The organism is Cedecea sp. AS113, assembly GCF_037152415.1.
Classification (GTDB): domain Bacteria; phylum Pseudomonadota; class Gammaproteobacteria; order Enterobacterales; family Enterobacteriaceae; genus Cedecea.
Genome location: NZ_JBBCMI010000017.1, coordinates 1 through 57097, shown reverse-complemented (window position 1 = coordinate 57097; position 57097 = coordinate 1). Strand labels below are relative to the sequence as shown.

Genomic DNA, 57097 nt, shown 5'->3' with positions numbered 1-57097 from the left:
AGCGCCACCAGCTGAAATCGGCCTGCTCTCCGCGAAGCTCGGCGGTATTTACCATAATTAACCCGGCGGCAATCACCACCAGCGCCGGGGCAAGGCGTCGCCACGGCAGCTTGCCGTCTCTTTTGCTGTATAGCAGGTTAGCAAAAATGGGGATCACCACCGGCAGCGTGCCGATGATCATCGTCGCGATAGGCGCCCCGGTACGCTGAATGGCGCTTGCCAGGCAGACGTAATAAATCAGGTTCCCGACGCTCGAGAGCTTCAGGGCGGTAAACCAGTCCTGGCGGCTCAGCTCGCGCAGGCGCTTGCGCCCAAGCCAGGCAATGGGAATCGCAATCAGCCCAAGGGCCAGATAGCGCCCGGTCGACTGCAGGGCAGCCGGATAGTCCGGGACGATAATTGGCCCTACAAAAATTAATCCCCACATCAGCCCCGCCAGCAGGGCGTACAGCACACCACTTAACATCTTTATTTCCTGCAACAACACAATTTAGCGGCAGTGTAGGGGGATCGTGCTGTGGCGTATTGTACCAGGTTGCTGTCTTGTTAGCGGGTGACCTGCTTTTGGTAACGCCCGGGAGTAATGCCATAGCGCTGGGCAAAGGCGCGGGTCAGGTGCGCCTGGTCCGTCAGGCCGCTGGCGGCGGCAACCTGGGCCGCGGGCATGCCGTTAGTGAGGAATTGTTTGGCGTGCCACAGGCGAATCGCCATCAGCATCTGATGCGGGGTGACGTGATAACAGGCTTTGAACTGCCTTTGGAAATGGTAAGGACTAAGGGACACCAGCCCCGCTAAATCTTCAAGGGTGATGGTGTGCATATAGTTGTCGTAAAGGTATTCGCGGACGAGGGCGAAGCGGTTCGCCGCCTCGTGAAGCCCTAGAAGATGGCGGGCATAGGGGCGAAATGCCTCAACAAGATTCAGCAACAGCCCCTGCTGAGTGAGCGTATCCTCGGCCTGCCAAAGGCCCGCAATAAATTGCGAAACCTGGCGGGCGCGGGCGGGATCGTGATTCACGGCGGCGTTAAACCACCAGCTTCTCTCCCCGGTCAGCGACTCCAGCAGGTTAGGATCCAGGTAAATCATGCGGTACTGCCAGCCGTCTTCGCTGGCGGCTTCGCCAGTATGCAGCTCATCCGGGTTCATGAGCACCAGCGAGTCCGTGGGGGCAACCAGTTGCTCGCCCCGGTAGCGGAAACGCTCTGCACCCCAGGTGATGGCCCCGATGCCGAAGGCTTCGTGGGTGTGTGGCTCAAAGGCGTACTTCGCAATATGGGCATGATAAAGCTCAACGCCCGGCAACTGCGGCAAATGCCGAAACTGGGCGCTGTCTCTCTCATCGCTAAACTGCTCGGGAACTCCCTGCACGCTTTCACTCCACGCGGATTCTCCCGTTATTATAGAGATGTCCGCGTACAGGGCTAGTTATTAACCACTTTTTAACAATTAAAGGGCGCTTTTCACGCTGTCGCGAAGCGATGTGGTTGGGCGACCGATCAGTTTGCTGAGCTGGTGGCTGTCGTCAAAAAGACCACCTTTTTCCGCTCCAGCATCGGAGTTTGCCAGCAGCGCGGCAAAGCCTTCCGGCAGGCCAGCACCCTGCAGAGCAGCTTTAAAATCGGCCTCGTTCAGGTTCTGATAAACCACGGGCTTGCCGCTTTGCTGGCTGACTTCCGCCGCCAGTTCGGTCAGCGTCCAGCCGCGATCTCCCGCCAGCTCATAAACTTTGCCTGCCTGGTTATCCAGCGTCATCACTTTAGCAGCCGCTGCCGCGTAATCAGCCCGCGTTGCAGAGGCGATTTTGCCTTCCCCGGCGCTGCCGATAAACACGCCGTGCTGAATCGCAGGCGGTACGCTGGCCAGGTAGTTTTCGGTATACCAGCCGTTACGCAGCAGCACGAATGGAACGCCGGAGGCTTTGAGCTGCTGCTCCGTGACAATGTGTTCTTCGGTGAGGGCCAGTGGCGATTTGTCGGCATGTAGCAGGCTGGTATAGGCGATGAGTTTCACGCCTGCCTGTTTAGCTGCGGCAATAATATTGTTGTGCTGAGCGGCGCGCTGGCCAACCTCGCTGGAGGAGATCAGCAGCACTTTTTCCACACCTGAGAACGCTTTTGCCAGGGCTGACACATCCCCGTAATCTGCCTCGCGAACCTGTACGCCACGGCTGGCAAAATCGTCAACTTTGGCCGGGTTACGCACAACGGCCACGATCTCTTCGGCTTTCACGGTTTTCAACAAATCTTCAATAACAAGGCGGCCCAACTGGCCGGATGCGCCGGTAATCGCAATCATGATCAATCTCCTGAGTGATGTTTCGAACAAGTTGTGCCACACTAGCACTCTAACTAACTTTTAGTAAGTACGTACAAAAAGGTAAGTGTTAAATGAGTGAAACCATCGAAGCGCCCATGACGCTGAGCGAGCAGCTGCGCAACGGCAATCTGTTTAGCGACAAATGCCCCTCGCGGGATGTGCTGAAACACGTGACCAGCCGCTGGGGTGTCTTAATTTTAGTGGCATTACAGGACGGCACTCATCGTTTTAGCGATTTAAGGCGCAAGATGGGCGGCGTGAGCGAGAAAATGCTGGCGCAGACGCTGCAGTGGCTGGAGGCGGACGGTTTTGTGGATCGCAAATCTTACCCGGTTGTACCGCCGCACGTAGAGTACACGCTGACGCCGATGGGCCACGAAATTGCCGAGAAAGTGGCCGCGCTGGCCGACTGGATCGAGGGGAATTTGCCGCAGGTAATGGCGTCCCGGGAGAAACGGGACGCCTGAGGCACTTACTTGCTTAAATCAAGCTGATAGACAGCAAAACCAATGTCGTCGTTAGCGACTTTTTTCATTGGGTATTGGCCTTTTTCTTTGATAAAGGCGGCGGCTTTGTCGGTCGGCGAGGTTTCAAAGCGGATGTCCAGCGGCTGCTTGCTGGCTATAGGCGCCAGACGCCAGTTGTTGTCCGCCGCAGGATGAATTTCGCCCTGAGCACCGATCCAGTTAGCCAGCACCGAGCGGTTCTCATCCGGGGAAGCAAACGCGATGTGGCTGTCGCCGGTTCCGGCAAACTTGCCGCCGTAAGCGCGGTAGTTATTGGTCGCCACCAGGAAGACGGCATTCGGGTCGATAGGTTTACCCTTGAAGGTGAGGTCTTTGATGCGCTCGGCCTTCGGGTTCACCATCTGGCATTCACCGTCGTAGCGAGCCGGCTGGCTGACGTCTATCTGGTAGTTCACGCCGTCGATGACGTCGAAGTTGTAGGTACGGAAGCCGTCCCAGTTGATCAGTTCCTGAGGCTTAGTGCTGTTCACGTCGATCTGGTTGAACTGCCCGGCGGAACACTCCAGCCACTCTTTAACTTCTTTCCCGGTCGCTTTTACCACCACCAGCGTGTTCGGGTAAAGGTAGAGATCGGCGGCGTTGCGGAAGGTCAGCTGGCCTTTTTCAGCTTCAACAAAGCTCGCCGGATCGTTTTTACGCCCGCCCACTTTGAATGGCGCGGCGGCGGAAAGCACCGGCAGATTCGCAAGATCCGGGTCGCCCTGAATGTATTTCTCGACGTAGGCCTTCTGCGCGTTATTCACCACCTGAACGGTGGGATCGTCCTGCACCAGCGCCAGATAGCTGTACATGTTGTCAGCCGATTTACCCACCGGCTTGCTGACAAACTCGCGGGTTGCAGTGTGATCGTGCTCAAGCACTTTCTTCAGGTTCTGATCTTCTGCCGCCAGCGATTTTTTGGCTACGCTGTCATAAATTGGCCGCGCTTCCGCCTTGCTGCTGGTGACCTTCCAACTGCCAGAATCGTTGTTCAGCACCAGATCCACCACGCCGAGGTGGTCGCCCCACATGCCAGGCATCACGGCAGGCACGCCGTTCAGGGTGCCTTTTTCGATATCGGCCCCTTTAATATTGGCAAAGTCTTTTCCAGGGAATACGGCATGGGCATGGCCGAACATAATGGCGTCCACGCCTGGTACCTGGCTGAGGTAATAAACGGAGTTTTCTGCCATCGCCTGATAAGGCTCGCTGGACAGCCCCGAGTGGGCAATCACGACGACTACATCAGCGCCCTGTTGGCGCATTTCCGGCACGTATTTTTTGGCGGTTTCGGTAATGTCGTTCACCGTCACTTTGCCGCTCAGGTTGGCTTTATCCCAGGTCATGATTTGCGGCGGCACGAAGCCGATGTAGCCGATGCGCAGCGTCTGGGTTTTACCGTCTTTGTCTTTGACTTCTGTTTCTTTAATCAGGTACGGCGAGAACATTGGCTTCTGGGTTTTCACGTCGATGATATTGGCGTTCACATACGGGAATTTCGCGCCAGCGAGGGCTTTGTGCAGGAAGTCGAGGCCGTAGTTGAATTCGTGGTTGCCCAGGTTGCCGACCGTATAGTCGAGCGTATTCAGCGCTTTATAAACCGGATGAATTTCCCCGGCTTTAAGCCCTTTTGCGGCCGCGTAATCACCGAGCGGGCTGCCCTGAATAATATCGCCGTTATCCACCAGCACGCTGTTAGTGACTTCACCGCGCGCGGCATTGATCAAACTTGCTGTGCGTACCAGACCGAACTTCTCTGTCGGCGTATCTTTGTAGTAATCGAAGTCCATCATGTTGCTGTGCAGATCGGTCGTTTCCATGATCCGCAGGTCAACGGTGGCCGCATTGACGCTGGCGGCTATCAGCGTCGCCAGAAGCGTTGCGCTAAACTTAATCATGTTTAAATGTCCTTTTTAGATGTACGCCACAAAGGGCAATGTATATACAGACTGTTGCTTACAATTTTGTGAAGTCTGCCAGAATTTAAGCCCGGTAAACCAGAAATGCTTCACAGATAGCGCATCGCGGTGCAATGAGATATAAGTAAAACAATAAGTTATTCGCTCGATGTAGCGCAGAGACACAACGCGAGGTGGAGAATGTTAGAACAAATTTGCCAGCTGGCCCGCGAGGCCGGGGCCGCTATCATGCAGGTTTATGAGGGAGAGAAACCGCTTCAGGCGACGCATAAGCTTGATGACTCTCCGGTAACGGCGGCGGATCTTGCTGCCCACGACATTATTCTGAAAGGGCTGAAAGCGTTGACGCCGGACATCCCTGTGCTGTCAGAAGAAGATCCCCAGTCGTGGGATACCCGCCAAAGCTGGCAGCGCTACTGGCTGGTCGATCCGCTGGACGGTACAAAAGAGTTTCTTAAGCGTAACGGCGAGTTCACCGTGAATATCGCGCTTATTGAAGGTGGAAAAGCGGTGATGGGCGTTGTCTACGCGCCGGTGCTGAAGATTATGTACAGCGCCGCAGAGGGGAAGGCCTGGAAAGAAGAGTGCGGCGTACGCAATCAGATTCATGTGCGGGATGCCCGCCCACCGCGCGTGGTGGTTAGCCGGTCTCATGCCGCCAACGATAGCGAGCTAAAAGAGTATCTCCAGCAGATGGGTGAGCACCAAACCACGGCCATTGGCTCGTCGCTGAAGTTCTGCCTGGTGGCAGACGGTCAGGCCCAGCTCTATCCTCGCTTTGGGCCAACCAATATCTGGGACACCGCAGCAGGGCACGCCGTGGCGGTCGCTGCCGGGGCGCACGTTCATGACTGGCAGGGTAAGCCGCTGGACTATACCCCGCGCGAGTCGTTCCTGAACCCCGGTTTCCGTGTTTCTATTTACTGAGTAACCCTTGCAGCAGGCTAATCACCTGCTGCACTTCCTGCTGGGTTAACGGGCCATCTTTGGCGAACTGAATTCTGCCTTCTTTATCCAGTACCACGATAGCTGAGCCGCCCTGTTGCAGCTGCCACGCTTTCGCCGCTACGCCGTTGCTGTCGACGATAAACTGCGACCACGGAAACTCCTTCTTATTACTTTCGATGCTGCTGCGCACAAACATGCTGGTGCCAACAATTGCGTCGTCGGTGTTCACAATGGTGGTGGTCTGGTACTTATCATGCGGGAATTTTGCCGCTTTGATGGCTTCGACCATGGCCGCATTTTCTTCTTTGGCGCTCGAACGGCCGGCAATATGCTGCAGGACTCTCACTTTCCCAGGCAGCTGCGCGCTATTCCAGTTTTTATAACTAAACTTATTGTTATCCAGCACCAGTTCGCCCTTATCGGTAATGCCAATAGGGGAAACTCGCTGATTATTTTCAAAGTTGTGGGCTGAGGCCATGAGCGGCAGCAGCAGAAGAGACAGCGCCAGCGTTTTGCGCAGGGTCATCGGTGACTCCTTATTGTTGTTAGCAGGTGATCCGACCACTTGGGCCGATGTTTTAAGCATATGTGCTGAATAAGCATCTGTCCCGCAAGCAAAGTGCCAGTTTGCGGGCTGACGCACATAACCCTGAAATTTGAAGGCTTACGCTGCCGTTTTTTACATTTAAAAATATTGTTCTGCAACTTTGTAATCTTTTAGTAAAAAAACTTCTACACACTAGGTGACCTTCGATATCTGGACTATAGTTTTCGAGCACCAAACTTTTTCGCCTCATTTTGTCGGGCCAAATGTAGCTCGCAGAGGCGTTAACATGCAGGAGTAAAGAACAATGAAAATTTTCCAACGTTACAACCCCCTTCAGGTGGCGAAGTACGTGAAGATCCTGTTCCGTGGACGGTTGTATATCAAGGACGTTGGCGCTTTCGAATTTGATAAGGGCAAAATCCTTGTCCCGAAAGTTAAGGATAAGCAGCACTACTCGGTCATGTCCGAGGTCAACCGCCAGGTGATGCGCTTACAGGCGGATATGGGCTAGGCCCAAAAGTTGTAAAAAAAACGGCCCCGAAGGGGCCGTTAGTGTTTATAGACAAAGAGGGAAAAGCGTGGTTTTTCCCTCTGTGTGGCTATCAGCCGAAAACCAATGCAATGGTTTTCCTGGTTTATGTAGAAACTGCGGCTGACAATACTTCTTTCTGGTTCTGCTGCTCGTTGCCTGAAGCGGCCCCGAAGGGGCCGTTAGTGTTTGTAGAGCTTGCTTACTGCTCCTGAGGCTCTTCGCCATCAGGCAGCTTTGGCGACAGCGCGACAGGCTTATTGTCGATACGCGTTACCAGCAGCTGGTCGATGCGGTAGTTATCAATATCCACCACCTCAAACTTGTAGCCGGAGAACTTCACCGAGTCGGTGCGTTTCGGGATCTTACGCAGCATGAACATCATGAACCCGCCGATGGTTTCGTAGTTACCGGACTGCGGGAACTCATCGATATCCAGCACGCGCATCACGTCGTCAATTGGCGTGCCGCCTTCCACCAGCCATGAGTTTTCATCGCGGGCAACGATTTGCTCTTCCATCCCCTGGCCGACCAGGTCGCCCATCAGCGTCGTCATCACATCGTTCAGGGTAATGATACCCACCACCAGCGCGTATTCGTTCATGATAACCGCGAAGTCTTCCCCGGCGGTTTTAAAGCTTTCCAGCGCTTCGGAGAGCGTCAGGGTGTCCGGCACAATCAGGGCGTTACGCAGATGCACGCCGCTGTTCAGCGCCATGCTTTGGTTGCCCAGCACGCGGTTCAGCAGCTCTTTGGAATCAACATAGCCAACGACGTGGTCGATATCGCCGTTACACACCAGGAACTTGGAATGCGGATGTTCAGCGATGGTGGACTTCAGGCTTTGCTCGTCGGCGTGCAGGTCGAACCAAATCACGTTTTCGCGCGAGGTCATGGAAGACGGCACGGTACGCGATTCCAGCTCAAAGACGTTTTCAATCAGTTCGTGTTCCTGCTTTCGCAGGACGCCTGCCAGCGCACCGGCTTCAAACACCGCGTAAACGTCGTCAGAAGTAATGTCGTCTTTACGCACCATTGGCAGCTTGAAGATGCGGAAAATAACGTTAGCCAGGCCGTTGAAGAACCACACTAAAGGTCTGAAAACAAACAGACAGAAGCGCATCGGGTTGATAATACGTAAAGCAACCGTTTCGGGAGAAATCATACCGATGCGTTTCGGGGTGAGGTCTGCGAACAGAATGAACAGGCTGGTGACGAGGGTGAATGAGATAATAAAGCTGAGCTGGTCGGCGAGTTCTGGAGCCAGAAAACGCTCCAACAGAATTTTAAACGCCGGTGAGAAAGCCGCATCGCCGACGATACCGCCGAGAATTGCCACGGCGTTAAGGCCAATTTGTACGACGGTAAAGAACATGCCCGGCGTTTCTTGCATCTTTAGCACGCGCTGGGCATTGACGTTGCCTTCATCGGCCAGCAGCTTAAGTTTGATTTTACGAGAGGCGGCAAGCGAGATCTCAGAGATTGAGAAAAAGGCACTAATAGCAATAAGGATAAGTATTATCAAAATACTGTTTAACATAATTTATCTGGCTGTTGTGGCCAGGTCCTCGGAAGGGAAAAGTGGATAAATCTCAGGGGTCAAACACAAGAAATGCTGGCCGCTTTTGTGAACGAGCCAGCAAATTCAAGGGGTAGTATAGCGTAAGGATGGGATGTGCTACCAGAGGCTGTAATTTAACCGGCGGAAAGCCGCGTTTATATTGATCTGTTTTTTGATTAATGGGATTAACGTTTGGCCCATTGTATAAGCTGCTGTTCTTCTTTTTATCCCCGGAACTTTTCTTCTATTTTTGCCACTCACCTGACCGGTTAGCCCACTATCAGGAGAGCGTTCACATGGTCAATTCCGTTACTTCCGTGCACAGACAGGCGGCGGAGCTTCCTCCCTTACCGGAACGCAGCAGCCAGCGACCGGCGTCGATCGCTTCGGGTTCATCTGTGGCCACTTCTGCTGCCGTAAGCGCGTATGAAAGCCTGCATTTCGTGGGTAACAGCGTTTATGGCTCGGCCAATGAAGCCGCGATCCATCACCAGCTTGGCACGCTGTTTGGCAAACATATTAACGGCGATAACCATGCTGAAATGCATGCTCTGATTGAGTCGAGAACCCGTGAATTACACAAAATGGGGGAAACGCCTGCCTCTGTTGAAGCCGTGCTGACTAAAGGGCACCAGCTGGACAGGCTAGGGCAAGTTGCGCGAGGTGCCGTGCGAGCTATTCCGTTTGCCGCCGCGTCTGTTGCCTACGATAAAGTTTCGCTGCTGAGCGCTTTTGCCCACACTGCGGCGGAAATTGGCCTCCATGCTGGCCTGCAGTCCAGCATCGCCGACACCATTGGCACCACGCTGCTTAACCGCGCCACGGCAACAAATCCGTGGCTGTCTGCCAAAGACAGCGACCTGCATCCGGTCATGCGTGAAGCGGTAAAAGAGGCAAAAGCGAGCTTGCTGACGACGGTGGCAGAAACCGGGTTAGCCATTCAGACCTATTCGGCACGTAACCTGGCGCGCCTGGCGACAGCGGCCACCTTGACGCATTTTGCCGGGGCGAAAGTGGCCGGTGAAGCCGATACGTGGCTGTCCGCAGCGGGCGGCGTGGTGGCGGGTGGTGCGATGAGCGCCATTCTGCATGCGGTGGACGAAAACAAAGGCCGAACCGGGCCCGAGTATTTGCTGGGGCGCAACGACTGGCAGCAGCGGTTCACTGACTTGAAAAATACGCATGTGGTGAGCGATACGCTTAAAAACGCCGCTCAGCGCGTGGCGAAGCTGCCCCTGGACATTGCCACGGATAGCCTGAAAGTGACGGCAAGCGTTCTTTCTGCACCGAGCCTTGGGAAAACGGCGATGCTGGCCGGGGGCTTTGCCGGTGTGATTAGCCTGCGTAGCGCGATTGGCGCAGCTGTTGCCCACGCCTTCCCCAGAGTGAATGCCGCTTCGCTGAGCGCCATCAGCCATTCGACCAACGTCGTGGCCTCTGCCCCGGTGTTCTTCGCCGTACCTGCGGCTGAGATCCTTGCTGACGCCGTGGCGGACAAAATGACACAAACGCTGCAGGAAAAGGTCCCTGCTGCCGTGAACTCGGCGGCAGGCTGGATCGGGCATCAGCTGCGGGCGGCCTTAAATCGCCAGCCAGCAACTTCCCTTAATGCCGCAGAGCAGCAGGTGTAAAGGAACCGATGGGGGAGTTACGTCCACACACAGGCAGTCTATTTTCGGAGCCTGATTATGCATATTAATTCTACGGCAGCGCGACCTTCAGGTCTGCCACCATTCTCCACCACATCCTCAACGGCAGCGGTGAAGGCCGCTTCCTCTGGCCTGCACGCGAGTGATTTACACGGCGATCTCAAGAATTGGACCGCTGCGGCTCCTACAGCGGAAGAAGGCAAAGCCAGAGCGGCGGCGTGTAGCGAAATAATGAATAACTTTCAGTGCCGTGGGGAAACATTAGATCTGAGCGAGCGAGGTCTGACGGCGCTACCTGACTCCCTGGGCGCGCTGACGCACCTTAAACATTTGAATTTGTCCGGCAACCCGCTGCAGACCTTTCCGGCCAAAGCGCTTTTACAGTTGGGCTCCCTGCAAACGCTGCAACTGGCGATGAATCAGCACAACCAGGGCGTACCGTTTCGTCGCTCGCATGAACGTTTTGCGGATGAAGGTTACAAACTGCAGTTTTTTGCCCAGGGCAATAACCGCGCGCAGGTAATTCATCAGCCTCCCCGGCAGAAAACGGCCTTATTCACCACCGACCTGGCACCTTGTCTGGCGGCGATGATTGTTCAGGATGGGAAAAGCCTGGCTCTGCATATGGATAATCCGCAGCGCAGTGGCTCAGGTGGGATCCCTCTGGAGGATATGCTGTCCCGGCATTTGCATCCGTCGGCGCGCAAAACCGAGGTGTTCCTGGTCGGGGCTAACGATCAGGGATCGGCGGGTAACGTGCGGGCGATGCTGGCGGCGCTGAATAAGCATGGCGTGGCAAATAACATCAGCATGGCCAGCCTCGGGAATGGGCATACTTCCGCTACGCTGGATGTGAATAATCAAAAGGCCTGGGTTGGCTTTGGCTAACGACGTTAAAGAAAAAGCCAGTCGGTTGACTGGCTTTATCGCGAAGCTTACTGAGGCGGCAGACAAACGCCGATGCCGCCAATGCCGCAGTAGCCGTGCGGATTCTTGTACAGATATTGCTGGTGGTCGTCTTCCGCGTAGTAGAACGGACCTGCGTTGGCGATTTCAGTGGTGACCTGGCGTTTATCGCCGGCGGCATTCATCGCGGCCTGGAAACGTTCAAGGCTGGCGTGGGCGGCTTTGTCCTGTTCCGGCGTGAGCGGGTATATGGCCGAACGGTACTGGGTGCCGACGTCCCCGCCCTGGCGCATCCCCTGAGCCGGATCGTGATTTTCCCAGAACACCTGTAAAAGCTGCTCGTAGCTCACGACTTTCGGATCATAAACCACTCGCACCGCTTCAGCATGGCCGGTCTGGCCGCTGCAAACTTCGCGATAGGTTGGGTTGGGCGTGTAGCCGCCGCTGTAGCCGGCCGCCGTACTGTAGACGCCAGGAATCTCCCAATACAGGCGCTCTACGCCCCAAAAACATCCCATCGCAAACAGCGCGATTTCCATCCCGTCTGGTACATTTGTCATCGAGTGTTCGTTAACCGCGTGAAGCGTGGCGACCGGCATCGGCGTGTTGCGGCCCGGCAGGGCATCGGCCTGCGTCACATTGTGAGTTTTGTCGAAGAATGACATGGTGTTGGATCTCCCGAAAATCGGCAAAAAAGCGAGCGGTTGTCATCAGACCTGCAATTGCAGACAATACATCCGAGTTACAGACTACATTACATATAAGAAAGATTTAGGCTAGTGAGTTATTTTCAACCCTCGATGTTAGGGTTTTGTTAATCCGCGGAGCGGGAATGACGTTTCCTTCCAGGGGTGGGAACAAGGATATTCAGGAGAAAACGTGCCAGTAATCCGTACTTTATGTATTACAAGCCTGTGTGTGGCGAGCGCATGGGCAAACGCCGCGAGCGTGCGTTTGCAGGTTGAGGGACTCAGCGGCGAACTGCAAAAAAACGTCCGCGCTCAGCTTTCAACCATCCAAAGCGATGAAGTGACGCCGGATCGTCGCTTCCAGGCACGCGTCGACGACGCCATTCGCGCAGGGCTAAAGGCGTTGGGCTACTACGAGCCCACCATCAATTTCACGCTTAAACCACCGCCGCAGAACGGGGGGCGTCAGGTTTTGCTGGCACAGGTTGACGCCGGGCAGCCCGTGTTAATCGGCGGCACTGATGTGATTTTGCGCGGCGGTGCGCGGACGGATAAAGACTATCTGGCATTGCTGCCCAAGCGGCCAAAAATAGGTACCGTGCTCGATCACGCTGACTACGATAACTTCAAAAAAAGCCTCTCCAGTATCGCGCTGCGTAAGGGCTACTTCGACAGCGATTTCCGTAAGAGCCAGCTAGGTGTATCTCTCGAAAGGCATCAGGCATTCTGGGATATCGACTACGACAGCGGCGAGCGCTATCGCTTTGGGGCGGTGACCTTTCAGGGCTCCCAGATTCGCGAAGAGTATTTGCAAAATCTTGTGCCCTTCAAGCAAGGGGACTATTACCAGTCGAGCGATCTGGCCGAGCTTAACCGCCGCCTGTCCGCCACCGGCTGGTTTAACTCCGTAGTGGTGGCGCCCGAATTTGACAAATCACGCCAGACTAAAGTGCTGCCATTGCAGGGCGTGGTGACGCCGCGCACTGAAAACACAATTGAAACCGGGGTGGGTTACTCCACGGACGTAGGGCCGCGCGTGAAGGCCAGCTGGAAAAAACCGTGGATGAACTCCTACGGCCACAGCCTGACAACCAGTACCAGCCTTTCCGGGCCGGAGCAAACGCTCGATTTCAGCTACAAAGTTCCGCTGTTAAAAAGCCCGCTGGAGCAGTACTACCTGGTCCAGGGCGGTTTTAAGCGAACCGATCTCAACGACACAAAATCGGACTCCACCACCGTAGCGCTGTCCCGTTACTGGGATATGTCCAGCGGCTGGCAACGCGCCGTTAACCTGCGCTGGAGCCTCGACCACTTTACGCAGGCAGATGTCACCAACACGACCATGCTGCTTTACCCCGGCGTCAGCCTGAACCGTACCCGCTCACGTGGGGGCCTGATGCCTACGTGGGGTGACTCACAGCGTTACTCGATCGATGTCTCTAATACGGCCTGGGGTTCTGGCGTCGATTTCGGCGTGTTCCAGGCACAAAACGTTTGGATACGTTCGCTGTATGAAAAACATCGCTTTGTCGTGCGCGGCAACGTGGGGTGGATCGAAACCAACGACTTCAAAAAAGTGCCGCCTGATCTGCGTTTCTTCGCCGGGGGCGACCGCAGTATTCGTGGCTATAAATACAAATCGATATCGCCAGAAGATAGCAACGGCAAGTTAACGGGGGCCTCCAAGCTGGCAACCGGCTCGCTGGAGTACCAGTACAACGTGACCGGCAAATGGTGGGGCGCGGCGTTCGTTGACTCCGGTGAAGCGGTGAATGACATCAAACGCAGCAACTTCAAAACCGGCGCGGGCGTTGGCGTGCGCTGGCAGTCCCCGGTTGGGCCTATCAAGCTCGACTTCGCCGTACCGGTGGGTGACAAGGAAGAGCACGGTTTACAGTTTTACATCGGTTTGGGGCCTGAACTATGAGTCGCTGGAAGAAAATAAGCCTCGCGGTGCTGGCTGTGATTGTGCTGCTGATCGCAGCAGTCGGTTTCCTGGTGGGGACTACGCCAGGCCTGCATTTGCTGTTTAAAGGCGCTAATCGCTGGGTACCGGGGCTGAATATCGCTCAGGTTGACGGCGGCTGGCGTAATCTGACGTTAAAGAACCTGCGCTATGAGCAGCCCGGGGTCGCGGTGCGTGCGGGCGAGGTTCACCTTGCGGTGAAGCTAAACTGCCTGTGGCACAGCAGCCTGTGCGTAAATGATTTCTCGCTGAAAGATGTGGATGTTGCAGTCGACACGAAAAAAATGCCGCCGTCTGCCCCGGTGCAGGAAGAGGACAGCGGCCCGCTGAACCTCTCCACGCCGTACCCGATTACCCTGAGCCGCGTGGCGTTGAATAACGTTAACGTGAAAATCGACGACACCACCGTCTCGGTGATGGACTTCACCAGCGGCCTGACCTGGGAGCAGCGCAACCTGACGCTGACCCCGACATCGCTTGAAGGCTTGCTGATTGCGTTGCCGAAGGCCGCGCAGGTGGCAAAAGAAGAGATTGTTGAGCCGAAAATTCAACACCCTCAGCCGGAAGAAGCGCCGCTCGGGGAAACGCTGAAGCAACTGTTTGAGAAGCCGCTGCTGCCGGAAATGACGGATGTGAATTTGCCGGTAAATCTGAATATTCAGGAGTTTCGCGGCGCACGCCTGCGGCTGACCGGCGATACGGATTTGCTGGTCAACTCGCTGCTGCTGAAAGTGAGCAGCATCGACGGCAATCTCAAGCTGGATGCGTTGGATGTGAACTCCTCTCAGGGGCTGGTGAACGCCACCGGCAGCGCGCAGCTACGCGACAACTGGCCGGTTGACTTAACGCTCAACAGCACGCTGAACATCGACCCGCTGAAAGGCGAAAAGGTGAAGATGACCGTGGGCGGCGCCCTGCGCGACGAGCTCAAAGTGGGCGTCAACCTTTCAGGGCCGGTGGGGATGCAGTTGAATGCCAAAACCCGACTTGCCGAAGCCGGGCTGCCGCTCAACGTTGAACTGGACAGCAAGCAGCTTGCCTGGCCGCTGACCGGCGAGAAGCAGTACCAGGCCGACGATCTTAAACTGCGTCTGACCGGTAAAATGACCGACTACAAGCTGGCCTTTAGTACCGCCGTGAAGGGCGACCAGGTTCCGCCTGCCACCATCACGCTGGACGGCAAAGGCAACGAACAGCAGTTTAGCCTCGATAAGCTGCGCGTGGCTGCGCTACAGGGGAGTACGGATCTGAAAGCGCTGGTGGACTGGAGCAAAGCCATCAGCTGGCAGGGGGAGTTAACGCTGGCCGGCATCAACACGGCTAAGCAGTTCCCGGACTGGCCCGCGAAGCTGGACGGTAAGATCAAAACCCGGGGCAGCCTGTATGGCGGCAGCTGGCAGCTGGATATTCCCGAGCTGAAGCTTGCCGGCAATGTGAAGCAGAATAAGGTCAATGTGGAAGGCACTCTGCAGGGTAACAGCTACATGCAGTGGAAGGTGCCGGGCTTGCACGTGGCGCTGGGCCGCAATACGGTGGACGTGAAAGGCGAACTGGGCGAAAAAGATCTCAACCTGGACGCAAATATAAATGCCCCAAATCTGGATAACGCCTTGCCGGGTTTAGGCGGAACGGCGAAAGGGATCGTGAAAGTTCGCGGCGACGTGAAAGCGCCACAATTGCTGGCTGACCTGACCGCTAACGGCCTGCGCTGGCAGGAGTTGACGATTGCCCGTGTTCTGCTGAAAGGCGATGTAAAATCGAGCGACCAAATTGCCGGGAACCTCAACCTGCGCGTAGAACGTGTTGCTCAGCCGGGCGTGAAGGTTGATCTGGTCACGCTGGACGCGAAAGGTGATGAGAAACAGCACCAGCTTCAACTGCGCGTTCAGGGAGAGCCTGTTTCCGGGCGCCTCAACCTGAGCGGCAGCTTCGACCGTAACGAAGAGCGCTGGCGCGGCAAGTTAACGGATACGCGTTTTGATACGCCGGTAGGACCGTGGGCGCTCAACCGCGAGCTGACGCTGGACTTCCGCAATAAAGAACAGAAAATCGCCATTGGCCCGCACTGCTGGGTTAACCCGAATGCCGAACTGTGTGTGCCGCAAACTATCGACGCCGGGGCGAAGGGGCGGGCGCTGGTAAACCTCAACCGCTTCGATCTTGCCATGCTTAAACCAGTGATGCCGGCGGATACTCAGGCCAGCGGCATGTTTACCGGTAAGGCAGACGTGAGCTGGGACAGCGAAGCTGGTGGCCTGCCGCAGGGCCAGGTGACGCTCAGCGGGCGCGGCGTGAAAGTGGCGCAGGTCGTGAACGGCAATACCTTGCCGGTTGCCTTCGACACGCTAAACCTCAACGCCGAACTGAAGAATAACCGCGCCCAGCTTGGCTGGCTGGTGAAGGTGGCGAATAACGGGCAGTTCGACGGCCAGGTTCAAATCACCGACCCACAGGGGCGGCGTAACCTTGGCGGCAACGTCAATATTCGCAACTTCTCCCTGGCGATTGCCAACGCCATCTTCTCGAAAGGCGAAAAGGCGGACGGTACGCTGAACGCGAACTTACGCCTCGGCGGCAACCTTGAGCGGCCGCAGATGTTCGGACAAATGCAGCTTAATGGCGTCGATGTCGAAGGCAACTTTATGCCGTTCGAGATGCAGCCTAGCCAGATTGCCATGAACTTTAACGGGATGAACTCCACGCTGCAGGGCGTGGTGCGCACGAAGCAGGGGCAGATTGTGTTAAGCGGTGACGCCGACTGGACGCAAATCGACAACTGGCGGGCGCGCATAGCCGCGAAGGGCAGCAAAGTGCGCATTACCGTGCCGCCGATGGTGCGCCTGGACGTTTCCCCGGATATTGAATTTGTGGCCACGCCAAGCCTGTTTACCCTCAACGGTAACGTTGATGTGCCGTGGGCGCGAATCGTGGTGCATGATGTGCCGGACAGCGCCGTGGGCGTCTCCAGCGATGAAGTGATGCTGGATAAAGATCTGAAGCCGATTAATCCTAAATCTGCCGGGATCCCGATCAACAGCAACCTGACGATTCACGTCGGCAACAACGTGCGGCTGGACGCTTTCGGCCTGAAAGCACGTCTGACCGGCGACCTGAAAATGGTGCAGGACAAGCAGGGACTCGGCCTCAACGGCCAGATCAACATTCCTCAGGGCCGATTCCATGCTTACGGGCAGGATCTTATCGTCCGCAAAGGCGAGCTGTTGTTCTCCGGCCCGCCGGACAACCCGTACCTGAATATTGAAGCCATCCGTAACCCGGACTCGACCGAAAACAGCGTGACGGCTGGCGTGCGTGTGACCGGCCCGGCAGATGAACCAAAAGCTGAAATATTCTCGGATCCGGCGATGTCCCAGCAGGAAGCCTTGTCCTACCTGCTTCGCGGCCAGGGCTTAGACACTTCCGGCAACGACGGCGACGCGATGACATCGATGCTTGTGGGTCTGGGGGTTGCACAAAGTGGTCAGGTTGTGGGTAAAATCGGCGAGACGTTTGGCGTAAGCAATCTGGCGCTCGACACCGCGGGGGTGGGTGATTCCTCTCAGGTGGTGGTTAGCGGCTATGTACTGCCGGGTCTACAGGTTAAATATGGCGTAGGTATTTTTGACTCTCTGGCGACGTTAACGTTACGTTATCGTCTGATGCCTAAGCTGTATCTGGAAGCGGTGTCTGGCGTAGATCAGGCACTAGATCTGCTCTATCAGTTTGAGTTTTAGCAATGCGAATATTTGTTTACGGCAGTTTACGACGCAAACAAGGCAACAGCCACTGGATGACCAACGCCCAGTGGCTGGGCGACCACACGCAGGAAAACTACGTGTTGTATAGCCTTGGGCATTATCCAGGCGCCGTGCCGGGTGATGGCGTGGTCTCCGGCGAAGTTTACCGGATAGACGCCTCTACGCTTTCTGAGCTGGACGCGCTGCGCACCAAAGGGGGAGAGTACAGCCGTCAGCTGATTCAGACCCCTTACGGCGGCGCGTGGATGTATGTCTATCAGCGTCCTGTCGAGGGGTTAACCCGTATCGACAGCGGGAACTGGCTGGATCGAGAAAAGTATTAATCACACCTAAGCGGCCACGCCAACACGTGGCCGTTTTTTTGCCTGTCTGCCTGATGAGGTGGGAGGCAGAAACAAAAACACCGCCCAAGGGCGGTGTTTTTTCTTTCTGGCGGGCTAACTTACTTCTTAGCTGCGCGTTCGAAAGAAGCGATGATTTCAGCTTTAGCAGCTTCGGCGTTATCCCAGCCGTCAACTTTCACCCATTTGCCTTTCTCGAGATCTTTGTAGTGCTCGAAGAAGTGAGTGATCTGCGCTTTCAGCAGTTCTGGCAGGTCGTTCACATCTTTGATGTGATCGTACTCTTTGCTCAGTTTGGTGTGCGGAACCGCAACCAGTTTTGCATCTTCGCCAGACTCGTCGGTCATTTTCAGAACGCCAACTGGACGGCAACGGATCACGCTACCTGGCTCCAGCGGGTATGGAGTTGGGACCAGCACGTCAACCGGGTCACCGTCCAGAGACAGGGTGTGGTTGATGTAACCGTAGTTGCACGGGTAGAACATCGCGGTAGACATGAAACGGTCAACAAACAGCGCGCCGCTCTCTTTGTCTACTTCGTATTTGATTGGATCGGCGTTAGCAGGGATTTCGATAACAACGTAGATGTCTTCCGGCAGATCTTTACCCGCAGGGACGTTGAGTAAGCTCATGTCTGTTTCCTTTAACCTGGTGTATTTCAAGTGCCCGATATTATAGCCAACTGCGGTTAAATGTCTTTTGCTGTTTTTTGACCGCTACCCTCCGGATGCACCAAATGCCCCGCTTCAGGCTACTCAAATCTTGAGTCATTTCATTGTCATAATTGAGTTAAACATCGTGGCAACAAGCACTTAACGAACGTAAATCACGCAAATTGATTAAACAATTTCCGAAAATTGCCGATAACACGCTCACTACTTTATTCATGAGCCATCGTTAAACCGGGAATTAAGCATGTTGAGAAATTTGTCGATTCGCACGGGGCTGCTGACGCTGTTAGCGGTTATGACGTTCTTGCTGTTGGTTGTAAGCGGCATCGGCATTTATGCCCTGCAGCAAAGTTCCACTTCTCTTGAGCGCATCAACCGCCTGCAGGGTGAGCAAATGGTGCGCATTAGCGATGGCTATATTCTGCTGCTTCGCGCCAGAAACGAGGCAAGCCAGGCGGTGCGCCAGATGGAAATTGGCATGCTGGACGACGCGACAAAAGCCACGCAGAATATCGTGGGTGAAGTTGGGCTGGCGCAGAAAAACCTGAAGTCCGTCATCGACAGCGGCGTGAATGACGACCAGGGTAACGCCCTGCTTACCGGCCTGGCGCAAAGCTTTGGCGCCTATCAGGCACAAGGTATTACGCCGATGCTGGCCGCGCTGCAAAAGCAAAGCCCGGACGACTATTACGACCTGCTGGAAAAAAGCCTGATCCCGCTGGGACAGAAGTTTGATAATGACGTGCAGGCTTTCCAGAGCTGGGGCGAAACGCGCGGAAACAGTGAAGTGGCTGCCGTTCAGCTGCACAAGACCCTTGTTCTGGGCTTTATTATTTTTGCCGCACTGCTGACCGCCGCGATTATTGTGCTGGTCTGGCTGGCGCTGCGTCACCTGCTGTTGAAGCCGCTGGATGAGGCGATTCACCAACTGGAGTTTGTGGCCGATGGCGACCTGACCCAACCGCTTCCGCAAACGGGCAACAATGAATTTGGCCGTCTTGCCAGCGCGATTGTGGCGATGAGAACCTCGCTGGTGGAGTCGGTCAGCCGCGTGCGGGATGCCTCTTCCCAGATTGATACCGGCAGCCGTGAACTGGCGGCCGGCAACCTCAATCTTTCTCAGCGTACGGAGTCCACGGCGACCTCGTTGGAAGAAACAGCGGCCAGCATGGAGCAAATTACCGCGACGGTGAAGCAAAACGCCGATAACGCCGAGCAGGCGCACAAGCTGGCGAAAGTCGTCTCCGATACCGCCGACCGCGGCAGCGAAATGGTGTGCTACGTCATTGAGAAAATGCGCGATATTTCCGGTAGCGCGGGGCGTATCGCCGACATCCTGAGCGTTATCGACGGCATCGCTTTCCAGACCAATATTCTGGCCCTTAACGCTTCGGTGGAAGCTGCCCGCGCGGGTGAACAAGGCCGTGGTTTTGCCGTGGTCGCCGGTGAAGTTCGTACCCTGGCAAGCCGCAGCGCCGAGGCAGCAAAAGAGATCCGCGCATTGATTTCCGATTCGCAAACGCACGTGGGTGAGGGCAGCGAGCTGGCGCAGCAGGCCGGGGAAACCATGGACGAAATCGCCGAAGAAATTATGCACATGACCAAACTGGTTCGCGAAATTGCCAACGCGTCAAACGAGCAAAGCCACGGTATTGAGCAGGTGAATATTGCGGTCAGCCAGATGGATGAAGCGGCACAGCAGAACGCGGCTTTAGTTGAGCAGTCCACTGCGGCAACGCATTCGCTTGAAGAGCAGTCGCAGCAGCTGGTCGCCGCGATGGCTTCGTTCCGTTATTGATTGAGTCACGCCTCTCCCTGGAAGGAGAGGCGCATTGTGCAGGGGAAATCAGGCGTCCGGGTATTCGCGAATAAAACGCTCTACGTCATCGACCATGTGTTTTGTGCCGACGAAGAACGGGCGGCGCTGGTGCAGCGTGGTAGGGATGATATCCAGAATTCTCTCTTTCCCGTCGCTGGCTTTCCCGCCGGCCTGTTCCGCGAGGAATGCCATTGGGTTGCCCTCATACAGCAAACGCAGCTTGCCTTCCGGGTGGCTGGCGGTGCTTGGGTAAAGATAAATCCCGCCTTTCAGCAGGTTGCGGTGGAAGTCCGCCACCAGTGAACCGATGTAGCGCGAGGTGTACGGGCGCTTGCTGGCGGCATCTTCTTCCTGGCAGAACTTGATGTACTTCTTCACGCCGGTCGGGAATTTAATGTAGTTGCCTTCGTTAATGGAGTAGGTGTTGCCTCTCTCCGGGAAGCGCATACGTTCCTGACTCAGGCAGAAAACGCCGAGAGAAGGATCGTAGGTGAAGGCGTGTACGCCGCAGCCGGTGGTGTAAACCAGCATCGTTGATGAGCCGTAAACCACGTAGCCGGCGGCAACCTGCTGGTTACCCGGCTGGAGGAAATCCTCCTCGGTGACCGGCGTGCCGACTGGCGTAATGCGGCGGTAAATAGAGAAAATGGTGCCAACGGACACGTTGACATCGATGTTAGAAGATCCGTCAAGCGGGTCCATCAGCACGACATATTTTGCCTGCTCGGCGCCTTCAAAGACCACGATCTCGTCTTCTTCTTCGGAGGCGATACCGGCCACAATACCGCGCGCTTTTAACGCTGCCTTCAGTTTTTCATTCGCGAACAGGTCGAGTTTTTGCTGCTCTTCGCCCTGCACGTTTTCGGCACCGCTCGCCCCCAGGATATCGACCAGACCGGCCTTATTGATATCGCGGTGGATGATTTTAGCGCCCAGCTTTATTGCCGACAGTAAAGCCGTGAGCTCACCGGTAGCATGGGAAAACTCATGCTGCTTTTCGACAATAAATTCACCTAACGTTTTCATAACACTTTCCCTGCATCATTATGTTGGATAAAGCGATCGCAACAATCTTAACAAATTTTCAAATTGTCGCGCACAGGTGAATCGCGCCAGCAAGATAAGGAATATCCTGAAATGCGTTTCGCCTCCGCAGCCATGCGGTTAGAATGTGCGCCAAACAAAGAAAGGATAGTTTCGTATGCGCATTCATATTCTAGGGATCTGTGGCACCTTTATGGGCGGCCTGGCGATGCTGGCACGCTCTTTAGGGCATGAAGTGACGGGCTCGGACGCCAATGTTTACCCACCGATGAGTACGCTGCTCGAAGAGCAGGGGATCTCGTTAATCGAAGGTTATGACGCAAGCCAGCTCGACCCGCACCCGGACCTGGTGATCATCGGCAACGCGATGACGCGCGGTAATCCGTGCGTGGAAGCCGTTCTTGAGCAGGGCATTCCGTATATGTCCGGCCCGCAGTGGCTGCATGATTTTGTGCTGCGTGACCGCTGGGTGATTGCGGTGGCGGGGACGCACGGGAAAACCACCACCGCCGGTATGGCGACCTGGATCCTTGAAGCCTGCGGCTACAAGCCTGGCTTTGTTATCGGCGGCGTACCGGGCAACTTTGACGTCTCTGCGCGTCTGGGCGATAGCCCCTTCTTCGTTATTGAAGCCGATGAATATGACTGCGCGTTCTTCGACAAACGCTCCAAATTTGTCCATTACTGCCCGCGGACGCTGATCCTCAATAACCTTGAGTTCGATCACGCGGATATCTTTGACGATCTGAAAGCGATCCAGAAGCAGTTCCATCACCTGGTGCGCATTGTCCCGGGGCAGGGCAAAATTATCTGGCCGGAAAACGACGCCAATCTGAAGCAAACCCTGGCGATGGGCTGCTGGAGTGAGCAGGAGCTGGTGGGCGATCAGGGCCACTGGCAGGCGAAGAAGCTGACGACCGATGCTTCTCAGTGGGAAGTTTACCTGGATGGCGAATGCGTTGGCACCGTGAACTGGCAGCTGGTCGGCGAACACAACATGCATAACGGCCTGATGGCTATTGCCGCTGCCCGGCATGTTGGCGTTACCCCCGCTGACGCGGCCCAGGCGCTGGGTAGTTTTGTGAACGCTCGTCGCCGCCTTGAACTGCGCGGCGAAGCGCATGGCGTCACCGTTTATGACGATTTTGCACATCACCCGACGGCGATTCTGGCTACGCTTGCTGCCCTGCGCGGGAAAGTGGGCGGCACCGCTCGCATTCTGGCCGTGCTGGAACCTCGTTCTAACACCATGAAAATGGGCGTCTGCAAAGACGATCTGGCTCCTTCGCTGGGGCGCGCGGACGAAGTGTTCCTGCTTCAGCCGCAGCACATTCCGTGGCAGGTTGCTGAAGTGGCGGAAGCGTGCGTGCAGCCAGCGCACTGGAGCGCAGACGTGGACACGCTCGCAGAGATGGTAGTGAAAACGGCCCAGCCTGGCGACCATATTCTGGTCATGAGCAACGGCGGCTTCGGCGGTATTCATCAGAAACTGCTGGATGGTCTGGCGAAGAAAGCTGAACAGCAGAGTGAGCAGGCGTTTTAAGCGCAGAGCATGATGAGAAAAAGGGCGTGCCTTACGGGACGCCCTTTTTGTTTAGTAGAGTTCAGGGGCCTTAGAATCTGGCCCAAAGCGGTTAGTTCCCGGCGTGCCATCCTGGCAGTTGAATGCCAGAATAATCAACCAGCCGACAATCGGGATTAACAGCAGCAGCAGCCACCAGGCTGAGCGGTCGGTGTCGTGCAGGCGGCGAAACTGGACTGCCCAAAGCGGCAGGAAAACCAGAACGGTATAAATCGTGGTGAGTGCCCCTTCATCCTTGGCGATGTGCAGCCCAAGCATTTTATCCAGCACGCTCAGCACGCCGGCCAGGATGAAGTTCACCAGATGAAACATCCAGTACTCTTTGCGGCGAGCCCGCCCGCCAAACCCAATGTAATTTCTTAATGCTTTGAAATACCAATCCATCTAAGGCCTGCCTTGATTATCCGACAATCACCTGAACGGGAAGCGATCGATTCAAGAATAGTCGTGAATGCCCAGGGCGTAAATCGTTGTTGTGCTGAATATTCTTAACTCTTCCTAAACCGCTCATCTCGTCCGTGCGGCTCGTCTAAATCTTGTGCAGGGCCGATGGAAATAATGCCGGTTGGGTTGATCGTTTTGTGGCTGCAATAATAATGGGTACGGATATGCGGGAAACTTACCGTTTCACGGACGCCGGCTAACTGATAGATATCGCGCAGGAAGCCGTAAAGATTTGGGTAGTCGCTGATGCGGTATTTATCGCACTTGAAGTGGGTGACATACACCGGGTCAAAACGGACAAGGGTCGTCCACAGGCGAATGTCTGCCTCGGTTAGCTGCGGGCCGGTTAAGTAGCGATGCTGACCAAGAATTTGCTCCAGACGCGCCAGGGAGATAAAGACTTTTTCAACGGCTTCATCGTAGGCTTCCTGAGAAGTGGCAAAGCCCGCTTTGTATACGCCGTTATTCACCGTGTCATAAATCCAGCCGTTCAGCTCATCAATCTCGCCTTTTAGCTCGTCGGGGTAATAGTTGCCGGGACGCGCACCCAGGGCATCAAAGGCCGTATTAAACATCCGAATGATTTCTGCGGACTCGTTGCTGACGATCGTCTGGTTTTTCTTATCCCAAAGTACGGGCACCGTCACGCGGCCCGTGTAATGAGGATCGGCCTGCAGATAAAGCTGGTAGAGGAACTCATGGTGGTAAAGCGTGTCGCCGGTTGCCTCCGGGAAATTTTCCGCGAACGTCCAGCCGTTTTGCAGCATCAGCGGGTTAACGACGGAAACGGAAATAAAGGGCTCGAGGCCTTTTAACTTACGCACGATAAGCGTCCGATGCGCCCAGGGGCAGGCGAGAGACACATACAGATGATAGCGATCTTTCTCTGCGGCGAATCCTGCTTTGCCGGAGGGCCCCGCTGCGCCGTCGGCAGTCAGCCAGTTGCGGAAGGCGGATTCAGAGCGTTTAAAGCGGCCGCCGGTCGATTTGGTGTCGTACCAGACGTCATGCCAGACGCCGTCGATGAGTTGTCCCATTTTTTCTCCTCCTCAATAGCAAAAAAGCGAAGACGGTGTCTTCGCTTTCTCGGTGTTCATCAGTATAGAACGCTTACCATTTTTTATTCAGGACGCGGTCAAGGCTGATTGCGCCTGGGCCGAAGACCGCCAGCAACAGGTAGCCACCTGCGATGGTGAAGTTTTTCATGAACATAATAGAGTTCACGCCTTCAGCAAAGTTGCTGTGGAACAGGAACGCGGTCAGCACGGTAAACAGCGCAGTGATCAGCGCGGTTGTACGGGTCAGGAAGCCGAACAGAATAGCCAGACCGCCGCCGAACTCAAGCAGAATGGTCAGCGGCAGCAGCGCACCCGGCACGCCCATGGCTTCCATGTACTGCTGTGTGCCTGCATAACCGGTGATTTTGCCCCAGCCAGCGGTAATAAACAGGATTGGCATCAGAATACGAGCAACCAGTACGCCAACATCTTCTAATTTTTTCATTTTTCTCTCCAGCGGTTCTTTTTTTCCGGCGTTCTCGGCCAGGGCTTAAAAGGTGTGCAAACTCCAGTGATTACCGATGTTTGCTGTCGATGGGGAGGATAATAGACGGGGTGAAAAAAGATTGTTAGCAAGGAAAACTGTCTAAGTTCTTCAAATATCCTGAGGAAACTAAGTCAGGAAAGTAAAAATACGAGGTATGGAAGAGAAGGGGCAGAAATAAAAACACCGCCAGAGGCGGTGTTTAAGTTTAGCGCGAAGGCGTGTTAAGCGTGTTACGAATCAGCCGCCAGGTGCTCCAGGCGCCAAATCCTCGTTTGGCCCAGCGCATGAACTTACCTGGGTGCTTCACCGTCCAGATTGCCAACACGCTGCTGGCGATCATCGCGTAGCTACGCAGGCTGACTAAGGTGTTCCAGCCGCGATCGTAGGGGCTGGTGACCTGCAGCCAGTCGCGTTTTGCGGCGCTGAGATCGAGCCGCTGCTGCTGAACCTGACTGAGCAGATAGGCTTTACGTTTATCACGTTCGGCATCGCTCATCGCTTATCCTCTTCCAGCAGGGCCCTGTCGTTTTCCAGCTCGCGCCGGGTGTGGCGCAGCAGGGTTGATTGACGAGACTTCCGCAGCGTCCAGATACCGCCGATCAATGCCAGCGACAGCAGGACGACGGTGGTAGCAATCATGGCGTTAAGACGATACTGCGGATCAACGGCCCAGATAATCAGCACCATCAGGCTCATTAAGCCAAAGGCAGCGAACAGCATGGTCAGCCCCAGCATCAGCAGAAGCTGAACGATGTGCGCTTTTTCCTCTTCCAGTTCGACGACGGCAAGACGCACGCGCGTTTCGACCATGCCGACCAGAATCGTCACCAGCCGCTGGCCAACGCCGAGTACGCTTTTGCCCGGCCCCTGGCTTTGGTGAGAATCCGCCATCTTAGCGACGTGCCAGCAGCACACCCAGCACGACGCCTACCGCCGCACCAATGCCTACACCGGTCCAAGGGTTCTCGCGAACATAATCATCCGCTTTGGCAGCCGCTTCACGGGTCTGTTTGGCGATGGCTTCGCTGGTTTCACCCAGGCGATCCCGGCTCTCTTTTAGCGTTTTTTCCGCTTTGGCACGCAGTTTGTCCAGTTCAGTTTTTGACTTGTCCGTGGACGCACTCAGGACTTCTTCAAGCGTATCTGCCAGGGATTTCAACTCAGCGCGTAAATGTTCTGACGTAGTATCTTTTGACATAGTTCTCTCCGAGTGTTTGAGATGGATCCTTAAAGTCTGCGACTACACAATCAGTAATCACGCTTCTCTAAAGCTTTGAGGCTATCTTCTGCTTCCGCAAGTTTCTTCTCGCGTTTGGTGATTTTGTCCGGGTCACCCTTCTGACGGGCTTCGATGAGATCGGCTTTACGCTCTTCGATTTCCGCTTTTTGTTTGGCTATCTTCTTTTGGTGCTCCGCACGCAGGCTAGTGTCGCTGCAGTTGGCGCGTACTTCACTCAGGGCCTTTTTCAGGCCATCAATACGGTGCTGATTATTATGTTTTTCCGCATAGCCAATCTCGCGTTGAATATCCTGCTCTTTCTCGTTGCACAAGGTATTTGCCTGTGCGGCAGAGGTTAGCGTGAGTAAAGCAAGAGCCAGTACGGTGCGGTAATTCATGGTTAAACCTTCCATTGTAAGACGAATCATAAAAGTATCAGACGATCATACTCCATGCGTCGTTCCAGAGTGTCGAAAAAGCGCAGATAAAGCGTAGTAAAAACAGCTAAAGCATAGTCATGAATCTGCTAAAAACCTAGAAGATGATAGCAAATTCAGACTGAAAGTAAGGGGTCAGCCGAGGTGGTTGTGGTCAGGGCGCAGAATAGAGAGCCAGGCTAGCGCGTCTTTATCGCCGTCCTGCTGGGCAATGACATACCCCTGAGGCAGCGTGCGGTTGAGGACTTCTTTCGCCGCCTCACTCTGCGCGCTGGAATCAAACGTGACCAATAGCGTGTTATTGAGCGGCGTAATGCTTTTAAAGCGGATACCGTTGGCATCCAGGTGGTGCCAGACATAAAAGCCATCGGGAATACTCCCGCCCTGCCGCGAGGCACGAATTTCGAGGGTGGAATCCTTATTCTGCATGCCGGACCACACCATCAGCGATGCAATCGCCAGGGCCCCAACAAGCAGCGCCGCCTTCAGGCGGCGTGTGAACGCTAATTTCATCGAATCCCTCTAACTGCTCTGGCCGCGTTTTTTACGCCAAAGCACGATTAACGAACCGACCAGACCGATGACCAGAAGCACCACCGGGATCAGCATCAGGCATGACATCAGGGCGTCTTCGTACTTCAGGAAGACAGGCGTTTTGCCCAGCAGATAACCCAGGGTGGTCAGAATCAATATCCACAGCAGGCCGCTCATCCAGTTGAAGAACTGAAAACGTGCGCTACTAAGACCTGATAATCCGGCAATAGTTGGCAGCAGGGTACGAACAAAAGCAATAAAGCGGCCAATGAGCAGCGCAGACAGCCCGTGCTTATGGAAAAGCTGATGTGAGCGCTGGTGATAATGGGCCGGCAGGTGTGACAGCCAGTTTTGTACAATACGGGTATTTCCCAACCAGCGCCCCTGGATATAGCCCAGCCAGCTGCCGAGGCTCGCGGCTATGGTCAACAGCGCCAGCGTTTCCGGGAAACCCATCGCCCCTTTGGCGATCAGTACCCCGACCAGTACCAGCAGGCTGTCGCCGGGTAAGAACGCAGCCGGAAGTATGCCGTTCTCAAGAAATATAATCATGAACAGCACAAAATAGAGCATGCCAATCATCGATGGATTGGCAAGCGTTTCAAAATCCTGGCTCCAGAGAGCGGAAAGCAGTTGAGTCAGTAGTTCCATTCAGGGTTCCTGGCACTTCGTTTAGGCCGCCGGTGAAACGGATGAGCAGAATGCAGCATGGTTTTTATTCTTATTTGCTGACAACAACCCACTGCCTGTGCTGCGGTGTCGAACTAATACCACGCGAAACGACAGCGGGATGGCGCTGAGCCCACACAGGCGGTGAAATTGCATCTAATTGTAACAAAACTACGCGTTATACGTCACAGTATTTGCAGTTTGTTGAGGAATGATTTTGCTTACTGGGGGAGAGGCTGGCGAGGGTATTTACAAACGCTGACACTATTTATGGTTTGCTTACCCTCGACCGGAAAAATGACTATTTTTGACCGTTTGCGGCTGTATCAAGGTGAATGACCGGGTTTTCTGCAAAGAAATAGCGGTCGGCATTGAATTCAAAATCATCGCTGGTGGCGTTAAACAGCATTTGACGGGTGTTTTCCAGATGCTGCCACATCGCCAGTTTTGCCGCATGTGGATCTTTACGAATCAGAGCTTTAAGAATCTGATCGTGATCATCACACCAGTTGTCTACCGGGCGCATATCGATGTGTTCGTGCAGTTTCTTCCAGTACGGGTTGTGGATGCGGTGACTCCACATTTTTTCGACGATGGTCGCCAGCGCGCCGTTTTGCGTAGCCAGTGCAACCTGGACGTGAAACTGCAGATCCCACTCAGAATCACGGTAAGTTTGCTCTTTTCGCGCTTTTTCCTGGATCTCCATCAGTTTCACAATATCTTGCTTGGTGACCTGGGTGGCGGCGAACTCCGCGATATTACTTTCAATAAGCTGCCTCGCCTGCAGCAGCTCGAAAGGGCCATAATTGGCAAACTCAAAACGCTCATCCGGCACGGTCATGTATTTTGCCTGGTTAGACATGACGTGAATGCCCGAGCCCTTGCGAACCTCAACGTAGCCTTCCACTTCCAGCATGATGATTGCTTCGCGGACGACGGTGCGGCTGACGTTTTTCTCTTCGGCGATAAACCGCTCCGCAGGCAGTTTTTCCCCGACCTGATAAACACCGGTTTCAATGCGTTGTTTTAATTCGGCGGCAAGCTGCTGATAAAGGCGGCGGGGTTCTACGGCATCCATAAGTTGCTCCGGAAGAGGGCTGTACGTGAATAAATTTGTTATACCACTTTTCCCGGTGACGCTCTAGCAACCAACGTGAGAATTGCCGCCCGAAGGCGGCGGTTTTTACATCAAGACTGTGTCACGGCCTCCGGGGCGGGAGCAGTGGCTGCGAGTTCGCTGGCAGACTGGTTTTTCAGCACCGTCCAGATAACAATCGCGCCGAGGAGATCGAACACGGCAAGCGCCGCGAAAAGCGGACTGAATCCCATTGTGTCGGCCAGCGCGCCGACGACCAGGGCAAACAAGGTGCTGGCGGTCCAGGCTGCCATGCCCGTCAGGCCGTTCGCCGTGGCGACTTCGTTCCGGCCAAAAACGTCGGACGACAGGGTGATTAACGCCCCGGACAGCGCCTGATGAGCAAATCCACCCACGCAGAGCAAGGCAATCGCCACGTAAGGGCTGGTAAACAGGCCTATCGTGCCAGGCCCAATCATCAGGATGGCCCCCATAGTGACCACCAGCTTGCGAGAAACAATCAGGTTAACGCCAAACCAACGCTGGAACAGCGGCGGTAAATAGCCCCCAAGAATGCAGCCAAAGTCGGCAAACAGCATGGGCATCCACGCGAACATCGCGATTTCTTTCAGGTTGAAGCCGTAGGCCTTAAACATGAACAGCGGGATCCAGGCATTGAATGTGCCCCACGCGGGTTCGGCCAGGAAGCGTGGCAGGGCGATGCCCCAGAACTGGCGGTTACGCAGGATTTTCCACGCCGACATCTTTTTCGTGTTATCGGTCTGGTGCTGGGCTTCCTGGCCGCTAATGATGTACTCACGCTCTTCGCTGGTGAGTTTTTTCTGGTCGCGGGGGTTTTTGTAGAACCACAGCCAGATCATGGCCCAGATAAAGCTCAGTGCGCCGGTTATCATGAACGCCATCTGCCAGCTGTGCATCACAATGGCCCAGACCACCAGCGGCGGGGCAATCATTGCCCCAATGGAAGAGCCGACGTTGAAGTAGCCCACCGCAATAGAGCGTTCTTTGGCGGGGAACCACTCGCTGCTGGCCTTTAATCCTGCGGGGATCATCGCCGCTTCGGCGGCACCGACTGCGCCACGGGCAAGTGCGAGACCGCCCCAACTCCCCGCCAGCGCGGTTGCTCCACAGAAAATAGCCCAGGCGACGGCGAACACCGCGTAGCCCACTTTGGTGCCCAGCACGTCGAGCAGATAGCCCGCGACAGGCTGCATAACGGTATAACAAGCCGAATAGGCGGCGATGATCCACGAGTATTGCTGCGTGGTGATATTCAGTTCGCTCATCAGCGTGGGCGCCGCGACGGCCACCGTGTTGCGGGTCAGATAGCCCAGCACGGTGCCCAGCGTCACCAGCGCTATCATGTACCAGCGTAAACCTTTTATTTTTCGCATTTCTAACCCCATCCCGTCTTTATTGTGAACGTTGTTCCCGATAAATCGGCTCCGTTCCTGCTCTTGTCACCCATGGGCCGGGGCAAGCGTTGCCCGGCAAGAGGTACTGCGACGGTTTGAACGATAACTTGTCATACATCTTTATAGGTTGAGTGATATCACAAAAGCATTTTCGCGTAATGTTGGGCTATACCTTGCTCTCAGGTCAGTATCGGCGCGGGATTTAGTCCGTTTTATGCACATAAAGACGGAAATTATGTGTTTGTTTTGTGACCATTGACGCAAAATTGAGGTCGTTGCAGGGAAATTGGTGTGATAACTTCGTGCCATCATGATGCGAATGCATAGCACCGTTATCTGCAGAGGATATCTCTTATGACCCCCTTTATGACTGAAGACTTTCTTCTTGATACTGAATTCGCCCGCCGCTTGTACCATGACTACGCGAAATCGCAGCCCATTTTTGATTACCACTGCCACCTGCCGCCGCAGCAAATAGCGGACAACTATCGCTTTAAAAACCTGTATGACATCTGGCTGAAAGGGGATCACTACAAGTGGCGAGCAATGCGAACTAACGGCGTGGCTGAGCGGCTGTGTACCGGCGATGCCAGCGACCGCGAAAAGTTTGATGCCTGGGCTGCCACCGTGCCGCATACACTCGGCAATCCGCTCTATCACTGGACGCATCTGGAGCTGCGCCGCCCGTTTGGTATTACCGGCAAACTGCTCTCGCCGGCAACGGCGGAAGACATCTGGCAGCAGTGTAACGCTTTGCTGGAGCAGGATTCGTTCACCGCCAGAGGCATCATGCAGCAGATGAACGTGAAAATGGTCGGCACCACTGACGATCCGGTGGATTCTCTGGCGCACCACGCCGCCGTGGCCAAAGATGGCAGCTTCGACATCAAAGTGCTGCCGAGCTGGCGGCCGGACAAAGCCTTTAATATCGAACAGGCGACATTTACCGGCTACATTTCGACGCTGGCCGCCGTGTCCGACACCGATATTCGTCGCTTTAGCGACCTCCAGGCGGCGCTGAGCAAAAGACTCGATCATTTTGCTGCCCACGGCTGTAAGGTCGCCGATCACGCGCTGGACGTGGTGGTCTTTGCCGAAGCGGATGAAGCTACGCTGGATGCTATTCTTGCCCGTCGTCTGGCTGGCGGCGCGGTTAACGACACCGAAGTCGCGCAATTTAAAACGGCGGTGCTGGCCTGGCTTGGCACGGAATACGCCCGTCGCGGCTGGGTGCAGCAGTACCATATCGGCGCGCTGCGCAACAATAACCAGCGGCAGTTCCGCCTGCTGGGGCCGGATGTAGGCTTTGATTCGATAAACGATCGCCCGCTGGCCGAGCCGCTGTCGAAACTGTTAAGTAAGCAAAATGAAGAAAACCTGCTGCCGAAAACTATTCTCTACTGCCTCAATCCTCGGGATAACGAGGTGATTGGCACGATGGTCGGTAACTTCCAGGGAGAAGGGATGCCAGGCAAAATGCAGTTCGGCTCCGGCTGGTGGTTTAACGATCAGAAAGACGGCATGGAGCGGCAGATGACCCAGCTTGCCCAGCTTGGGCTGCTGAGTCGCTTCGTTGGTATGCTAACCGACAGCCGCAGTTTCCTCTCCTACACGCGCCACGAATACTTCCGCCGTATTCTGTGCCGCATGCTTGGCCACTGGGTCCAGGCGGGGGAAGTGCCTGAAGATATGCCGCTGCTGGGGGAGATGGTGAAAAACATCTGTTTCAACAACGCCCGCGACTACTTTGCCATTGAGCTGAACTGAGGCCGCGATGCGATATATCAGGATCCATGCGCTGGATAACGTTGCTGTCGCGTTGGTGGACCTGCCGGAAGGCGAAGAGATAGGTACTCCGCCGGAAGCTTTCAGGCTGCGCCAGCCGATCGCGCGCGGCCATAAGTTTGCGCTCCAGCCAATTGCCGAAGGGGCAAACGTCGTGAAGTACGGCTTGCCTATTGGTCACGCACTTTGCCATGTCGCCGCAGGTGAGCATCTGCATTCCCATAACCTGCGCACCAACCTTAATGACGTCGATGAATACCGCTATCAGCCGGAAGTCGTGCCAGCGGCGGAGCCTTTTGGCGACCGGAACGTCAACATCTATCGCCGCAGCAACGGCGCGGTCGGCGTTCGTAACGAGCTATGGATCCTGCCGACTGTTGGCTGCGTGAACGGCATGGCTCGCCAGATGCTGAGCCGTTTCCTGCAGGAAACCAATAACGCCCCGGATATCGACGGTGCCTGGCTGTTCAGCCATCAGTTTGGCTGCTCCCAACTGGGGGACGACCATCTCAACACCCGCACCATGCTGCAAAACATGGTGCATCACCCAAACGCGGGCGCGGTGCTGGTGGTGGGGCTGGGCTGCGAGAACAATCAGATCGCTGCTTTCCGCGAAACCTTAGGTGAATACGACCCAGAACGCGTTCATTTCATGGCGCTTCAGCAGCAGGACGATGAGGTTGAAGCGGGGCTGGAGCATCTCCACGCTTTGTATGAGGTCATGCGCCACGACAGGCGCGAACCGGGTAAACTGAGCGAGCTGAAATTCGGGCTGGAATGCGGCGGTTCGGACGGCCTCTCCGGTATTACCGCCAACCCGATGCTGGGCCGGTTCTCGGACTATATGGTGGCGAACGGTGGCACCACGGTACTGACGGAAGTGCCGGAAATGTTCGGCGCGGAACGGCTGTTGATGAGCCATTGCCGGGACGAAGCCACGTTTGAGAAAACCGTGGCGATGGTCAACGACTTCAAACGCTACTTCATTGCACACCAGCAGCCCATCTACGAGAATCCGTCGCCGGGGAATAAAGCGGGCGGGATCACCACGCTTGAGGAGAAATCCCTCGGCTGTACGCAAAAAGCCGGTGAAAGCCAGGTGGTCGATGTTCTTCGCTATGGAGAAAGGCTAAAACAGGCTGGCTTAAACTTGCTGAGTGCGCCGGGTAACGACGCGGTCGCCACCAGCGCGCTGGCGGGAGCTGGCTGCCATATGGTGTTGTTCAGTACCGGGCGAGGGACGCCCTACGGCGGCTTTGTGCCGACGCTAAAAATCGCCACTAACAGCGAACTGGCCGCGAAAAAACCGCACTGGATAGACTTTGACGCAGGCAGGCTGCTGCATGGCAGCACGATGCCCGAGCTGCTGGCGCAGTTTATTGAGACGATAGTTGAGAAAGTGAACGGCGCGCCAACCTGCAACGAGAAAAATGATTTTCGCGAGCTGGCGCTGTTTAAAAGCGGCGTCACGCTATGAGTGCCTTCTCCCCAGCGGTGAGGAGAAAAACACTTAATAGGGTAGAGCAGTCCGCAATCTATCCCCTCTAATAGGGTAGAGCAGTCCACAATCTATCCCCTCTCCCTTGTAGGGAGAGGGTTAGGGTGAGGGGAAAACCAGAAGCGATGCTGCGGTTTAAGTCAGTGCCGAACACCCAGCATGGCTCGTTGATATTAGCCGCGTAACAAATCTGCCTTCGCCAGACGAGCATCTTCTGCCTGGCAAACGGCGGCAGTAAAGATAACGTCGGTAGAAGAGTTCAACGCGGTTTCGCAGGAATCCTGCAATACGCCGATGATAAAGCCGACCGCCACCACCTGCATGGCAATCTCGTTCGGTATGCCAAACATGCCGCAGGCCAGTGGGATCAGCAGCAGCGAACCGCCCGCCACGCCGGAAGCCCCACAGGCGCAAAGTGAAGCCACCACGCTCAGCAGCAGCGCGGTCGGTAGATCCACAGGCACGCCCAGCGTATGCACTGCCGCCAGCGTCAGCACCGTAATCGTGATGGCCGCCCCGGCCATATTGATCGTTGCCCCCAGAGGAATCGACACCGAATAAGTATCGCGATCCAGGTTCATCTTCTGGCACATGTTCATGTTAACCGGAATATTCGCCGCCGAGCTGCGGGTAAAGAACGCGGTCACCCCGCTTTCGCGCAGGCAGGCCAGCACCAGCGGATACGGGTTACGGCGAGTGGTCATAAACACCAGCAGCGGGTTGATGATCAGCGCCACGCCAAACATACAGCCCATCAGCACCAGCAGTAGCTGGGCATAGCTCCAGAGCGTGGAGAAACCGGTGGTGGCAAGCGTGGAGGCGACCAGGCCAAAGATCCCAATAGGGGCGAAGCGGATCACCACCTTCACGATAAACGTCACCGCGTCAGACAGGTCGTTCACCAGATTTTTGGTCGTTTCGTTTCCGTGGCGCAGCGCAAATCCCAGGCCGACCGCCCACACCAGAATACCGATGTAGTTAGCGTTCAGCAGGGCGTGTATCGGGTTGGCAATCACGCTCATCAGTAAACCGTGAACCACCTCGACGATCCCGGATGGCGGCGTAATGTCCGTGGCGCTGCTGGTCAGATGGAGCGTGGAGGGGAACATAAAGCTAACGACAACGGCGGTCAGCGCGGCGGAGAAGGTGCCCAGTAAATAGAGCACCAGGATAGGGCGAATATTGGTTTTTTGGCCCTGCTGATGATTCGCGATGGAAGCCATCACCAGCGTGAGCACCAGCACCGGCGCCACGGCTTTCAATGCGCCGACGAACAGCGTGCCGAGCAGGCCGGTTGCGATAGCGGCAGGTTTTGAGACCAGCGCGAGCAGAATACCCAGCACCAGGCCAACGAGAATTTGTTTTACGAGGCTGCCGCGGGCAAAGCGCTGCAGTAGTCCAGAAGCTTGCGAACTCATGAATACCTTCCTGTGTTTCAGTGATGTCGTGCTGTGCCGCGTGCGTAGTGCGCTACGTCTGTGCGGTTGTAAGAAAATGTGTTTGCCCGGTGAGTATAAGGAAAAGCGGTGAGGGAAAAAGCATTTCAAGCTGGAATTGCGCTCAGCGTTAGATTTTGCAACTAATTATTAACATGTGCGTCACATATTCAGCAGTTTGATGCGATAGCGGATTGCCAGAATGAAAAAGGGGCATTACGCCCCTTAATTTGTGATGAGAAGCTGGTCTATTTGACCGGCGTCTTTTGGTCGTTACGGTGGTTGACCCACGCATTGATAATCAGCGTTCCCGCCAGAATCCCACCCACTACGCCGAGCGAAACGGCGACAGGAATATGGTAGAAATCAACGATCAGCATCTTGATACCGATAAACACCAGGATCACCGACAGGCCATATTTCAGCATCGAGAAACGCTCTGCCACGCCCGCCAGCAGGAAGTACATGGCGCGCAGGCCGAGGATCGCGAACAGGTTAGATGTCAGCACGATAAACGGGTCGGTGGTGACCGCGAAAATCGCCGGAATGCTATCTACCGCGAAAATCACGTCGCTCAGCTCGACCAGAATCAGCACCAGCAGCAGGGGAGTGGCGTACAGGAGGCCGTTCTGGCGCACGAAGAAGCGCTCGTTCTCAATTTTGTCCGTCATGCGCAGATGACTGCGCAGCCAGCGAACCAGCGGTTTATCGCCGATGCCGCTATCGTCCTCTTTTGCCAGCGCCATTTTCACACCGGTGAAGAGCAGGAAAGCGCCGAACACATACAGCAGCCATTCGAACTGGGTAATCAGCCAGCTGCCGCCGAAGATCATGATGGTCCTGAGGATTATTGCGCCCAGCACGCCGTATACCAGCACACGCCGCTGCAGCGCAGCAGGCACGGCAAAGTAGCTGAACAGCATCAGCCAGACGAAGACGTTATCGACCGCCAGCGCTTTTTCAATCAGATAACCGGTGAGGAAGGCCAGCGCCTGAGTATCGGCGACTTCACGGCCAGCGGTGCCGCTGAGATACCACCAGAAAGCGAGGTTAAACAGCAGGGAAAGTGAAACCCAGACCAGCGACCAGACGGCCGCCTGTTTCATCGACATGGTGTGCGAGCCACGACGGCCCTGAACCAGCAGATCGATCGCCAGCATGATGGCGACCACGACGGCGAAGCTGCCCCAGAGCAGCGGAGTACCGACAGTATGCATAATAAGATTCCTTGAAAACAAAAACGGCCAACATCAGAAGACGCCAGCCGCTTTCGCTTGCAACAGGGATCTCGCCTTCCGGCAAGGTCTCACTTACGACGTTTTCACGTCGCCCGGCAACCGGATGCTTGCGCATCGTAATGACGATTAACCGGCAATGAAGTTACTCCCCTTTGCAGGTAACAAAATATGACAAGCCATGGCTTTGGTCAATATTTGATACCCACTTTTATATGAAATACTTTACGCCGTGGCCTGCTGGTCCACGTCGTCCGCCGGGAACTTCACCCCGGTCTGGCGGCGAATCTCGGTCGCCAGTGCCGACGTAATGCGCGATGTTACCAGTCCGGCGTGATTAACCTCATTCTCTTCCACCAGGCGCGCGAACGTCTCCGCTTCGTAAAGCATGGTGTTGATATGCTGCGGCAGGCTCAGATCCTGCGGTTTGCCGCCGCGCGGGATAAACGTCACCCGCTGGCATTCAGAGATTTTTTCGATCACCAGCGATCCGGCTTCGCCCTGAATTTCGCTTGGGATCGTCGAGTCGCTCACTTTGGAATGCAGCAGGGTAACGTCAAAATCACCGTAGTTCAGCTGCACGGTGCCGTGTGCGTCTACGCCGCTGTCCAGCAGGGAAGAGGTGGCGTGAACGGCTTGCGGCTCGCCCCACAATGCCGCCGCTGAGGCCAGCACGTAGAAACCGATGTCCATGATCGAGCCGTTAGAAAATGCCGGATTAAAGGTGTTCGGGTTTTCACCGTCGAGGTAGCGCTGGTAGCGGGAAGAGTACTGGCAGTAGTTGAGCAGCACCTTGCGAATTTTCCCCACCTTCGGCAGTGCCTGCTGCAGGGCAATAAAGTTCGGCAGGCTGGCGGTTTTAAACGCCTCGAACAGCACCACCTGATTTTCGCGGGCGCAGGCGATGGCCGCTTCAACTTCGGCCAGATTAGACGCCAGCGGCTTCTCGCAAATAACGTGTTTTTTGTGGCTCAGGAACAGCAGGCTCTGCGGGCCGTGCAGCGAGTTAGGGCTGGCGATATACACCGCGTCGATTGCATCGCTCTGCGCCAGCTCATCCAGCGAAGTAAACAGATGCTCCACCGGGTAATCGTTGGCGAAGCTTTGCGCCTGTTCGAGGCTGCGGGAGTACACCGCAGTCAGCTTAAATTTGCCGCTCTCATGGGCGGCATCTACGAACTGGCGGGTGATCCAGTTGGTTCCAATCACAGCGAAACGTATCATAAACGGGGGCGTTCTCCGGAAGTCGATAGTCAATAAATCGGGGCTTTATCAAGCCGCGCCGCTCAGCGCCAGCTGGGTAAGCCAAAGTCGTGTATCGAATTCTAACTGGTGATACTGCGGTTCCATATGACAGCACAAGGAGTAAAAAGCTTTGTTGTGATCCTTCTCCTTAAGATGCGCCAGTTCGTGAACCACAATCATGCGTAAAAAAGCTTCAGGGGCGGAGCGAAATACGGTCGCCACGCGAATTTCCGCCTTAGCTTTTAATTTGTTGCCCTGCACGCGGGAAATCGCGGTATGCAGCCCCAGCGCGTTGTTCAGCACGTGGATCTTGTTGTCATAGGCGACTTTATTTATCGGGGGCGCATTGCGCAGAAACTGGCTTTTCAACTCCTGAGTGTAAGCATAAAGCGCTTTATCGGTCGCGATGTTGTGCCCCTGCGGGTAGCGTTTTTCCAGCACCGCGCCGAGGCGCTGCTCGCTAATCAGGGTGCGCACCTGCGAGAGCAAATGCTCCGGATAGCCGCTTAAATAAATCAGTTCGCTCATGCTTGTCTCAGGTTGAAGGAAAAAAAGGTATACTCTCGCCCCCGCTATGGGGATATCACCAAACTTTACCATCCAGGAGGGCCGATGAGCCAATTAGACAACGGTTTTCGTTCACTGACGCTGAAGCGTTTTCCGGAAACGGACGACGTAAACCCGCTGCAGGCGTGGGAAGCGGCAGATGACTACCTGTTGCAGCAGGTAGACGAACTTGAGCCAGTCGGCCCCGTTCTTGTTTTTAACGACACGTTCGGCGCGCTGGCCTGCGTGCTGGCTGAACACAAGCCTTACAGCATTGGCGACTCGTACTTAAGCGAACTGGCCACGCGGGAAAACCTGCGCGAGAACGACATCCCGGAAAACAGCGTCACCTTCCTCGACAGCACCGCGGCTTACCCGCAGGCGCCGGGGCTGGTGCTGATTAAAATTCCTAAGACGCTGGCCCTGCTTGAGCAGCAGCTGCGTGCGCTGCGCAAAGTCGTGACGCCGGAAACCCGCATTATTGCGGGTGCGAAAGCGCGGGACATTCACAACTCCACGCTGGAGCTGTTTGAAAAAATTTTAGGGCCAACCACGACCACGCTGGCGTGGAAAAAAGCGCGTCTGATTAACCCGACCTTCACCCAACCAGAGCTGGCAGATGTGCCGGAAACGCTGAGCTGGAAGCTGGAGGGCACCGAGTGGACGATTCACAACCACGCCAACGTCTTCTCCCGCACCGGGCTGGATATCGGCGCGCGTTTCTTCCTCGAAAGTTTGCCGTCGGACCTGGAAGGCGAGATTGTCGATCTGGGCTGCGGTAACGGCGTGATTGGCCTGACCCTGCTGGAGAAAAAACCGCTGGCGCAGGTGGTGTTTGTGGATGAATCGCCGATGGCGGTGGCTTCCGCGCGCCTGAACGTTGAAACCAACCTGCCGGGCGATATCGACCGCTGTGAGTTTATGATCAACAACGCGCTGTCCGGCGTGGAGCCTTTCCGCTTTAACGCCGTACTGTGCAACCCGCCGTTCCACCAGCAGCATGCCCTGACGGATCAGATCGCGTGGGAAATGTTCCACCATGCTCGCCGCTGCCTGAAAATCAACGGCGAGCTGTACATTGTGGCCAACCGCCACCTCGACTACTTCCGCAAGCTGAAGAAGATCTTCGGCAACTGCACCACGGTGGCAACGAACAACAAGTTCGTGGTGCTGAAAGCGGTGAAGTTAGGTCGTCGCCGCTAAATCTCCAGCGCTAAACGGGTGCCCTGCGCAATTGCGCGCCGGGCATCCAGCTCCATTGCCACATCGGCCCCGCCAATTAAATGCACGGCTTTACCCATCGCCTGTAAAGGCTCAGCCAGCTCGCGGCGCGGATTCTGCCCGGCACAAATAATCACGTTATCCACTTCCAACAGCTGTGGCTCCCCGCCGACGGTGATATGCAGCCCGGCATCGTCAATACGCTCGTAGCTCACGCCAGCCAGCATTTTCACGCCTCGCGCGGCAAGCGTAGTGCGGTGGATCCAGCCCGTCGTTTTGCCCAGGCCTTCGCCCGGTTTGCTGGTTTTACGCTGCAGCAGGAAGATACTGCGCGGGCTTTTGTGCAGATGAGGCCCTTCCGGGCGCAGGCCGCCTGACGTTTGCAGGCTGGTATCAATCCCCCATTCCACGCAGAACTCGGCGATGCTTTGGCTGGTGGATGCCCCTTCCTGGCTCAGGTACATCGAAGTATCAAACCCGATGCCGCCCGCACCAATCACCGCTACGCGTTTGCCCACCGGCGCTTTGTCGCGCAGCACATCGACATAGCTCAGCACCTTCGGATGCCCGATGCCGTCAATTCCCGGCAGGCGCGGCTCAATCCCGCAGGCCAGAATAACTTCGTCATAGTCGGACAGCATCTCCGGGGTAACGTACTGATTCAGGCGAACGTCCACGCCGGTGAGGGCCAGCTTTCGGCGGTAGTAGCGCAGCGTTTCGAAAAACTCCTCTTTGCCGGGGATCTGTTTGGCGATATTAAACTGCCCGCCAATCTCCGCCGCAGCGTCAAACAGCGTGACGCTATGGCCGCGCCCGGCGGCGTTGACCGCAAAGGCCAGTCCGGCGGGGCCAGCACCTACCACCGCAAGGCGCTTCGGTTGTGAAACAGGCACAACCGGCATTTTGGTTTCATGGCAGGCGCGCGGGTTGACGAGGCAAGAGGTGACTTTACCCACGAAGATCTGATCCAGACAGGCCTGATTGCAGCCGATGCAGGTATTGATTTCATCGGCGCGATTCGCAGCGGCCTTAGAAACAAACTCGGCGTCAGCCAGGAAAGGGCGCGCCATCGACACCATATCCGCATCGCCGTCGGCCAGGATCTGCTCGGCGGTTTCCGGGGTGTTGATTCGGTTGGTGGTCACCAGCGGCAGCGCGACATGGCCTCTCAGTTTTTTGGTTACCCAGCTAAAAGCGCCGCGTGGCACGGAGGTCGCGATGGTAGGAATACGGGCTTCGTGCCAGCCGATACCGGTATTAATCAGCGTCGCACCCGCTTTTTCTATCGCTTTGGCAAGGGTGACGGCCTGCTCAAAGTTGCCGCCGCCTTCGACGAGGTCGAGCAGCGACAGGCGGTAAATAATAATAAATTCTTTGCCAACGCGTTCTCTCACAGTACGCACGACTTCAACGGCAAAACGCATTCTGCGTTCGTAGTCTCCGCCCCATTCATCGTCGCGCTGGTTGGTGCGGGCGGCCAAAAACTGGTTAATCAGGTAGCCTTCCGAGCCCATGATCTCCACGCCGTCATACCCGGCTTCACGCGCCAGGCTGGCGCAGTGGGCAAAGTCCTCAATCAGCGTTAACACTTCTTCGTGGCTGAGCTCATGAGGTTTAAACGGGTTGATCGGCGCCTGAATGGCCGACGGAGCGACCAGCTTAGGCTGGTAGCTGTAGCGCCCGGTGTGCAGGATCTGCAGGGCAATTTTGCCGCCTTCGCGGTGCACCGCCCCGGTCACAATCTGGTGATGCGCCAGCTGGCTTTTGTCGTTCAGCACCGCGCCGTGGGCAACGGTCACCCCGGAGGCCGACGGGGCGATCCCGCCGGTGACAATCAGCGCCACGCCGTGCCGGGCGCGCTCGGCATAGAAAGCGGCAAGGCGCTCAGCGCCGTCCGGCAGCTCTTCCAGCCCGGTGTGCATCGAGCCCATCAGCACGCGGTTTTTCAAAGTGGTGAAGCCAAGATCCAGCGGGGCAAGCAGCGACGAGTAGCTCATAATAAATCCCAATTTGTAACATTATTGTTATGTGGTCGGATGAGTTCTAATTTAGCCGTCGCAGGGCAAAAGGGAAAAGGGGAGTGCGGCGAATGTGATGAGAGTCATATTCCCGCCTCCCCGAAAGCAAAATCAGGCGCGAGCCTCCTTCAGCAGCTTCTGAATAACCTGCTCCTGCTGCTCGTAATTCCCCTCGCCGAAAGAGACATTGCGCAGCTGTCCGCGAGCGTCGAAGTAATAATGCGCTGGCCAGTACTGGTTTCCGAAGGCATTCCAGATCTGGTAGTTATTGTCGGTGACGACCGGGTACGGCAGCTGCCACTTGGCTACTGCCTTTTTCACCGAATCCAGATCTTTCTCCCACGGGTACTCCGGCGTATGCACGCCAATCACCACCAGGCCCTGATCTTTATACTTGTTGGCCCATTCCCGGACGTGCGGCAGCGCGTGCTGGCAGTTAATGCAATCGAAGGTCCAAAAATCGATCAGCACGACTTTGCCTTTCAGCGCCTCTGGCGTCAGCGGCGGGCTATTGATCCATGCGGTTCCCCCGGAAAGCGGCGGCATTGCACTGGTGGGCGCGGGATCCACAATAGGCTGCAGCTTAGGCGCTGGCGTGGCGGCGGGGGAGAAGGCCAGCAGGCGCTGCTCCAGCTTCGCGCCGAAACCGTTAGCGTTTTGCAGCACCGCCGTGGTGCCGGAGGCGATAAACGCCACCGTGGCAAGCATAGCCACGCCAGCCGCGCGACGAAGCTGGGCCATCAGTGCCATTTTTTCACGCAGGCGAGCCAGCAGCCGGTGACCGCAGAACCACAGCAGCGCCAGCATCAGCGCGCAGCCGCTGCCGTAGGCCGCCAGCAGCAGGCCGGTGGTGACAGCCGAAGAGCCGGACAAGCCGAGGCCGAGAATGGCCCCCAAAATCGGCCCCGCGCAGGGCGACCAAAGCAGCCCCACCGCCAGTCCGGCCAGAAAAGCCGACAGCGTGCCGCGAGTGCGGTAGCTTTGGTTGTTGATGGCATTCCCCACCTGCACCGCCGGGCGCATCAGCCGTTCGGCAAGCGCGGGGAAGATGAGCGTGAGCGCGGCAAGCGCCAGCATCCCCAGCGCTACCCAGCGGCCAGCCAGCGTGGCGCGCACGATCCACTCTCCGGCAGCGCCGACCAGCAAAGCTACGGCGGTGAACATGGCCACCATGCCGGCAAGCAGGGCGATGATTTGGCTATTTTTGCCGCGAAATGCAGCGAAAAGCAAAGGAATAACGGGCAGCGTACAGGGGCTTAATAAACTGAGCATACCGCCAAGAAAGGCAATCAGAACGGGCATAACACACCTCACGGTTACAGGATGATTTCGGGGTATTTAACCCGCCTGATGTGTTCGTGATGTGTGGGAAAACCGTCCTGATTGTCAGTTTGTTTGTCGGCGACTCGGCGGCATACAGAGCGATACAATCAGGCTACAGGCAGCGTGATGCAGGCCTGCAAACCGCCCTGTGGCCGGTTAGTCAGCGTTAATTTCCCCCCTAACTGGCCGACAAGCTGGGCGGCTATCGCCAGCCCAAGCCCGGTGCCGCCGGTGTCGCGATTTCTGGAACTTTCCACGCGGTAAAAAGGCTGCAACACGGCGTCCAGCTCCTCCTCGGGGATCCCCGGCCCGTTATCGCACACTGCCAGCGTGACCTGGCTGGCTCCCGCCGTCAGGCTGACTTCAGCGGCGGTGCCGAACTTCAGCGCATTATCCAGCAGGTTGGTCAGAATACGGCGCAGCGCCTGGGGGCGGGTCGAAAGCTGGAGTGACACTTCCGGCGCGGCAAACGTCACGGCTTTGCCAACGTCCTGATAATCGCAGGCAATGCTGTCCACAAACGCCCTCAACTCAATCCGCTGGGGAGCCTCTTCCAGACTTTCCGACGACCTTGCATAAGCGATGCCCTCGCGGACGAGATGCGTCATGTTGTCCAGATCCTGCATTAGTTTGTCGCGCAGTTCCGGCTCGTCGCTCATTTCCAGGCGCAGCTTCATGCGGGTAATCGGCGTCTGTAAGTCATGCGAAATGGAGGCCAGAATTTGCGTGCGTTCTTTCAGGTGCCCCTGGATTCTGGCCTGCATCGCGTTAAACGCTTTGGCCGCGTGTTCCACTTCCAGCGGGCCGCTTTCCTGCATGTCCACGGGACTTGAGCTGGCGGGTTCCAGCGCTTCAACGGCGCGGGTAAAACGGGTAAACGGCAACACCACCTGGCGCACGGCAAACCACGCGCAAAGCGCCAGCAGGACAAGCTGGATGGCAATCACCACCGGCAGCCAGGTTTCAATCGGCGGCATACGCGGCGTAAGGTCGATGGTCAGCGGCGAGCCGTCGGCCAGCGTCAAATGCGCCTGAATATGGGAGCGCATACCGGGAATGGAGGTGAAATCGAGCTGATAATGCTCGCCCAGCGCCTCGTTCAGAGATGCAATAGCGTCTTTAGAACGTTCGTCGGTGGGTGGTTTGCCCGGTGTCCCTGGCCCAAGAATGTAGTGATAATTTTCCCGGGCGAGCCGGTCCAGCCAGGCCGGTCGCTCATTGGCCGGTAGCTTGTCGAGGATCGCGACGCTGGTGGCAACGTTGTTTTGCAGGTTATCCAGCATCACGCTGCGGGCGCTGTTCATTCTCTCGAGCGTGGTTAGCGCCAGGGTCAGGCCGTTAGCCAGAAACAGGCCGACGAGAATGATGAGAAACAGCCGGGAAAGCAGAGTTCGGGGCCAAAGCCTCATTCTCGCGCCTCAACGATCGTCACGGGAACGGAAAGCACATAGCCTTCGCTACGCACGGTTTTGATGTAGGCCGGGGTGCGGGCATCCTCATTTAAGCGCTGGCGGACGCGGCTGACCAGTAAATCGATCGAGCGCTCGAATAGCTCTGCATCGCGGCCTTGAGTCAGGTTCAGCAGCTGATCGCGTGTCAAAACGCGCTGCGGGTGATCCAAAAACACGCGCAGCAGGCGATATTCCGCCCCGCTCAGGGCAACGATCGTGCCTTGTAAATCAATCAGATGCCGGGCCGAAGTATCAAGCTGCCACTCGCCAAAAGCGATGATCCTGCCCGCTTCGGTCACCTGCAAATTGGGGGGTAACGCGCGGAAGCGACGAAGGATCGCCTTGATCCGCGCCAGCAGTTCTCGGGCGACAAAAGGTTTTACCACGTAGTCGTCCGCGCCCATTTCGAGGCCGAGGATCCGGTCGCTGTCTTCGTTTCTGGCGGTCAGCATTAAAATAGGCAGATCTTTGTGCTTATCGCTGCGCAGCTGGCGGCAGAGCGTCAGCCCGTCGTCGCCGGGCATCATCACGTCCAGCACCACTAAATCGACGTGCTGCTTATCCAGAACGGAACGCATCTCCTTGCCGTTGGCCGCGCCGCTGGCCCGGTAGCCGGATTTTTCCAGATAGCTAACGATTAGCTCGCGAATATCGCGGTCGTCGTCCACCACGAGAATATGATCGATATGTTCCACCTGGGGCTCCCGGCGCTAAAAGTGAAGGCTAAAACTAGCATAGCCGCCCGGCAGTGAACGGCTATGTTTTTCTTTTTTTACTACAACTTACCGGCATCTACCACTGCCTTCACAAACGCCTCTGGCGCTTCTTGCGGTGGGTTATGGCCGATGTTTCCACTGAAGGTTCGGTGTTCATATTTGCCGGTAAATTTCGCCGCATAGGCCGCCGGTGCAGGATGTGGTGCGCCGTTGTTGTCGCCTTCAATGGTGATGGTTGGCACGGTGATATTCGGCAGCGCAGCCAGTTTTTTCTCATCAGCCGCGTACTTCTGCTCGCCGTTTTCCAGCCCCTGGCGCCAGCGATAGTTGCTCAGGGTAATCGCAACGTGGTCCGGGTTATCCAGTGATTTGGCGCTGGTGTTAAAGGTCTCATCGCTGAACTTCCAGCCCGGCGAAGCCTGCTGCCAGATCAGTCTGGCGAAGTCATGGGTGTTTTTCTCATATCCTGCCGCGCCGCGTGGAGTCGCGAAATAGAACTGATACCACCATTGCAGCTCGGCCTGCGGCGGCAGCGGTTTTTTCCCTGCTTCCTGGCTACTAATCAGATAGCCGCTGACCGACACCAGCGCTTTCACCCGTTCAGGGTGCAGCGCCGCTACGATATCCGCCGTGCGTGCGCCCCAGTCGTAGCCAGCGAAAATGGCCTGTTTGATATGCAACGCATCCATTAGCGCAACGGTATCCTGAGCCAGCGCCGCCGGTTCACCATTACGAGGAGTGGAAGGGGAAAGGAACCGGGTGCTGCCGAAGCCGCGCAGATTTGGCACGATAACCCGGTAGCCCTGCTTTGCCAGCTCAGGCGCTACCGTATCAAAGCTGTTGATGTCGTAGGGCCAGCCGTGCAGCAGAATTACCGGCTGCCCGTCTTTCGGGCCGAGATCGACATAGCCGACGTTCAGCACGCCCGCGTTAATCTGTTTTATTTGTCCGGCATCAAAGCCCGCGGCTTCCGCCTGGCAGGCGAAGACGACCGAGAGAGAAAGAGGGGCAATCAGCGCAGACAGGGTCAGTTTGTTGAACATGATGTTTTCTCCAAAGCCATTAGAAAATGTTCGGTTATCACATCACGAGATTGTAGGCGGTGTGTTTTTCAAACCGCCCTTTTTGCATGGCGGCGTATCTGGCGGGGTCGTGGATACAGTGTGATACAAAGTGTTTTTACCCTCACCCTAGCCCTCTCCCTGGAAGGGAGAGGGGATAAAAAATCACTCACTTAACTAATTCTCCCTCTCCCCTCTGGGGAGAGGGCCGGGGTGAGGGGAAAATTATCCTGCCACTCTCGGTACAAGCCCCGGTGCCTGCCACATCGACGTCGTCAGGCCGCTGTCCACCAGCGTTAACTGGTCGGCATACACTTTTTGCCATTTGCGCTTCATCTCGTCGTAAAGCTCGCGGTGCGCCGGATTTGGCGTGAACTCTCGCTGCCACTGCACCAGACGCTCACCTGTGCTGGGTAGCGAATCAAAAAGCCCGGCGCCTACGCCAGCGGCAATCGCGCAGCCCAGCGCCGTGGCCTCTTTGACCACCGGCACGCGCACCGGCAGGCCGGTGACATCGCTCAGGATCTGGCTCCACAGCGCGCCTTTTGAACCCCCTCCGGCGAAGACGAGCGAGTCGAACCTCACGCCAGAAAAGCCGGAAATCTGCTCCAGATTACAGGCGGAGACAATCGCCGCGTTCTCCTCTAGGGCGCGGAATAGCGTCGCTTTGTTGCACTTCTCAGGGTCGATGGAAAGGTTAATGAACGACGGTGCGGCGTGGTACCACTGCTTGAAATGCATGGCATCAGAGAAAATGGGCATCACCCCGTGGGAGCCCGCAGGTACCCGGCCCGCCATCTCTTCCATTAGCGCATAGGTATCTACGCCGAGTCGCTCGGCCAGCAGCTTTTCTTCCGCGCAGAAGGCGTCCCGGAACCAGCGCATCGTCAGGCCGGTGAAGAAGCTAATGGACTCCGCCTGCACCATGTTGTGGATGACGTGCGGGTTAATGCGGATGTTCATGTCGGGGTCGGTTTTGATGGCCGGCAGGTTCACCACCTGCTGCCAGAATGTGCCGCCCAGCACCGCCGTCTGCCCAGGCCGGACAATGCCCAGCCCCAGGCAGCCAAGCTGGACGTCGCCGCCGCCCATCACCACCGGCGTGCCTTTTAGCAACCCGCTTTCTTCAGCCGCCTGTGGGGTTATGCCGCCCAGCACGGTGCCGGTTTCTTTGACCGGGGAAAGTATGTCGGCGCGCAGCCCGGCCATATCCAGCAGGGCAGGCCGCCAGTCGCGGGTCGATAGATCCAACATCCCGGTTGTACCGGCGTTAGAGGGGTCAACCGCCAGCTCACCGGAGAGTTTGGCCGCCAGCCAGTCGCTGATCATGGTGATGGTGGCGGCTTTGCGGTAGATATCCGGGCGATGGTGTGCCAGCCAAAGCAGGCGGGGCATGGCGCTCAGCGCCAGCGTCTGGCCTGAAACCTGGTACACCTCGGATTCAAACTGGAAGTCGTGGATCTCTTTCAGCTCGCTGACTTCGCGGCTGGCGCGAGCATCCACGTTTGCGCAGGCCCAGATTGGCTCGCCGTGGCGATCGTACAGCACAATCCCTTCCCGCATAGAGCAACAGGCAACGGCACTTATCGCCGAAGAGGAGAGGTTAGCGTTGTGCAGGGCCTCGCGGATGCAGCGGCAGGCCAGCTGCCAGTTAACGGCGAGATCGAACTCCATCGATCCCGGCACATCTGTCACGCTCAAGTGCTTCCATTCGGCCTGGCCAACGGCTATTTGCTGGCCAGAAGTATCGAAGATCACGGCGCGGATACTGCCCGTTCCGGCGTCCAGTGCAAGTAGATAACTCATTCACAGACCTCTTCCGTCGCTCGTTCAATAAATAAACTCTTATCTATCGCGGGCGATTTGACCGATCTATTTGGATATTTTGTGATCGCTGCACGGTTGCGATGGGCGATCCCTGACTAAGTTTTTGAACACTATCTCTTATTCACTGATGGATCCGGGAGAGAACTTGATGGCAGATCTGGATGATATTAAATATGGAAAAGACTTCGGTATTGGCCAGCCGCAGGAGAACCGGGCGTTTTACCTGAAGGGAAGCGGGGCGCTGGACTGGGGCATGCAGTCGCGGCTGGCGAGGATTTTTAACCCCAGCACCGGGCGCACCGTGATGTTGGCTTTCGATCACGGCTATTTTCAGGGGCCGACAACCGGCCTGGAGCGTATTGACCTCTCTATTGCGCCGCTGTTCCCTGAAACCGACGTGCTGATGTGTACCCGCGGCATTCTGCGCAGCGTGGTCCCGCCTGCCACCAACAAACCTGTTGTGCTGCGCGCCTCCGGCGGCAATTCGATCCTCAGCGAACTCTCGCGCGAAAGCGTCGCCGTGACGATGGAGGATGCATTACGCCTCAACGCCTGTGCGGTGGCCGCGCAAATTTATATCGGCAGCGAGTATGAGCATCAGTCGATCAACAACATCATCAAGCTGGTGGACGAGGGAACGCGCTACGGCATTCCTACGCTGGCGGTTACCGGCGTGGGCAAAGAAATGGCCCGTGACGCGCGTTACTTCTCGCTGTCTAGCCGCATTGCCGCCGAGCTTGGGGCGCAGTTTGTAAAAACCTACTTCGTTGAGGACGGTTTTGAGAAAGTCGCCGCCAGCTGCCCAGTGCCGATCGTTATCGCCGGAGGTAAAAAACTGCCCGAGCAGGAGGCGCTGGAGATGTGCTTTAAGGCGATAGACCAGGGCGCATCCGGTGTGGATATGGGGCGCAACATCTTCCAGTCTGAAGCACCCCTGGCGATGCTGCAGGCGGTGAAGAAGGTGGTGCACGAGAAAGCATCTGCCCGCGAGGCCTATCAGTTCTGGCTTGAAGCGAAGCATCAGGGAGGTAAGGCATGAACGTCACGCTGGTGGAGATCAACATTAAGCCAGAGCGGGTCGACGAGTTTCTGGACGTGTTTCGGGCGAATCACGAAGGCGCCATCAAAGAGCCCGGTAATTTACGCTTTGATGTGCTGCAGGACCCGGAGGTTTCAACGCGATTTTATATCTACGAGGCCTATCAGGATGAGGCCGCGGTGCTGGCGCACAAGAAGACCCCGCACTATCTCGCCTGCGTTGAGAAGCTGGATGAGATGATGTCTGAGCCGCGTAAGAAGCAGAGTTTTATTGGGCTGCTGCCGTAGGGAATGCCCCTCACCCTGGCCCTCTCCCCATGGGGGAGAGGGAATAAAACAAAGGAAGTGGGTGGTATAGGAAAAACTCCCTCTCCCTGTTGGGGTGAGGGTCACTCAGCTTTCCTGCGCCTCTGCCGTCTCATCCTGCGTCACTCTCAGCCTGTAAAGCGCGCGCTTCGCGCACTCAAGCACATGCTCGCACTGCTCAATGGTCAGCGTTAGCGGCGGTTCGACCCGAATGGTTTTGGCATTATTCAGCGTCCCGGCCACCAGCACCTGCTGGCGGAACATCTGGCTGGCAAACTCGTAGCCGATGTCGTTGTCGCGGAACTCAATCGCCATTAACAGCCCCTGGCCTCGTGCCTCAACAACCAGATCGGGGAACTCACGGGCCAGCGCCCGGAAGCCATCCAGCAACAGTTGCCCTTTCTGAGCCGCCTGAGCAGGCAGATTCTCTTCCAGCAGGTAGTGAATAGTCGCCAGCGCCGCAGCGCAGGCCAGCGGGTTGCCACCAAACGTGGTGGTGTGCAGGAACGGGTTATCAAACAGCACGGAAAACACCTCTTCTGTCGCAACCGTGGCACCAATCGGCATCACGCCGCCGCCCAACGCTTTGGCAAGGCAGAGAATGTCCGGCTGCACGTTTTCGTGTTCGCAGGCAAACATCCTGCCGGTGCGGCCCATCCCGGTTTGCACTTCATCCAGAATCAGCAGCACGCCGTACTCGTCGCAAAGTTGACGCACCGCAGGCAAATAGCCTGGCGGCGGCAGAATCACCCCGCCTTCGCCCTGGATGGGCTCCAGGATCAGCGCGGCTACATCATCACCGGTTTTACGACATTCGCTGAACTGCGTGCGTAATGCCTCGATATTGCCAAAGGGCACGTGGCGGAATCCCGGCAGCAGCGGCATAAATGGTTTGCGGAAAGTGGATTTCGCCGTGGCCGAAAGTGCGCCCAGAGACTTGCCGTGGAACGCGCCGCTGGTAGCAATAAAGGTAAATTTCCCTCGTGGCGACTGGTACGCTTTGGCCAGTTTTATTGCGGCTTCCACGGACTCAGTACCGCTGTTGCTAAAGAAGCTGTATTTGAGTTTACCCGGAGTCAGTGTGGCAAGCGTTTTAGCGAGCATCGCCCTCAGAGGGTCGAGCAATTCCTGGCTGTGCAGGGGCTGCTTTTCAAGCTGATGCTGGACGGCGGAAACAACGACTGGATTACGGTGCCCCACGTTAAAGATGCCGAACCCACCCAGGCAATCGATATACTCTTTGCCCTGGGTGTCGACAAGCGTATTCAGGCTGCTCGCTTGCCACTCTACGGCTCCGTAATCCCCGCCGGCGGTAACGGACTTGCGGTACTCAAGAAAACCCGGATTAACGTGCTGCTGGAAGCTATCAACCACCTCCCGGTTTAGCGCCTTCATCTCCTCATGGCTAAGTGACTTCTTTTCAATAATGTTCAGTGCGTGCGCCGTACAGGCAAGGGCCGAGGCGCTGGAAGGTAACCTGTTCAAAATGTGCTCCTGGGTGTGGCGTATCACGCGATACACAAAATAAGTATTGCAGGGATTGCGCCAGGTAGCGCGCCGTAGGTGAAATCGGGATAAACGCCCGCAGGAGTACATCTGTGCAATAATTAATCACAATAGATGACATTTTGCGTGTTTTAATGCTGAGGGCCGATTGAGTGAGCATGACCTTGCTGAGAAGAGGTTCGCACCATTTTGGGGCGACATGTTTCCGTATGGCTCAAAAAGGAAAATAAAGATCGGGCTTATTATTGTTTAACATTTCTTAATGGTTAATAGATGCTTATTTATTCTGAAATACCGTATAACAATAAATGTCCTTATTCGTAAAGTTTTTAATATGGATTGGCCGTTTAGGATTTGTTTAAGTTATGATTCGGCGTGAAAATTAACCCGCGATATTCGTTATCATCAGGTGGTGGATATTAACTTGACCCGTTAAACACAAGGTGTGCATAGCGTGACTATCAATATAAAGGACATCGACAGCTCTTTATCAGAGCTAAATATTGCCATCCGCGATCATTATAACTGGGCAAATAAGTGCCTGCGCCTCAGCCTGCTGGGAGGTGAACCCGATAAAGAAATCAACGATCTGCATTCCCATCAGCATTGTCGTTTCAGCCGCTGGCTGGGGCAGCGTTTGCAGGGGGGGAGTCTGGACCGGGAGTTGATTCTGCTGATTGATAAGCACCACACCGATATGCACGCTGCCGCCCGGGTACTCATGTTATCTATTATCGGCAAACAGGTTAGTGAAGAATTGCTGAATCATTACAATGAAGCGCAGCAAAATTTTATTTCCAGTATCGATCAGTATAAAGAATACCTTTTTTCCTACCGCAATTTGTACGACGCGTTAACCGGCCTGCCGCTACGCCATTTAATGTATCAGGAATTTCCGCTGATACGCTCTCGCTGCGAGCGTGCGGAGCGCAACCTTTATTTGCTGATCATGGATATTGACCGTTTTAAAACGATCAATGACACCTGGGGACACAACGCCGGAGATGATGTGTTGCGCAGCGTCGCATCCATTCTTAAAGGGGCTACGCGTAACGAAGAGCGCATTTATCGCTTTGGCGGCGAGGAGTTTATTATGCTGCTGGAAGCGACCAGTCGTGAGCAGGCAGAGCAGGCCGGGCAGCGCATTTGCCAGCACTTAGCCAGCCAGCCCATCAGCGTGGATGACCAGGCAATCCGCGTGACGGTAACCGGGGGGCTAACCCTCGTCAGTGCGAATGACTCCCTGCACAGCGCCATTGGTCGGGCAGACAAAGCCATGTATTACGGCAAAAACACGGGCCGCAATCGCTGTATTCTGGCTTTGTCTGACGAAGAAATGGTCACGCTGGAATAATACGTTACGCGTTCGCCATCCTGTGTTCCCCGTTTACCAGCGCAGCACTATCGAAGGTGCGCTCAATCACCCCGTTGGCCATAAACGCCGCCCGGTCGGACATATGCGCAATCACGTCGGCATCGTGGCTGACCAGCAGATAGGTCATGCCGTGCTGCTGCTTCAGACGATTGAGCAGGTTGAGGATCTCCGCCTGGACCGACATATCCAGCGCGGAAGTGGGTTCGTCGAGCAGCAGAATTTTGGGGCGAAGCAGCAGCGCACGGGCAATCGCCACGCGCTGGCGCTGGCCGCCGGAAAGCTGGTGCGGGTAGCGTTTTGCCGCCTCGGACGGCAGGCCGACCTGCTCTAATGCTTCCGCCACTCGGGCTTCAATCTCGCTTTCACCGTGGATTTTCAGCGGCTCGGCCAGCGTGCGCCAAATCGTGTGGTTGGGGTGCAGTGAGGCATACGGATCCTGAAACACCATCTGCACTTCGCGACGCAGCGCGCCCTGGAAGCGTTTCCCTGCCGCAATGCGGTTGCCCATTAGCTCCACATCTCCCTTCCAGTCACGCTGTAGCCCGGCCAGCACGCGCAGGATGGTAGATTTCCCGCAGCCGGAAGCGCCAATCAGGCTAAATGTCTCGCCCTGTTCAAGAGAGAAACTGGCTCCGGCGACGGCGGTTTTGATCCCGCCTTTGGCGGCGAACTGCACGCTTAGATTATCAACCTTAACGATCGCCATAGGTTTCTCCTGGCTGGAATTCGATGCGGTTCAGCGTCGGTAGCATCTGCCCGTAGGTGTCGGCATTGGGACGGCAGGTCCAGAGCGTGCGCGTGTAAGGATGCGTGGCCTGCGGCAGCTCGCTTGCCGCCATTTCATCGACTTTTTGGCCCTGGTACATCACCAGCACACGGTGGCAGTGTTCCGCTACCAGCGGCAGATCGTGGCTGATCAACAGCAGCGCCATTTGCCGCTGTTCGCACTGGGCTACCAGCAGCTCAAGGATTTGGTTGCGCAGGCGGGCGTCGAGCGCCGACGTAGGTTCGTCCGCGATCAGCACTTTGGGATTATTGGCGAGCGCAATGGCGATCATCACGCGCTGGCCCATGCCGCCGGACAGTTCGCCGGGATAACGCATCAGAACCGCATCCGGCAACCCAACGGATTGCACCAGTTCGCGGCAGCGATCGCGGCGTTCGGCAGTGGACAGCTTCTGGTGCAATCGTAGCGCTTCGTCAATTTGCTGCTGCACGCTTTTGACCGGATTCAGCGCATAGCGCGGGTCCTGCAGCACCATGGCGATGTCACTGCCGCGCAGCTGGTTCCAGCGCCGGGCATTCATGTCGAGCAGGTCGTGCCCCATCACGCTGAGCTGCTCTGCACTCACTTTGCCTGGTTTACGCACCAGCCCCATCAGCGCGCGAGCCGTCATGGATTTGCCTGAGCCGGATTCGCCGACCAGCGCCAGGCGTTCATTGCCCAGCGTGAAGGAGAGGTTGCTGACTACCCGGCTACCGGGATAGTCGATATTCAGCCCGGAAACGGTAATTCTGTTAGTCATGTTGCGGCTCCAGCACGTCGCGCAGGCCATCGCCCAGCAGGTTAAACGCCAGGCTGCTCAGCAGAATGGCGGTGCCCGGAATGGCGGCAATCCACCATTGGTCGAAAATGACCTGCATTCCGTCGGCAATCATCGCGCCCCATTCGGACATCGGCGGGCGGGCGCCCAAGCCGAGGAAACCCAGACCGGCGGCGGCAAGAATAATCCCGGCCAGATCCAGCGCCAGGCGCACAATGGCGGAAGGCAGACACAGCGGCAGAATATGGCCGACCAGCAGCCGCAAGCCTTTGATGCCCATCATTTCTGCGGCCGCAAGATAATCGCTATGGCGCAGGCGCTGTATTTCACTTCTTGCCTGGCGGGCATAGGCGGGCCAGGTGGTCAACGCCAGCGCCAGCGCGCCGTTAACCAGTCCTGGGCCGAGCATTGCCACAAAGGCAAAGGCCAAAATCAGGCGGGGCATCGACATGACTACATCGGTAAAGCGCATCAAGATACGCTCCAGCCAGCCACCGTAATAGCCGGACAGAATGCCAATCAGCAGCCCAACCGGCAGGGTAATAATGGTCACCAGCAGCACCAGGCCCAGCGCCGGGCGAGTGCCGTAGAGCAGGCGAGAAAGCAGGTCGCGGCCATAGCTGTCGGTGCCCAGCAGATGTTGGGCGTTGGGCGCCTGCAGGCGCGCGGCGGCATCCTGCCAGTTGGGATCGAACGGAGCCAGCCACGGCGCAAACAGCGCGATAAGCACCAGCCCGGCAATGATAATCAGCCCGCCAAGGGCCGCCGGGGAGCGCAGTATGCGTCGCAGAAAAAGAGAAGACGGCATCAGCGGATCCTCGGGTCGGTGGCGCGCACCAGTATGTCGGTCAGGTTATTGATCAGCACAAATGACACGCCGATCAGCAGCGTACCGCCCATGATGGCGGTGGTATCCCCGGCAAACAGCGCGGTGGTGAGATAGCGGCCAATACCCGGCCAGGAGAAGACGGTTTCCGTCAGCACCGCACCTTCGAGCATGCTGGTGTAAGCCAGAGCGATCACGGTGAACAGCGTGCCGCGAATGTTGGGCAACACATGGTGCACCAGAATCGCCATGTCGCCTGCGCCCTTCGCGCGGGCGAGCGTAATGTACTCTTTGTTCATTTCGCTCAGGCAGGCCGTGCGGGTCAGGCGGGTGATGCTGGCGAGAGAATAATAGGCCAGCAGTAATACCGGCAGAATCAGGTGGTTAATGGCGTTGAGAAACGCGCCTTTATCGCCGGAAAGCCAGGTATCGATCAGCACGAAGCCGGTTTTGGCCTCGACGCTGTACTGGTAAATATCGTCGAGCCGCCCAGGCCCGGCGCTCCACTGCAGACGAGCATAGAAGAGCGCCAGCATCAGCAGACCCAGCCAGAAAATAGGCACGGAGTTGCCCAGCAGGGTAAAAGTGCGCACCACGAGATCCAGCGGTGAACCGGCGAACCGGGCGCAAAGCACACCAAAAAGTACGCCAAGTACGCTGCCGACGATAAGCGCCAGGGTGGCGAGTTCCAGGGTGGCGGGGAACGCTGAAAGCAAATCATGCAGCACCGGCTGGCCGGTTGAGCTGGCTATGCCTAAATCGCCGTGGGCGAGATTGACCAGATAATGCCAGAACTGCACGGGCAGCGACTGGTCCAGCCCCAACTGGTGGCGAACCTGATCGTAAGTGGACTGGCTGGCGTGGTCGCCGACGATTTGCAGCACTCTGTCCACCGGGGACAGCGCAGACAACGCGAAGGTAATCAGCAGCAGGCCAATCAGGGTCAGAGCAAGGGTAAATATTCCCTGAAGCAGGGTGAGCAGCGGACGCCGCAGGCGCTGCGACGAAGGCGAGACTTCGGACATGGGTAACTCTTTTATGCGCTAATGGTGATTAACCCCCCGACCGGCCTCTTTCACGATGGAAAGGGCGGGGCGAGGGGCCGTTCAGTTATTTCGTGACGTTATCGTAATACACCATATCCGCATTCAGGCCCTGCTGGTAGCCTTTGATGTTATCTCGCACCACAACCTGAGTTTTACCCTGGTCAATAAACACGTACGGGGAGCTACGCTGCAGCTCTTCCTGCAGTTTGGTATAGAGATCTTTGCGCTTGGCCGGATCGGCCTCTGCTACGGCAGCCAGCGTTTGTTTATTCAGCTCCGGGATCTGCCAACCGTTCAGCCCGGCCACGGTGCTGGCTTTGCCGTCGTTATAGGCGAAGGCGCTGGCGTTGGAGTGGGCGTCGAAGTAATCCGGGATCCACAGGCGAATGGCGGCCTGGTGCTGTTTCGCGCGTACGCGGGCATACACCTGGCTACCGGCGGCTGGCAGCAGATCAACCTTCACGCCGCCCTGGGCAAAGCTTGCCTGCATGGACTGAGCGATGGTGATAAACGGCGGTTTGTTTTCCACATCCAGCGAGAAATGTGCGTCTTTGATGCCCGCTTTTGCCAGAATTTCTTTCGCTTTCGCCGGGTCAAATTTGAACGGGGTATTTTCCAGCGCGCCCGCGAAGCCGACCGGCAGGAAGCTTTGGTGAACGAAGTACTGGCCTTTCAGCAGATCTTTAGTAATGCCCTGGTAATCCACCAGGTAGCTAGCCGCTTCCCACAGCGCCGGGTTTTTCAGCAGCGGGTTGGCGTTGTTGCCGACGTTAAACACTAAATAGTTCTGCTCGGCTGAAGGAATGCTCAGCACCTTCACGCCCGGCTTGCCTTCCAGCGCGCTGGTCTGGTCAGACCCCAAATCACGGGCGATATCGGCGTCACCCTGCTGAATTAGCAGGCGGCGAGCGGCCGGATCGGGCACGTTTTTAATAATAATGTTCTTCACTTTTGGCGCATCGCCCGGAGAAGTCGGGTTGGCATCCAGCACGATAGCCTGATGTGGCTGATAAACGCGCATTTTGAACGGGCCGCTGCCGGCAGAGTGCATTTTCAGCCATTCGTTGCCGAAGTCACCGGCTTTCACGTTTGGCTCAACCGCTTTTTCATCCACGATAGAGGCGATAGGCGTGGAAAGAATATTCAGCGCAACCGCCGGGCTGACGTCCGCGGTCCAGTGCACTTCCAGCGTGTGGTCATCCACTTTCTTCAACTGGCTGGCGATGTTGTCCGGCTGCCAGCCCAGTACGTTCAGGATAAAGGCCGGGGATTTGTTCAGCGTGACCGCGCGGGTGTAGGAGAAGATCACGTCTTCCGGGCGCAGCGGGTTGCCGGAGGCAAATTTAGCGTCCGGGCGCAGCTTGATGGTCAGTTTCTTATTGGCCGCATCGCCTTGCCAACTGGCCGCCAGAATCGGCACGACTTTGGCCGGGTCCGTGCGGTCTGCCTGCACCAGGCGCTGATAAAGGCTCGGCACGGTCTGAATACTTGAGAGTTCGTTGGCCTCAGCCGGATCAAGGCTGACGATGTCGTCCAGCCCTTGAGCTACCACCAGGGTATCCGGCGGTGTGGCAGCGTGGGAAGCCGCAGACAGCGCAGCCAGCAGCAGTAATGGCAGAACTTTTTTTTGCATGTGTGTACCCTGTAATTGTGTTTTTTATCGACTTTTCTCTGTGTATTTACGTTAGGTGAGTTATCTCAATTCACAAAGTCAAAATTGCGCTTTGCATATAAATATACGATATATCCAATGCGATAAAGTGCTGAGAACCTGACGGCCACTTGCTGTAAGGGAGCGTCAATATCGACGATGATGAAGGTTCGGTTAAGCTTCCGTTCACCGTACCTGTTTTCTCCCTCGCCCCTTTGGGGTGTACGGTCCGGGGACATCGTGAACACTTGTTCGGGGACATGGTAGACACTTACAACTAAGGCATAAGAACCCGTTTATGGAGCCGCTTATGCCGTGGTATGCGAGAGATAC

At 56.3% G+C, this 57097-nt stretch carries 52 protein-coding genes (1 of these 52 cut by a window edge); 16 read left to right on the top strand and 36 right to left on the bottom strand.

Annotated elements, in window-relative coordinates:
• From WFN87_RS18215 to WFN87_RS18205, 3 genes are all read right to left on the bottom strand, one after another.
• Positions 1–466: the 5' portion of a DMT family transporter gene (locus tag WFN87_RS18215; protein ID WP_336983514.1), read on the bottom strand. It extends 500 nt beyond the left edge of the window; only the first 466 of its 966 coding nucleotides appear in the window; its start codon is at positions 464–466; its stop codon lies off the left edge, out of view.
• 80 nt (positions 467–546) lie between these two features.
• Complete coding sequence (locus tag WFN87_RS18210) at positions 547–1368, bottom strand: AraC family transcriptional regulator (RefSeq protein ID WP_336983513.1); 822 nt, start codon at positions 1366–1368, stop codon at positions 547–549.
• 78 nt (positions 1369–1446) lie between these two features.
• The gene (locus WFN87_RS18205) at positions 1447–2295 is read right to left on the bottom strand and encodes an SDR family oxidoreductase (protein ID WP_336983512.1); all 849 of its coding nucleotides are present in this window, start codon (positions 2293–2295) and stop codon (positions 1447–1449) included.
• Positions 2296–2387: 92 nt separating this feature from the next.
• Here WFN87_RS18205 and WFN87_RS18200 point away from each other — a divergent pair, with 92 nt between their 5' ends.
• Entirely contained in the window at positions 2388–2783 is a 396-nt protein-coding gene (locus WFN87_RS18200; protein ID WP_336983511.1) for a winged helix-turn-helix transcriptional regulator, read from the top strand.
• A gap of 5 nt (positions 2784–2788) precedes the next feature.
• Here the strand turns inward: WFN87_RS18200 and WFN87_RS18195 are convergent, their stop codons facing one another.
• The gene (locus WFN87_RS18195) at positions 2789–4720 is read right to left on the bottom strand and encodes a bifunctional 2',3'-cyclic-nucleotide 2'-phosphodiesterase/3'-nucleotidase (RefSeq protein ID WP_336983510.1); all 1932 of its coding nucleotides are present in this window, start codon (positions 4718–4720) and stop codon (positions 2789–2791) included.
• A gap of 201 nt (positions 4721–4921) precedes the next feature.
• On the opposite strand from WFN87_RS18195, the gene cysQ reads away from it, so the two are divergent.
• Positions 4922–5668 (top strand): 3'(2'),5'-bisphosphate nucleotidase CysQ, encoded by a 747-nt coding sequence (gene cysQ, locus WFN87_RS18190; RefSeq protein WP_008460426.1) that lies wholly within the window; start codon positions 4922–4924, stop codon positions 5666–5668.
• Here cysQ and WFN87_RS18185 read toward each other — a convergent pair.
• Complete coding sequence (locus WFN87_RS18185; RefSeq protein WP_008460428.1) at positions 5658–6215, bottom strand: YtfJ family protein; 558 nt, start codon at positions 6213–6215, stop codon at positions 5658–5660. The genes cysQ and WFN87_RS18185 overlap by 11 nt on opposite strands.
• Positions 6216–6540: 325 nt before the next feature.
• Between WFN87_RS18185 and WFN87_RS18180 the strand changes: the two genes are divergently transcribed.
• Positions 6541–6747 (top strand): DUF1107 domain-containing protein, encoded by a 207-nt coding sequence (locus WFN87_RS18180; RefSeq protein ID WP_008460430.1) that lies wholly within the window; start codon positions 6541–6543, stop codon positions 6745–6747.
• Between the two features lie 220 nt (positions 6748–6967).
• On the opposite strand, the gene WFN87_RS18175 is transcribed toward WFN87_RS18180, so the two are convergent.
• Positions 6968–8305, bottom strand: a complete 1338-nt coding sequence (locus tag WFN87_RS18175) for a hemolysin family protein (protein WP_008460431.1) — start codon at positions 8303–8305, stop codon at positions 6968–6970.
• 317 nt (positions 8306–8622) lie between these two features.
• Here WFN87_RS18175 and WFN87_RS18170 point away from each other — a divergent pair, with 317 nt between their 5' ends.
• Both WFN87_RS18170 and WFN87_RS18165 read left to right on the top strand, forming a co-directional pair.
• On the top strand, positions 8623–9957 hold the full coding sequence (locus WFN87_RS18170; RefSeq protein WP_336983509.1) for a hypothetical protein: 1335 nt from the start codon (positions 8623–8625) through the stop codon (positions 9955–9957).
• A gap of 249 nt (positions 9958–10206) precedes the next feature.
• The gene (locus tag WFN87_RS18165; protein WP_008460437.1) at positions 10207–10863 is read left to right on the top strand and encodes a leucine-rich repeat domain-containing protein; all 657 of its coding nucleotides are present in this window, start codon (positions 10207–10209) and stop codon (positions 10861–10863) included.
• Between the two features lie 47 nt (positions 10864–10910).
• Here WFN87_RS18165 and msrA read toward each other — a convergent pair whose 3' ends face one another.
• Positions 10911–11546, bottom strand: a complete 636-nt coding sequence (gene msrA / locus WFN87_RS18160) for a peptide-methionine (S)-S-oxide reductase MsrA (RefSeq protein WP_008460438.1) — start codon at positions 11544–11546, stop codon at positions 10911–10913.
• A gap of 214 nt (positions 11547–11760) precedes the next feature.
• Here msrA and tamA point away from each other — a divergent pair, with 214 nt between their 5' ends.
• Genes tamA through WFN87_RS18145 form a run of 3 tightly spaced genes read left to right on the top strand, consistent with a single transcriptional unit; the run spans position 11761 to position 17617 of the window.
• Complete coding sequence (tamA, locus tag WFN87_RS18155) at positions 11761–13497, top strand: autotransporter assembly complex protein TamA (RefSeq protein ID WP_008460440.1); 1737 nt, start codon at positions 11761–11763, stop codon at positions 13495–13497.
• A complete protein-coding gene (gene tamB / locus WFN87_RS18150) occupies positions 13494–17270 on the top strand; it encodes an autotransporter assembly complex protein TamB (RefSeq protein WP_336983508.1) in 3777 nt (1258 codons plus the stop codon). The genes tamA and tamB overlap by 4 nt, the downstream gene beginning before the upstream one ends.
• A gap of 2 nt (positions 17271–17272) precedes the next feature.
• Positions 17273–17617 carry a gamma-glutamylcyclotransferase family protein gene (locus WFN87_RS18145; RefSeq protein WP_008460443.1) on the top strand — a complete coding sequence of 115 codons (345 nt, stop codon included), beginning with the start codon at positions 17273–17275 and terminating at the stop codon, positions 17615–17617.
• Between the two features lie 119 nt (positions 17618–17736).
• On the opposite strand, the gene ppa is transcribed toward WFN87_RS18145, so the two are convergent.
• The gene (gene ppa / locus WFN87_RS18140; protein ID WP_008460444.1) at positions 17737–18267 is read right to left on the bottom strand and encodes an inorganic diphosphatase; all 531 of its coding nucleotides are present in this window, start codon (positions 18265–18267) and stop codon (positions 17737–17739) included.
• A gap of 283 nt (positions 18268–18550) precedes the next feature.
• Here ppa and WFN87_RS18135 point away from each other — a divergent pair, with 283 nt between their 5' ends.
• Positions 18551–20104: a methyl-accepting chemotaxis protein gene (locus WFN87_RS18135; RefSeq protein WP_336983507.1), complete on the top strand. Its 1554-nt coding sequence runs from the start codon at positions 18551–18553 to the stop codon at positions 20102–20104.
• Between the two features lie 48 nt (positions 20105–20152).
• On the opposite strand, the gene fbp is transcribed toward WFN87_RS18135, so the two are convergent.
• Entirely contained in the window at positions 20153–21151 is a 999-nt protein-coding gene (gene fbp / locus WFN87_RS18130) for a class 1 fructose-bisphosphatase (RefSeq protein ID WP_008460446.1), read from the bottom strand.
• 175 nt (positions 21152–21326) lie between these two features.
• On the opposite strand from fbp, the gene mpl reads away from it, so the two are divergent.
• Entirely contained in the window at positions 21327–22712 is a 1386-nt protein-coding gene (gene mpl, locus WFN87_RS18125; RefSeq protein ID WP_008460447.1) for a UDP-N-acetylmuramate:L-alanyl-gamma-D-glutamyl-meso-diaminopimelate ligase, read from the top strand.
• A gap of 51 nt (positions 22713–22763) precedes the next feature.
• On the opposite strand, the gene WFN87_RS18120 is transcribed toward mpl, so the two are convergent.
• The 11 genes from WFN87_RS18120 to WFN87_RS18070 form a co-directional block, all read right to left on the bottom strand.
• Positions 22764–23135 carry a DUF805 domain-containing protein gene (locus WFN87_RS18120; protein WP_039299873.1) on the bottom strand — a complete coding sequence of 124 codons (372 nt, stop codon included), beginning with the start codon at positions 23133–23135 and terminating at the stop codon, positions 22764–22766.
• 104 nt (positions 23136–23239) lie between these two features.
• Positions 23240–24232 carry a glutathione S-transferase family protein gene (locus WFN87_RS18115; RefSeq protein ID WP_336983506.1) on the bottom strand — a complete coding sequence of 331 codons (993 nt, stop codon included), beginning with the start codon at positions 24230–24232 and terminating at the stop codon, positions 23240–23242.
• Positions 24233–24305: 73 nt separating this feature from the next.
• Positions 24306–24698, bottom strand: coding sequence for a DoxX family protein (locus tag WFN87_RS18110; RefSeq protein ID WP_038476076.1), 393 nt, complete (start codon positions 24696–24698; stop codon positions 24306–24308).
• A 247-nt stretch (positions 24699–24945) separates the two neighbouring features.
• Positions 24946–25236 (bottom strand): YqjK-like family protein, encoded by a 291-nt coding sequence (locus tag WFN87_RS18105; RefSeq protein ID WP_008460455.1) that lies wholly within the window; start codon positions 25234–25236, stop codon positions 24946–24948.
• Positions 25233–25631 (bottom strand): phage holin family protein, encoded by a 399-nt coding sequence (locus tag WFN87_RS18100; RefSeq protein ID WP_008460458.1) that lies wholly within the window; start codon positions 25629–25631, stop codon positions 25233–25235. Before WFN87_RS18100 ends, WFN87_RS18105 begins: the two co-directional genes overlap by 4 nt.
• Position 25632: 1 nt before the next feature.
• The gene (locus WFN87_RS18095) at positions 25633–25938 is read right to left on the bottom strand and encodes a DUF883 family protein (protein WP_008460461.1); all 306 of its coding nucleotides are present in this window, start codon (positions 25936–25938) and stop codon (positions 25633–25635) included.
• Positions 25939–25988: 50 nt separating this feature from the next.
• Positions 25989–26357: a DUF1090 domain-containing protein gene (locus WFN87_RS18090; protein ID WP_336983505.1), complete on the bottom strand. Its 369-nt coding sequence runs from the start codon at positions 26355–26357 to the stop codon at positions 25989–25991.
• A 174-nt stretch (positions 26358–26531) separates the two neighbouring features.
• Positions 26532–26909: an EnvZ/OmpR regulon moderator MzrA gene (gene mzrA, locus WFN87_RS18085; protein WP_166867124.1), complete on the bottom strand. Its 378-nt coding sequence runs from the start codon at positions 26907–26909 to the stop codon at positions 26532–26534.
• 9 nt (positions 26910–26918) lie between these two features.
• Positions 26919–27581: a DedA family general envelope maintenance protein YqjA gene (yqjA, locus tag WFN87_RS18080; RefSeq protein ID WP_008460467.1), complete on the bottom strand. Its 663-nt coding sequence runs from the start codon at positions 27579–27581 to the stop codon at positions 26919–26921.
• Between the two features lie 319 nt (positions 27582–27900).
• Positions 27901–28677, bottom strand: coding sequence for a transcriptional regulator ExuR (gene exuR, locus WFN87_RS18075; protein WP_039299895.1), 777 nt, complete (start codon positions 28675–28677; stop codon positions 27901–27903).
• Positions 28678–28787: 110 nt separating this feature from the next.
• A complete protein-coding gene (locus WFN87_RS18070; RefSeq protein WP_166877176.1) occupies positions 28788–30089 on the bottom strand; it encodes an MFS transporter in 1302 nt (433 codons plus the stop codon).
• Between the two features lie 375 nt (positions 30090–30464).
• On the opposite strand from WFN87_RS18070, the gene uxaC reads away from it, so the two are divergent.
• Both uxaC and WFN87_RS18060 read left to right on the top strand, forming a co-directional pair.
• On the top strand, positions 30465–31877 hold the full coding sequence (uxaC, locus tag WFN87_RS18065) for a glucuronate isomerase (RefSeq protein WP_166993363.1): 1413 nt from the start codon (positions 30465–30467) through the stop codon (positions 31875–31877).
• 7 nt (positions 31878–31884) lie between these two features.
• Complete coding sequence (locus tag WFN87_RS18060) at positions 31885–33372, top strand: UxaA family hydrolase (protein WP_166877170.1); 1488 nt, start codon at positions 31885–31887, stop codon at positions 33370–33372.
• Between the two features lie 194 nt (positions 33373–33566).
• Here WFN87_RS18060 and sstT read toward each other — a convergent pair whose 3' ends face one another.
• The 4 genes from sstT to WFN87_RS18040 all read right to left on the bottom strand — a co-directional run bounded on the left by sstT (position 33567) and on the right by WFN87_RS18040 (position 37837).
• Positions 33567–34811: a serine/threonine transporter SstT gene (sstT, locus tag WFN87_RS18055; RefSeq protein WP_166993365.1), complete on the bottom strand. Its 1245-nt coding sequence runs from the start codon at positions 34809–34811 to the stop codon at positions 33567–33569.
• 266 nt (positions 34812–35077) lie between these two features.
• Entirely contained in the window at positions 35078–36046 is a 969-nt protein-coding gene (locus WFN87_RS18050) for a TerC/Alx family metal homeostasis membrane protein (RefSeq protein WP_166993367.1), read from the bottom strand.
• A 243-nt stretch (positions 36047–36289) separates the two neighbouring features.
• Positions 36290–37288: a Gfo/Idh/MocA family protein gene (locus tag WFN87_RS18045; RefSeq protein WP_336983504.1), complete on the bottom strand. Its 999-nt coding sequence runs from the start codon at positions 37286–37288 to the stop codon at positions 36290–36292.
• Between the two features lie 48 nt (positions 37289–37336).
• Positions 37337–37837 (bottom strand): M48 metallopeptidase family protein, encoded by a 501-nt coding sequence (locus tag WFN87_RS18040; RefSeq protein ID WP_008460485.1) that lies wholly within the window; start codon positions 37835–37837, stop codon positions 37337–37339.
• An 84-nt stretch (positions 37838–37921) separates the two neighbouring features.
• Between WFN87_RS18040 and rlmG the strand changes: the two genes are divergently transcribed.
• The gene (gene rlmG / locus WFN87_RS18035) at positions 37922–39058 is read left to right on the top strand and encodes a 23S rRNA (guanine(1835)-N(2))-methyltransferase RlmG (protein ID WP_336983503.1); all 1137 of its coding nucleotides are present in this window, start codon (positions 37922–37924) and stop codon (positions 39056–39058) included.
• On the opposite strand, the gene WFN87_RS18030 is transcribed toward rlmG, so the two are convergent.
• The 6 genes from WFN87_RS18030 to lsrK all read right to left on the bottom strand — a co-directional run bounded on the left by WFN87_RS18030 (position 39055) and on the right by lsrK (position 47451).
• Complete coding sequence (locus WFN87_RS18030; RefSeq protein ID WP_336983502.1) at positions 39055–41073, bottom strand: NADPH-dependent 2,4-dienoyl-CoA reductase; 2019 nt, start codon at positions 41071–41073, stop codon at positions 39055–39057. The two genes, rlmG and WFN87_RS18030, sit on opposite strands and share 4 nt — an antisense overlap.
• A gap of 132 nt (positions 41074–41205) precedes the next feature.
• The gene (locus WFN87_RS18025; RefSeq protein ID WP_336983501.1) at positions 41206–42396 is read right to left on the bottom strand and encodes a cytochrome c biogenesis protein DipZ; all 1191 of its coding nucleotides are present in this window, start codon (positions 42394–42396) and stop codon (positions 41206–41208) included.
• Between the two features lie 128 nt (positions 42397–42524).
• Positions 42525–43826, bottom strand: coding sequence for a sensor histidine kinase (locus WFN87_RS18020; protein ID WP_336983500.1), 1302 nt, complete (start codon positions 43824–43826; stop codon positions 42525–42527).
• On the bottom strand, positions 43823–44563 hold the full coding sequence (locus tag WFN87_RS18015) for a response regulator (RefSeq protein WP_008460492.1): 741 nt from the start codon (positions 44561–44563) through the stop codon (positions 43823–43825). Before WFN87_RS18015 ends, WFN87_RS18020 begins: the two co-directional genes overlap by 4 nt.
• An 80-nt stretch (positions 44564–44643) precedes the next feature.
• Complete coding sequence (locus tag WFN87_RS18010; protein WP_008460493.1) at positions 44644–45627, bottom strand: alpha/beta fold hydrolase; 984 nt, start codon at positions 45625–45627, stop codon at positions 44644–44646.
• A 243-nt stretch (positions 45628–45870) separates the two neighbouring features.
• Positions 45871–47451, bottom strand: coding sequence for an autoinducer-2 kinase (lsrK, locus tag WFN87_RS18005; protein WP_336983499.1), 1581 nt, complete (start codon positions 47449–47451; stop codon positions 45871–45873).
• A 169-nt stretch (positions 47452–47620) separates the two neighbouring features.
• Between lsrK and lsrF the strand changes: the two genes are divergently transcribed.
• Positions 47621–48511 carry a 3-hydroxy-5-phosphonooxypentane-2,4-dione thiolase gene (gene lsrF, locus WFN87_RS18000; RefSeq protein ID WP_336983498.1) on the top strand — a complete coding sequence of 297 codons (891 nt, stop codon included), beginning with the start codon at positions 47621–47623 and terminating at the stop codon, positions 48509–48511.
• Complete coding sequence (gene lsrG, locus WFN87_RS17995) at positions 48508–48798, top strand: (4S)-4-hydroxy-5-phosphonooxypentane-2,3-dione isomerase (protein ID WP_008460496.1); 291 nt, start codon at positions 48508–48510, stop codon at positions 48796–48798. Before lsrF ends, lsrG begins: the two co-directional genes overlap by 4 nt.
• Positions 48799–48903: 105 nt before the next feature.
• On the opposite strand, the gene ygjG is transcribed toward lsrG, so the two are convergent.
• Complete coding sequence (gene ygjG, locus WFN87_RS17990; RefSeq protein WP_205246436.1) at positions 48904–50301, bottom strand: putrescine aminotransferase; 1398 nt, start codon at positions 50299–50301, stop codon at positions 48904–48906.
• Between the two features lie 475 nt (positions 50302–50776).
• Between ygjG and WFN87_RS17985 the strand changes: the two genes are divergently transcribed.
• Positions 50777–51676, top strand: a complete 900-nt coding sequence (locus WFN87_RS17985) for a diguanylate cyclase (RefSeq protein ID WP_336983497.1) — start codon at positions 50777–50779, stop codon at positions 51674–51676.
• A gap of 4 nt (positions 51677–51680) precedes the next feature.
• Here WFN87_RS17985 and WFN87_RS17980 read toward each other — a convergent pair whose 3' ends face one another.
• From WFN87_RS17980 to WFN87_RS17960, 5 genes are all read right to left on the bottom strand, one after another.
• Positions 51681–52403, bottom strand: a complete 723-nt coding sequence (locus WFN87_RS17980) for an ABC transporter ATP-binding protein (protein WP_336983496.1) — start codon at positions 52401–52403, stop codon at positions 51681–51683.
• Positions 52390–53223, bottom strand: a complete 834-nt coding sequence (locus WFN87_RS17975) for an ABC transporter ATP-binding protein (RefSeq protein WP_336983495.1) — start codon at positions 53221–53223, stop codon at positions 52390–52392. Before WFN87_RS17975 ends, WFN87_RS17980 begins: the two co-directional genes overlap by 14 nt.
• Positions 53216–54049, bottom strand: a complete 834-nt coding sequence (locus WFN87_RS17970) for an ABC transporter permease (RefSeq protein WP_336983494.1) — start codon at positions 54047–54049, stop codon at positions 53216–53218. The genes WFN87_RS17975 and WFN87_RS17970 overlap by 8 nt, the downstream gene beginning before the upstream one ends.
• The gene (locus WFN87_RS17965; protein ID WP_336983493.1) at positions 54049–55092 is read right to left on the bottom strand and encodes an ABC transporter permease; all 1044 of its coding nucleotides are present in this window, start codon (positions 55090–55092) and stop codon (positions 54049–54051) included. The genes WFN87_RS17970 and WFN87_RS17965 overlap by 1 nt, the downstream gene beginning before the upstream one ends.
• Positions 55093–55177: 85 nt before the next feature.
• Positions 55178–56746 (bottom strand): ABC transporter substrate-binding protein, encoded by a 1569-nt coding sequence (locus tag WFN87_RS17960; protein WP_336983492.1) that lies wholly within the window; start codon positions 56744–56746, stop codon positions 55178–55180.
• Positions 56747–57097 lie beyond the last annotated feature (351 nt).

Bases quoted from the DNA above. Each gene is read 5' to 3' on its own strand.
- WFN87_RS18030 (WP_336983502.1), bottom strand. From the start codon at position 41,073: ATGAGCTACTCGTCGCTGCTTGCCCCGCTGGATCTTGGCTTCACCACT.
- WFN87_RS18045 (WP_336983504.1), bottom strand. From the start codon at position 37,288: ATGATACGTTTCGCTGTGATTGGAACCAACTGGATCACCCGCCAGTTC.
- uxaC (WP_166993363.1), top strand. From the start codon at position 30,465: ATGACCCCCTTTATGACTGAAGACTTTCTTCTTGATACTGAATTCGCC.
- WFN87_RS18180 (WP_008460430.1), top strand. From the start codon at position 6,541: ATGAAAATTTTCCAACGTTACAACCCCCTTCAGGTGGCGAAGTACGTG.
- WFN87_RS17965 (WP_336983493.1), bottom strand. From the start codon at position 55,092: ATGTCCGAAGTCTCGCCTTCGTCGCAGCGCCTGCGGCGTCCGCTGCTC.
- WFN87_RS18025 (WP_336983501.1), bottom strand. From the start codon at position 42,396: ATGCCCGTTCTGATTGCCTTTCTTGGCGGTATGCTCAGTTTATTAAGC.
- WFN87_RS18115 (WP_336983506.1), bottom strand. From the start codon at position 24,232: ATGGGACAACTCATCGACGGCGTCTGGCATGACGTCTGGTACGACACC.
- WFN87_RS18135 (WP_336983507.1), top strand. From the start codon at position 18,551: ATGTTGAGAAATTTGTCGATTCGCACGGGGCTGCTGACGCTGTTAGCG.
- WFN87_RS17960 (WP_336983492.1), bottom strand. From the start codon at position 56,746: ATGCAAAAAAAAGTTCTGCCATTACTGCTGCTGGCTGCGCTGTCTGCG.
- WFN87_RS18095 (WP_008460461.1), bottom strand. From the start codon at position 25,938: ATGTCAAAAGATACTACGTCAGAACATTTACGCGCTGAGTTGAAATCC.
- WFN87_RS17975 (WP_336983495.1), bottom strand. From the start codon at position 53,223: ATGACTAACAGAATTACCGTTTCCGGGCTGAATATCGACTATCCCGGT.
- exuR (WP_039299895.1), bottom strand. From the start codon at position 28,677: ATGGATGCCGTAGAACCCCGCCGCCTTTATCAGCAGCTTGCCGCCGAA.
- WFN87_RS18185 (WP_008460428.1), bottom strand. From the start codon at position 6,215: ATGACCCTGCGCAAAACGCTGGCGCTGTCTCTTCTGCTGCTGCCGCTC.
- rlmG (WP_336983503.1), top strand. From the start codon at position 37,922: ATGAGCCAATTAGACAACGGTTTTCGTTCACTGACGCTGAAGCGTTTT.
- WFN87_RS18110 (WP_038476076.1), bottom strand. From the start codon at position 24,698: ATGAAAAAATTAGAAGATGTTGGCGTACTGGTTGCTCGTATTCTGATG.
- lsrK (WP_336983499.1), bottom strand. From the start codon at position 47,451: ATGAGTTATCTACTTGCACTGGACGCCGGAACGGGCAGTATCCGCGCC.
- WFN87_RS17980 (WP_336983496.1), bottom strand. From the start codon at position 52,403: ATGGCGATCGTTAAGGTTGATAATCTAAGCGTGCAGTTCGCCGCCAAA.
- lsrF (WP_336983498.1), top strand. From the start codon at position 47,621: ATGGCAGATCTGGATGATATTAAATATGGAAAAGACTTCGGTATTGGC.
- WFN87_RS18165 (WP_008460437.1), top strand. From the start codon at position 10,207: ATGAATAACTTTCAGTGCCGTGGGGAAACATTAGATCTGAGCGAGCGA.
- WFN87_RS18060 (WP_166877170.1), top strand. From the start codon at position 31,885: ATGCGATATATCAGGATCCATGCGCTGGATAACGTTGCTGTCGCGTTG.
- WFN87_RS18200 (WP_336983511.1), top strand. From the start codon at position 2,388: ATGAGTGAAACCATCGAAGCGCCCATGACGCTGAGCGAGCAGCTGCGC.
- WFN87_RS18175 (WP_008460431.1), bottom strand. From the start codon at position 8,305: ATGTTAAACAGTATTTTGATAATACTTATCCTTATTGCTATTAGTGCC.
- fbp (WP_008460446.1), bottom strand. From the start codon at position 21,151: ATGAAAACGTTAGGTGAATTTATTGTCGAAAAGCAGCATGAGTTTTCC.
- WFN87_RS18105 (WP_008460455.1), bottom strand. From the start codon at position 25,236: ATGAGCGATGCCGAACGTGATAAACGTAAAGCCTATCTGCTCAGTCAG.
- WFN87_RS18020 (WP_336983500.1), bottom strand. From the start codon at position 43,826: ATGAGGCTTTGGCCCCGAACTCTGCTTTCCCGGCTGTTTCTCATCATT.
- msrA (WP_008460438.1), bottom strand. From the start codon at position 11,546: ATGTCATTCTTCGACAAAACTCACAATGTGACGCAGGCCGATGCCCTG.
- WFN87_RS18010 (WP_008460493.1), bottom strand. From the start codon at position 45,627: ATGTTCAACAAACTGACCCTGTCTGCGCTGATTGCCCCTCTTTCTCTC.
- WFN87_RS18070 (WP_166877176.1), bottom strand. From the start codon at position 30,089: ATGCGAAAAATAAAAGGTTTACGCTGGTACATGATAGCGCTGGTGACG.
- WFN87_RS18120 (WP_039299873.1), bottom strand. From the start codon at position 23,135: ATGGATTGGTATTTCAAAGCATTAAGAAATTACATTGGGTTTGGCGGG.
- WFN87_RS18090 (WP_336983505.1), bottom strand. From the start codon at position 26,357: ATGAATTACCGCACCGTACTGGCTCTTGCTTTACTCACGCTAACCTCT.
- mpl (WP_008460447.1), top strand. From the start codon at position 21,327: ATGCGCATTCATATTCTAGGGATCTGTGGCACCTTTATGGGCGGCCTG.
- WFN87_RS18195 (WP_336983510.1), bottom strand. From the start codon at position 4,720: ATGATTAAGTTTAGCGCAACGCTTCTGGCGACGCTGATAGCCGCCAGC.
- cysQ (WP_008460426.1), top strand. From the start codon at position 4,922: ATGTTAGAACAAATTTGCCAGCTGGCCCGCGAGGCCGGGGCCGCTATC.
- lsrG (WP_008460496.1), top strand. From the start codon at position 48,508: ATGAACGTCACGCTGGTGGAGATCAACATTAAGCCAGAGCGGGTCGAC.
- sstT (WP_166993365.1), bottom strand. From the start codon at position 34,811: ATGAGTTCGCAAGCTTCTGGACTACTGCAGCGCTTTGCCCGCGGCAGC.
- WFN87_RS18100 (WP_008460458.1), bottom strand. From the start codon at position 25,631: ATGGCGGATTCTCACCAAAGCCAGGGGCCGGGCAAAAGCGTACTCGGC.
- WFN87_RS17970 (WP_336983494.1), bottom strand. From the start codon at position 54,049: ATGCCGTCTTCTCTTTTTCTGCGACGCATACTGCGCTCCCCGGCGGCC.
- WFN87_RS18040 (WP_008460485.1), bottom strand. From the start codon at position 37,837: ATGAGCGAACTGATTTATTTAAGCGGCTATCCGGAGCATTTGCTCTCG.
- tamB (WP_336983508.1), top strand. From the start codon at position 13,494: ATGAGTCGCTGGAAGAAAATAAGCCTCGCGGTGCTGGCTGTGATTGTG.
- ppa (WP_008460444.1), bottom strand. From the start codon at position 18,267: ATGAGCTTACTCAACGTCCCTGCGGGTAAAGATCTGCCGGAAGACATC.
- WFN87_RS18170 (WP_336983509.1), top strand. From the start codon at position 8,623: ATGGTCAATTCCGTTACTTCCGTGCACAGACAGGCGGCGGAGCTTCCT.
- WFN87_RS18050 (WP_166993367.1), bottom strand. From the start codon at position 36,046: ATGCATACTGTCGGTACTCCGCTGCTCTGGGGCAGCTTCGCCGTCGTG.
- mzrA (WP_166867124.1), bottom strand. From the start codon at position 26,909: ATGAAATTAGCGTTCACACGCCGCCTGAAGGCGGCGCTGCTTGTTGGG.
- WFN87_RS18205 (WP_336983512.1), bottom strand. From the start codon at position 2,295: ATGATTGCGATTACCGGCGCATCCGGCCAGTTGGGCCGCCTTGTTATT.
- WFN87_RS18145 (WP_008460443.1), top strand. From the start codon at position 17,273: ATGCGAATATTTGTTTACGGCAGTTTACGACGCAAACAAGGCAACAGC.
- yqjA (WP_008460467.1), bottom strand. From the start codon at position 27,581: ATGGAACTACTGACTCAACTGCTTTCCGCTCTCTGGAGCCAGGATTTT.